Here is a 57671-nt window from a genome sequence, read left to right as displayed (position 1 = left end):
GCGTCCTTGGCGCGGGCGCGCAGCTTCATCAGGCGGGTGACGTCGACCTCGACGACCGACGACAGCTGGGCCTGCTCGTGCAGCGCCTTGACCATGTTGTCGCCGATGACCTTGCGGATGCGCGGCATCTTCACGGTCTGGCCGCGCAGCGGGGAGACCTCCAGGGCGGGGGCCTTCTTCGCGGCGGGCGCGGCGGCAGCGGCGGCCGGAGCCGGGGCGGCGGCCTTCGCGGCCTCGGCGGCGGCGAGCACGTCCTGCTTGCGGATGCGGCCGCCGACGCCGGTGCCCTTGACGGTGGACAGGTCGACGCCGTTCTCGGCGGCGAGCTTGCGCACCAGCGGGGTGACGTAGGCGCCCTCGTCGGTCGCCTGGGCGGCGGCCGGGGCGGCCGGAGCGGCGGCCGGGGCGGCCGGAGCCGGGGTGACCGGAGCCGGCGCGGGAGCCGGAGCCGCGGGCTGGGCCGGAGCCGGGGCGGCAGCGGCCGGTGCCGGAGCCGCGGGAGCCGGGGCCGGAGCGGCGGGCTGGGCCGGAGCCGCCGGGGCGGCGGGGGCGGCCGGGGCAGCGGCGGCGGGCGCCGGGGCGGCCGGAGCCGGAGCGGCGGCCGGAGCGGCACCGGCGGCACCGATGACGGCGAGCTTGGCGCCGACCTCGGCGGTCTCGTCCTCGCCGACCACGATCTCCAGCAGCGTGCCCGAGGCGGGTGCCGGGATCTCGGTGTCGACCTTGTCGGTGGAGACCTCGAGCAGCGGCTCGTCGGCCTCGACGGTGTCGCCGACCGACTTCAGCCAGCGGGTGACGGTGCCCTCGGTGACGGACTCGCCGAGCGCGGGCAGGACCACGTCCGTGCCCTCGGCGGAGCCGCCGCCGGCCGCGGCCTCGGCGGTGGGAGCGGGCGCCGGGGCGGCCTGCTCGGTGGAGGGGGCGGCCTGGGCCGGCTCGGGCGCCGGCTCGGCGACCTGCTGGGCGGCCGGGGCGGCCTCGGCCGCCGGGGCGCCGCTGCCGTCGTCGATCAGGGCCAGCTCGGCGCCGACCTCGACCGTCTCGTCCTCGGCGACCTTGATGGAGGACAGCACGCCGGAGGCGGGGGCCGGGATCTCGGTGTCGACCTTGTCGGTCGATACCTCGAGCAGCGGCTCGTCGGCCTCGACGCGCTCACCCTCGGCCTTCAGCCAGCGGGTGACGGTGCCCTCGGTGACGCTCTCGCCGAGCGCCGGAAGGGTTACGGAAACCGCCATGGTTTCGGTTGCTCCTTACGAATTGCGGAAGTCTGTGTCGTCGCGCCCAGTGACCGAGGGTGGTCAGTCGTGGGAGTGCAGCGGCTTTCCGGCCAGGGCCAGGTGGGCCTCGCCGAGCGCCTCGTTCTGCGTCGGGTGGGCGTGGATGAGCTGGGCCACCTCGGCCGGCAGCGCCTCCCAGTTGTAGATCAGCTGGGCCTCGCCGACCTGCTCGCCCATGCGGTCGCCCACCATGTGGACACCGACCACGGCACCGTCCTTGACCTGGACGAGCTTGATCTCGCCCGCGGTCTTCAGGATCTTGCTCTTGCCGTTGCCCGCGAGGTTGTACTTCAGAGCGACGACCTTGTCCGCGCCGTAGATCTCCTTGGCCTTGGCCTCGGTGATGCCGACGGAGGCGACCTCGGGGTGGCAGTACGTCACCCGCGGCACGCCGTCGTAGTCGACCGGGACGGTCTTCAGACCGGCAAGGCGCTCCGCCACCAGGATGCCCTCGGCGAAGCCGACGTGGGCGAGCTGGAGGGTCGGAACGAGGTCGCCGACGGCGGAGATGGTCGGGACGTTGGTGCGCATGTACTCGTCGACGAGGACGTAGCCGCGGTCCATGGCGACCCCGGCCTCCTCGTAGCCGAGGCCCTGCGAGACCGGGCCGCGGCCGATGGCGACGAGGAGGATCTCGGCCTCGAACTCCTTGCCGTCGGCGAGCGTGACCTTGACGCCGTCCTGGGTGTACTCGGCCTTCTCGAAGAAGGTGCCCAGGTTGAACTTGATGCCCCGCTTGCGGAAGGCGCGCTCCAGGAGCTTGGAGCTGTTCTCGTCCTCGACCGGGACGAGGTGCTTCAGGCCCTCGATGATCGTGACGTCGGTGCCGAAGGACTTCCACGCGGAGGCGAACTCGACGCCGATGACGCCGCCGCCCAGGATGATCGCGGACTTCGGCACGCGGTCCAGGACGAGGGCGTGGTCGGAGGAGATGATCCGGTTGCCGTCGATGTCCAGGCCCGGCAGCGACTTCGGCACGGAGCCGGTCGCCAGCAGGACGTGACGGCCCTGGATCCGCTGACCGTTCACGTCCACCGAGGTCGGGGAGGACAGCCGGCCCTCACCCTCGATGTAGGTCACCTTGCGCGAGGCGATGAGCCCCTGCAGGCCCTTGTACAGGCCCGAGATGACGTCGTCCTTGTACTTGTGGACGGCCGGTACGTCGATGCCCTCGAAGGTGGCCTTCACACCGAACTGCTCGCTCTCGCGGGCCTGGTCGGCGATCTCGCCCGCGTGCAGCAGGGCCTTGGTGGGGATGCATCCCCGGTGCAGGCAGGTGCCGCCGACCTTGTCCTTCTCGATCAGGGCGACGTCCAGGCCCAGCTGAGCCCCGCGCAGGGCCGCGGCGTAACCACCGCTACCACCGCCGAGGATCACTAGGTCGAAAACGGTGCTGGCGTCGTTCGCCACGTCACGTCCTCCATGCATGTGCGCCGTACGCCGGTCGTCGGTGACCGGCAGGCGGCTGGTGTCCGGCCGCTCGTTCTTCGGCCCTTAGGTGGGGGCCCTGTCCTGCCGAGCCCCATCTTCGCACTTGTCGGCACCCGACGAGACGCGGGGCAGGGGTGTGATACGTCCCACGCCGACGAATCGGGCGTGGGGCCGTGTTTGATCAGCGGCTCCGCCGCGCGGGCGCGAACAGCCCCCACGCCCCCGCGGCGGAGCTACGACGGAACCCGCCGAGCTGGTGGGTGAACGTCAGCCGAGATCCCCCGCGGCGGTCAGCTCGGCCAGCCGGACCAGCGTCCGCACGGCGGAACCGGTGCCGCCCTTCGGCGTGTACCCGAACGGGCTGCCCTCGTTGAAGGCCGGGCCCGCGATGTCCAGGTGGGCCCAGGTGATGCCCTCGCCGACGAACTCGCGCAGGAACAGGCCGGCCACCAGGCCGCCGCCCATGCGCTCGCCCATGTTGGCGATGTCGGCGGTCGCCGAGTCCATGCCCTTGCGCAGGTGCTCCGGCAGCGGCATCGGCCACGCCGGCTCGCCGACCTCCTCCGCGGCCTCGTGCACCGCGGTGCGGAACGCGTCGTCGTTGGCCATGATCCCGAAGGTGCGGCTGCCCAGCGCCAGCATCATCGCGCCGGTCAGGGTCGCCACGTCCACGACGGCGTCCGGCTTCTCCTGCGAGGCCGCCCACAGCGCGTCGGCGAGGACGAGACGGCCCTCCGCGTCGGTGTTGAGCACCTCGACGGTCTTGCCGCTGTACATGCGCAGCACGTCGCCGGGGCGCGTGGCGGAACCCGAGGGCATGTTCTCGGCCAGCGCCAGCCAGCCGGTGACGTTGACCTCCAGGCCGAGCCGGGCGGCGGCGACGACCGCGGCGAACACGGCGGCGGCGCCGCTCATGTCGCACTTCATCGTCTCGTTGTGCCCGGCCGGCTTCAGCGAGATGCCGCCCGAGTCGTAGGTGATGCCCTTGCCGACGAAGGCGAGGGACTTGGTCGCCTTGGGCGAGGTGTACGACAGCTTCACCAGGCGCGGACCCGACGCCGAGCCGGAGCCGACGCCCAGGATGCCGCCGTAGCCGCCCTTGGCGAGCGCCTTCTCGTCGAGCACCTGCACCTTGATGCCGTGCTCCTTGGCGGCGGCCTGGGCGATCCCCGCGAACGCCTCGGGGTTGAGGTCGTTCGGCGGCATGTTGATCAGGTCGCGGGCGCGGTTCAGCTCCTCGGAGACGGCGGTGGCGCGCTCGATGGCCGCCTTGTACGCCTTGTCGCGGGGCTTGCCGCCGAGCAGCGCGGCCTCGGCGAGCGGGGCCTTGCCGTTCTTGGCGCGGGGGCCGGAGCCCTTCTCCTTGTAGGTGTCGAAGGAGTACGCGCCGAGCAGCACGCCCTCGGCGACGGCCGCCGCGTCGGAGGCGTCGGCGAGCGGCAGGGCGAAGGCGGCCTTCTTGACGCCGGTCAGGGTGCGGGCGGCGACACCGGCGGCCTGGCGCAGCGCCTCGGCGTCGTACCCGGCGTCCTTCTCGGGCTCGGTGCCGAGGCCCACCGCCACCACGAGGGGTGCCTTGAAGCCGGACGGCGCGGGCAGCTTCGTCACCTCGCCCTCGGCGCCGGACGCGCCGAGGGTCTCCAGGACGCCGGCGAGACGGCCGTCGTACGCCTGGTCCACGGCCTCGGCGCCCGGTGCGACGAGCGGTCCCTTGGCACCCTTGGCGACACCGATCACGATGGCGTCGGCACGCAGGCCGGCCGCCGCGGCGGTGCTGAGAGTGAGAGCAGTCACGGTGGTGAATTCTCGCTTCCGTATGAAGTCTGGTGTGGCCGAATGCGGGTGGGTCGACCGGGCCCGACAACCGACCCTAGATCCCTCCTGCGATGCGGTCTCCACCTGGGCAGGCGGACACTGGCACGAGCCTACGCTCGCGGCCGCCCCCGCTCATTCCTGCGGGGGTTCACCGGCCGACGGCGTCGGTGCGGAGTGGGAGATCATTTCGGGGGTACGCCGACGCACAGATCTGGAGCCCGCACCATGAGACGCCCCGTCCTGCTCATAGCCCTTCTGCTGCTGCTCGCGGGCTGCACCTCGTCCCCGGACGACAAGCCGGACGAGGGTGCCGACCGCTGGCAGCCCAAGGCCGGCACGGACTGGCAGTGGCAGCTCAGCGGCAGGCTCGACACGTCCGTCGACGTGCCGGTCTACGACATCGACGGCTTCGACCACCCCGCCTCCACGGTCGCCGCCCTGCACGACGACGGCCGCAAGGTCATCTGCTACCTGTCCACCGGCGCCTGGGAGGACTTCCGGCCCGACGCGGAGAAGTTCCCCGAGTCGGTGCTGGGCCGCGGCAACGGCTGGGAGGGCGAACGCTGGCTGGACATCCGCCGGTTGGACGTCCTGGAGCCGCTGATGGCCGAGCGCATCGACATGTGCCGGGAGAAGGGCTTCGACGCGGTGGAGCCGGACAACATGGACGGCTACAAGAACGAGACGGGCTTCCCGCTGACCGCCGGCGACCAGCTCCGCTACAACCGGCTGATCGCGAAGCTCGCCCACGAACGGGGCATGGCGGTCGGCCTGAAGAACGACCTGGACCAGATCCCGGAGCTGGTGGACGACTTCGACTTCGCGGTCAACGAGCAGTGCGCGCAGTACGGCGAGTGCGCCGAGCTGAAGCCGTTCACCGACGCGGACAAGGCGGTCTTCCACGTCGAGTACGAGCTGCCGGCCAGCCGGTTCTGCGCCGAGTCCCGGGAGCTGAGGCTGAGTTCGCTGGAGAAGAAGTACGAACTGGGGGCCTGGCGCAGGGCCTGCTGATCCGGAGCCGGGGCGGCCGGGGAACGGCGGCTCGGGCTGCTCAGCCGAGGGCCAGTACCACCAGCGCGGTCGTGGCCGCCGTCTCCGCGACGCCGCCGAAGACGTCACCGGTGACCCCGCCGAAACGGCGGACGCAGCGGCGCAGCAGCAGTTCGGCGACGGCGACGGCGAGGACCACCGCGAGCGCCGCGCGCACCATGGCGTACGGCCCCGAGAGCGCGCCCGCCGCCGCGGCGGCGGCCGCCGTGACGGCGGCGGCCACGCCCAGCGCCCCGCCCACCGGGACCGCACCTGCGACCGCGGCGCCCAGGCCCTCCGGACGGGCGGCCGGCACCCCGGACCGTGCCGCCACGGTCAGCGCGAGCCGTGCGGCGGTCGCCGAGACCACGGCGGCGAGCGCGCCGCGTGCCCAGGAGCCGTCGTAGGCCCGGGCGAGCGCGGCCACCTGTGCGAGCAGCACGAACACGAGGGCGATCACGCCGAACGGGCCGATGTCGGACTGCTTCATGATCCGCAGCGCCGCCTCGGCGGGCTTGGCGCTGCCGAGCCCGTCCGCGGTGTCGGCCAGCCCGTCGAGGTGCAGGCCCCGGGTCAGTACTGCCGGTACGGCGGCGGTGGCGACGGCGGCGAGCGTCGTGCCCGCGCCGAGGAACAGCAGCAGGATTCCGGCGGCGGCGGCGAGGACGCCGACGACCAGGCCGGCCAGCGGCGCGCACAGCATGCCGGCGCGGGCGGCCGGGCGGTCCCAGCGGGTCACCCGGACCGGGAGCACGGTGAGGGTGCCGAAGGCGAAGCGCAGGCCGTCGCGGGAGGGGGAGCTGAGCACCGGCGCAGACTACCCGGCGGTCACCGGGGCGCCGTCGACGGGCGGGGATAAAGTGCGCATATGGGAGATTGGTGGCACCGGAACATCATCGAACCGGGAAAGCTGCCGTTGCTCCTCGCCCTCACGGCCTTCGTGCTGACGTTCGTGATCACGCGGGTGATCACCCGTCTGATCCGGGCGGGCAAGGGCCCGTTCGGCAACGTCCGGGCGGGCGGGGTGCACATCCACCACGTCGTCCCCGGGGTCGTCCTCACCGTCGTCGGCGGCTTCGGGGCCGTGGCGGGCGGGCAGCACGGCTTCGGGTCGGCGCTGAGCGCGGTGCTCTTCGGCGTCGGGGTGGGGCTGGTGCTGGACGAGTTCGCGTTGATCCTGCACCTCGACGACGTCTACTGGACCGAGGCCGGCCGCAAGAGCGTGGAGGTCGTGGTCGTCACCGCGGCGCTGGTCGGTCTGGTCCTCGCCGGGTTCACGCCGTTCGGCGTCGACGGGCTCACCGAGGACGAGTTGCAGCACCGGGCCAATGTCATCGCGGTCGTCGCGGGCAACTTCGTCTTCTCGCTCCTCGCCCTGAGCAAGGGCAAGGCCCGGATGGCCGTCTTCGGTGTGATCGTGCCCGTGATCGCCCTGGTCGGCGCCGTACGGCTGGCACGGCCGGACTCGCCCTGGGCCCGCCGCTTCTACGGGCGGCGTCCGCGTGCCCGGGCCAGGGCACGACTGCGTGCCTACCGCCACGACCGCCGCTGGTCCGGCCCCCGCCGCACCCTCCAGGACTGGATCGGCGGCCGCCCAAACCCGAGCTGACGGTAACCCGCGACGCTTGGCCGGGCAGCCGTCGTAACTGCGGGCAGCCGGCGCAGCTGCGGGCAGTCGTGCCTCCCCCAGTGCCTGAACGGCCTGGGAGGTACCCCCAGGGCGGCACGGGTGGGCGCAGCGGCACCCCGGCAGCGCCGGGCCGCGCGACCCACCCCCGGCCCCCACCCGCGCCGGGCGGCGATGCGCAAACGGCCCGGCGGCGTCACACCCCCTCGGTGGCCTCGGCCTCCTCAGAGGAGTCCGTCTCCTGCGCAACCTCCGGCAGCTCCGCCGCCAGCGCCGCCGCAGCCTGCACCAGCGGCAGCGCCAGCAGTCCACCCGCCCCCTCGCCCACGGTCACGCCCTGGGACAGCAGCGGCTCCAGCGCCATCCGGTCCAGCGCCTTCGCCTGCCCCGGCTCCCCGCTGTCGTGCGCGGCCAGCCACCAGTCCGGCGCCCGGAACGCCACCCGCTGGCCCACCAGCGCGCACGCCGCCGCCACGACCCCGTCAAGGATCACCGGCATCTTGCGCACGGCACTCTGCAGCAGGAAGCCCGTCATCGCCGTCAGATCCGCGCCGCCCACCGTCGCCAGCAGCCGCAACTGGTCCCCGAGCACCGGCCGGGCCCGGCGCAGCGCGTCCCGGATCGCCGCGCACTTGCGCATCCACGCCAGGTCGTCGATCGCGAGTCCGCCCCGCCCGGTGACCACCGACGCGTCCGTTCCGCACAGCGCGGCCACCAGCACGCCCGCCGCCGTCGTCCCGCCCACGCTCACGTCGCCGAGCACCACCAGATCCGTACCGGAGTCGGCCTCCTCGTCGGCCACCGCGACCCCGGCCCGGAAGGCGGCCTCCGCCTCCTGGGGGCTCAGCGCGTCCTCGACGTCGATGCGTCCGCCACCGCGCCGCACCCGGTGCCGTACGACCTCGGCGGGCAGCGTCTCCGGGTCGCAGTCCAGCGCCATGTCGACGACCCGCACGGGCACGCCGAGGCGCCGGGCGAGGACGGACACGGGCCGGCCGCCCTCCAGGACCTCGCGCACCAGCTGTCCCGCGCTGCCCGCGGGCCGGGCCGAGACGCCGAGTTCGGCGACCTTGTGGTCACCGGCGAAGAGCACCACCCGCGGCCGTTCCACCGGTCGCACCGGCACCGCCGACTGCGCCGCGGCCAGCCACTCACCCAGTTCGTCCAGGCGGCCCAGCGATCCGGGCGGCACGACCTGGCGCTCCCGGCGCGCCTCGGCGTCGCGGCGCACCCCGCCGTCGGGGCGCTCGATCAGATCGGTGAAGTCGTCGAGATTCAGCGAGCTCATTCGCCGAACAGTACCGGCCCCGCTCGAACAGGACGGCGGGCACATCCGCACCGCGCCGGAGCGGGTTCGTTGCACCCAAGATCGCGATCCCATACGTTCCGTTTTGCAGCGGATTGTCGTACGTCCTCAGGGAGCCGCCATGTCCGTACCGTCCGTGCCTCCCCTGCCCCGTCACGAGCCGCGACGCGCGGACTGCCCCTGGTGCGGCTCGCAACGGCTGCTGCGCCGCGCGCCGGGCCGCCGCCCCGCCGTCGACGAGTGCCGGGACTGCCGCCACACCTTCCACAACCCCCGCTCGGCCGCCGGGCCGGAGCGGGGCGCGGCCGTCCGGGCCGGCGCCCGCCTCAGACACCGGTCGGCCGCCCGTGCGCTGTTCCGGTGCTGTCCCGAACCGGAGAGCTGGCTGGACGTGGGCACCGGCGACGCCGACTTCCCCCGAACCGCGCGCTCCCTCTTCCCGTACACCTCCTTCGACGGCCTCGACCCCACCCACCGCGTCCTGCGGGCCCGCGCGGTCGAGCGCGTCGAGGAGGCGTACGTCGGCCGGCTGGCCGACCCGCACATCGCCGCCCGCCTGGGCGCCCGCTACGACGTCGTCAGCATGTTCCAGCACCTGGAACGCGTCCCGGACCCCCGCGCCGAGCTGCGCGCCGCCCTCCACGTACTGCGCCCGGGCGGCCATCTGCTCCTCGACGTCACCGACCCGCGCCGCCTGTTCGCCCTCCCGCCCGGCCCGCGTCCGGCCGGTCTGCGCGCCGAACTGGAGGCGAGGGGCTGCACGGTCCTCACCCGCCCGGGATCGCGCCGCGTCGTCGCGCGCAAGGAGCCGTCAGCCCCGTAGCACCAGCGCCTGGCCGGCCACCACCAGCAGCACCTGCTCGCACTCGGCGGCGAACGCCGCGTTCAGCCGGCCCAGTTCGTCGCGGTACCGGCGGCCCGACGCCGTGGCCGGCACGATCCCCGAGCCGACCTCGTTGGACACGGCGACGAGGGTGCGCCGCGTGCCGCGCACCGCCTCCGTCAGCTCCCGCACCCGGTCCCTGAGGGCCCGCTCCCCGCCGTCGGCCCACTCCGCGTCGTCCCACGCCCCGACGGCGTCCATCGCGTCCGTCAGCCACAGCGACAGGCAGTCGATCAGCAGCGGAGGCCCGTCCTCCTTCAGCAGCGGCACCAGGTCGCACGTCTCGGCGGTGCGCCAGGAGCCGGGCCGCCGCTCCCGGTGCGCCGCGACCCGCTCCGCCCATTCGGTGTCGCCGCCGCGGGTCCCGCCGGTCGCCACGTACAGCACGTCGGGGAAGGACTCCAGGCGCCGTTCGGCCTCCACCGACTTCCCCGACCGCGCCCCGCCCAGCACCAGCGTCCGCCGCGGCACGTCCGGTACGTCCTCGTAGGCGCCCACCACCAGCGTCGTCCCGTCCGGCACCGCCCGTGCCCCCGCCGCGGCCAGCCGCCGCCGCAGCTCCGGCCCCGGCGGCACGTCGTGGTCGAGATGGACGGCGACCACGTCGGTCGTCGGCCCCGCCGCACCCACGGCCCGCAGCTTCGCCAGCGCGTCCGGCCGGCCCACGACGTCCGCGAGGACCATGTCGTAGGGCTCGGCGGGCTCCTCCAGCCCGGCCGGCGCGCCACCCGGCGGCAGATACAGCAGCCGCTGCCCGTCGGGACCGGTCACGGCGTACCCGGTGCCCGGCGCGTCCAACGCCAGCGCCCGCACCCGGTGCCCGGTCAGCAGGGCCAGTTCACGCCCGTCCGGCACCCGCCCCGGCTGCGGCAGCCCGGCCGGCACCTCGACCGCCGGCCCGTCGTGCGGGTGGGAGAGCAGCACCTGCCGTACGCCGCCCAGCGAGCGCCCGGCCCGCGCGGCCGCGAACGCGGCACCCGGCGTCAGGTCGAGCAGCAGCGCCCCGTCCACCAGCAGCGCGGTCGCCGCGCGCGCGTTCTCTCCCTGGGCGGCGGCACAGGCCGCGCAGGGGCAGTCGGGGCGGGGAAGTCCCGCGGGGGCACCGGTACCGAGCAGAGTCACGTCCACGCACCGATTTTCGCCGGTCGCCCCGCGACCTGCGCGTCCGAGACCCGCCGAGGGGCGCCGTCCGCACCCCGCCTTCCGCGGCGGCCTTCTACGGCGCGCCCGGCACAGCGCATAGGCTGCGACCGGGAACCGGACCGGGATCCGGCTTCCGCACTGCACGTGCTCACATCTTGGAGGCGTACATGGCGGCATGGACGTGGCGGTTCGAGACGGCCGGCGGGACGGAGGTCCAGCCCGCGGTGCAGCCCGAGGAGTTCACCACCCAAGGGGACGCCGAGTCCTGGATCGGGGAGCACTGGAAGGCCCTCCAGGAGGGCGGCGCCGACCAGGTGCGGCTGTTCGAGGACTCCACGGAGATCTACGGGCCGATGAGCCTGCACGCCGAAGAGGCCTGACCGGCAGGCAGGGGCGGGGGCCGGTTGCGGCCGGCCCGCGCCCTGGGCCGGCTCACTGCTCGCCCAGCGTCACGTCCACGGTCCGCTTGTCGTCGTTGCGGGTGAACGTCACCTTCGTCCGGTCGCCGGGCTGCATCGACGCCAGCGCCTCGGCCAGCGAGGTGATCGTGGTGATGTCCCGGTCACCCAGACCGGTGATGACGTCCCCGGCCTCGATGCCCGCCCTGTCGGCGGCCCCGCCGCTGCTCACCTCCACGACGGCCACGCCGGCCGGCCGGAAGTCGGCGTCCACGACGGTACGGCCGGTGATGCCGAGGGCCGCCCGGCCCGAGTCGGTGACCCTGCCCTCCTCGACGATCTGGTCGGCGATCGTCTTCACCGTCGACGCCGGGATCGCGAACCCGATGCCGGGCGCCGCGCTGTCGCCGAGGCCGGGATCGGTCGCGGCGAGCGTGGGGATGCCGACGACCCGCCCGTCGAGGCCGACCAGGGCACCCCCGCTGTTGCCGGGGTTGATGGCCGCCGACGTCTGCACCATGTTCCCGATCGTCGCGCCCGTGCCCCCGCCGGTGCCGGGTTCGGTGACGGTCCGTCCGGTCGCCGAGACGATGCCCTGCGTCACGCTCGACGACAGTCCGAGCGGCGAGCCCATCGCCAGCACGATCTGCCCGACCTCGACCTTCGCGGAGTCCCCGAAGGAGGCCGTCCTCAGCCCCTCGGGCCTCTTCTCCAGCCTGATGACCGCGAGGTCCTGCTCGGGATACGAGTAGACCAGCCGGGCGGCCACGGGGTCCTCGCTGTGGGCGGTCGTCACCTGGAAGGTCTTCCGGTCCCCGACGACGTGCGCGTTGGTGACGACGTGGCCCTTGTCGTCGTACACGACCCCCGAGCCGAGGTCGCCGCCGGCCTGGATCTGCACGACCGACGGCAGCACGTCCCTGATCACCCGCTGGTAGTCGTCCTGGAGGTCGCGCGCCGCCGCGGCGGCGCGTGTGGTGGCGCTCTCCTGTTCGTCGCGGTCCGCCGCCCCGGAGCCGGACCCCGTGCAGCCGGTGACGAGCAGCAGGGAGCAGGCCGGCAGGGCGGCGAGGCCGAGGAGCCGTGGCAGGCGAATGCGGCGTACGTCCATGCCCCGAGTCTCGCCGCGGGGCGGGCCCGCGGCTTGCGGTGAGCACCCGAACGGGCTTCAGCCGCGCACCCCGCACAGGTGGAGCAGCGCCGCGACCCCCCGGTAGGGGTCCGTGCGCCCGGCCCGCTCCTCGACCGCCAGCAGTGTCTCGACGTCGTCCGGGACCGCGGCCCCGTCGGCCGCCGTGTCCGTGAAGACCCGGACGCCGTACCAGGTGTGCAGCGGGGCGCCGATGCCCGCGAGCTTGGCCGTCAGCGCGGCCCGCCGGTCCGCGCGGACCTCGGGGCCGAGGCGGGCGGGAACCGCCGCGTCCGATTCCGTCCGGGAACGGGGGAGGCAGGCGGCGGAGTCGAAGGCGGCCAGGGCCGCGGCCCACTCGCCGTGCAGTCCCGGCCGCATCGCGAGCGCGTCGCCGTTGCGCACGAGCAGCGACAGCAGTCCGCCCGGGGCGAGCATCCGGGCCAGCCCGGCCAGCAGCGGGTCGGGCTCCTCGACGTGCATGAGCACACCGTGGCACAGCACGACGTCGAAGCTGCCCGGCAGGAAGTGCACACCGGTGTCCCGGCCGTCGCCCTCGATGATCCGCATCCGCTCCCGGATGCCCTCCGGCTGGCCGGCCAGGGCCCGCCGGGCCGTGGCGATCAACACGGGGTCCTGCTCCAGGCCGGTCACCTGGTGCCCGGCCCTGGCCAGGCGCAGCGCCTGTGTGCCCGGACCCATGCCGACGTCGAGCACCCGCAGCCGCCGGCCGACCGGAAACCGGCCGGCTATCTGCTCGTCCAGCTGCCGGGCCACCAGCTCCTGCCGGACGACGTCCCGCAGATCACCCAGGCCGTCCAGCCAGGCGTCCGCCGGGTCCCCGGTGAACGGTGTCGTGCTCAGGGCCTCTCCCCGCGCTTGACCTGCGGCTTGGGCAGCCGGAGCCGGCGCATCTGGAGGGAGCGCATCAGCGCGTAGGCGACCGCGCCCCGCTTGTTGTCGTCGGGGAAGCGCTCGGCGAGGCGCTTCTTGAGCCGGAAGCCGGTGACGATCGAGTCGAGCACGATCAGCACGATCACGACCAGCCACAGCAGCAGCGCGACGTTCTGCAGCGAGGCCACCCGGATCATGCTCAGCACGAGGATGACCACGGCCATCGGCAGGAAGTACTCCGCGATGTTGAACCGCGAGTCGATGAAGTCGCGGGCGAACCGGCGGACCGGGCCCTTGTCACGGGCCGGCAGATACCGCTCGTCGCCGCTGGCCAGGGCCTGGCGCTGCCGCTCCAGCGCGGTCCGGCGCTCCTCGCGCTGACGCCTGGCGGCCTCCTTGCGCGTCATCGGCGTGTTGGCGACGCTGCGGCGCTGGGACTGGGCCTCACTGCGCTTGGGCGTGGGCCTGCCCTTGGGGGCCTGCGGGTCGCGGGGCTGCTTGGAGTCGGTCGGCGGCGCCTTGTCGGCGGCCGCGGCCTTCTCATCCTTGGCACGGCTACGGAACACAAAACCCAAGGGTACGGGGTAGGGGGGTGTGGACCCCAGCCCGGTGGGGAACGATCCGGCAACGCCGGTCGTCTCTAAGTGGACAGAGGGGACGTTGCGTACAGCCGCCGACACCGGCTCCGGAAGACGACCCCGGGAAGCACCTACTCCCTACGCCGGATCAGGAACGTACGCAGTCGTCCTTGGGGATGAGCGCATCCGTCCCCGAACAGTGCGGTAATGGATGCAGGGCCCGTACTGTGGGTTCTGTTGCAGTCGCTGGAGCTGGAGTCGGTCAGAAGGGGGCGCGCGAAGCCCATGAGCGGTGTCATGAAGCGTATGGGGATGATCTTCCGCGCGAAGGCCAACAAGGCCCTTGACCGGGCCGAGGACCCGCGCGAGACCCTCGATTACTCGTACCAGAAGCAGCTGGAGCTGCTCCAGAAGGTGCGCCGCGGCGTCGCCGACGTGGCGACCAGCCGCAAGCGCCTGGAGCTCCAGCTCAACCAGCTCCAGTCCCAGTCCTCCAAGCTGGAGGACCAGGGCCGCAAGGCCCTCGCGCTGGGACGTGAGGACCTGGCCCGCGAGGCGCTGTCCCGGCGCGCCGCGCTCCAGCAGCAGGTGACCGACCTGGAGACCCAGCACGCCACGCTCCAGGGCGAGGAGGAGAAGCTCACCCTGGCGGCCCAGCGTCTCCAGGCCAAGGTGGACGCCTTCCGTACGAAGAAGGAGACCATCAAGGCCACCTACACCGCGGCCCAGGCGCAGACCCGCATCGGGGAGGCGTTCTCCGGCATCTCCGAGGAGATGGGCGACGTCGGCCTCGCGATCCAGCGCGCCGAGGACAAGACGGCACAGCTCCAGGCCCGGGCCGGAGCCATCGACGAACTGCTCGCCTCCGGCGCCCTGGACGACCCCTCCGGCATGCACAAGGACGACATCCAGGCCGAGCTGGACCGGCTCTCCGGTGGTACGGATGTAGAGCTGGAACTGCAGCGGATGAAGGCCGAGCTGGCCGGCGGAAGCAGCGGTGGCCAGCAGGCCATCGAGGGCGGCAGCGGCCAGGGGCAGTCCCAGCAGCAGCCGCAGGACACCCCGCGCTTCGACAAGCAGTAGCCCACCGGGAGGCGACGTGATCGTACGGATCATGGGGGAGGGGCAGGTGAGGCTGCCCGACGCCCGCCTCGCCGACCTGAACGAGCTCGACGACGAGCTCCTCGCCGAGATGGAGAAGGGCGACGGGCCGGGCTTCCGCGCCACCCTCCAGGCACTGCTGGCCAAGGTCCACGAACTGGGCGAGCCGGTGCCGGACGACTCCCTGGAACCCTCGGACCTCATCCTCCCCACCCCCGACGCCACCCTGGAGGAGGTCCGGGACATGCTGAGCGACGACGGCCTGATCCCGGGGACGTGAGGTGTTCCAGCGCGTCGTGGGGGTCCCCCGCTCGAGCGAAGCCGAGAGTGGGGGGAGCTTGAGGACGAGGCAGTCCGGGCCGGCGGTCACCTGGACGCCGGGTGCCGTACAAAGCGACGCCCGCCCCCGCTACCGTAAACACGCGTGAGCACTATCGCGCGGGCCCGATGCCGGTTCGCCGCCCACCCCCTCGCGCTGGACGCGGCCCTCGCCGTGGCCGTCCTGGTGTGCATGGTGGCCGGTTCCTTCGCGGACCCGCACGGTCCCGACGGCGTCACCTGGGGCGTCCGCACCCCCGACCCGCTCAGCCTGCTCCTGATGGCGCTCGGCGCCGCCGCGCTCGTCCTGCGCCGTCGCGCCCCCATGACGGTCCTCGCGCTCACCGGCGTCGTCTCCGTCGTCGAGTTCGTCACCGGCGACCCCCGCGCCCCGGTCGTCATGTCGGCCGTCGTCGCCCTGTACACCGTCGCCGCCACCACCGACCGCCCCACCACCTGGCGGGTCGGGCTGCTCACCATGGCCGTGCTCACCGGCGCCGCCATGCTGGCCGGCCCGCTGCCCTGGTACGCCCAGGACAACCTCGCCGTCTTCGCCTGGACCGGCATCGGTGCCACCGCCGGGGACGCCGTCCGCAGCCGCCGGGCCTTCGTGCACGCCATCCGCGAGCGCGCCGAGCGGGCCGAGCGCACCCGCGAGGAGGAGGCCCGCCGCCGCGTCGCCGAGGAGCGGCTGCGCATCGCCCGCGACCTGCACGACGTCGTCGCCCACCACATCGCCCTGGTCAACGTGCAGGCCGGGGTCGCCGCCCACGTCATGGACAAGCGGCCCGACCAGGCCAAGGAGGCCCTCGGTCACGTCCGGGAGGCCAGCCGCTCCGCGCTCAACGAGCTGCGCGCCACCGTCGGCCTGCTCCGCCAGTCCGACGACCCGGAGGCCCCGACCGAGCCCGCCCCCGGCCTGGACCGCCTGGACGAACTCGCCGGCACCTTCCGCAACGCCGGACTCCACGTCGAGGTGGCCCGCGCCGACCAGGGCACCGCCCTGCCCACCGCCGTCGACCTGGCCGCCTACCGCGTCATCCAGGAGGCCCTGACCAATGTGCAAAAGCACGCGGGGCCTGAGGCGAAGGCCGAGGTCAGCGTCGTCCGCGTGGGCCCGAACATCGAGATCACCGTGCTCGACGACGGCACCGGCGAGCACGAGGCCCCCGCCGCCGGCGGCGGGCACGGGCTGCTGGGCATGCGCGAGCGCGTCACCGCCGTGCGCGGCACCCTCACCACCGGTCCCCGGTACGGGGGCGGCTTCCGCGTCCATGCGATCCTGCCCGTCAAGATGCCGGTCGACCATCGCGGCCGCGCCTGACGAGGACCCCGGAGGCCCCCGTATGACGATCCGTGTCCTGCTCGCCGACGACCAGGCCCTGCTGCGCAGTGCCTTCCGGGTGCTCGTCGACTCCGAGCCCGACATGGAGGTGGTGGGCGAGGCGTCCGACGGCGCGGAGGCGGTGCGGCTGGCCAAGGAGCAGCGGGCCGACGTGGTGCTGATGGACATCCGGATGCCCGGCACGGACGGCCTCGCCGCCACCCGGATGATCGGCGCCGACCCGGCCCTCGCCCAGGTTCGCGTCGTCATACTGACCACCTTCGAGGTCGACGACTACGTCGTGCAGTCGCTGCGGGCGGGTGCCTCCGGCTTCCTCGGCAAGGGCTCCGAGCCCGACGAGCTGCTGAACGCCATCCGGGTGGCGGCCGGCGGGGAGGCGCTGCTGTCCCCGGCCGCCACCAAGGGGCTGATCGCCCGCTTCCTCGCCCAGGAGGGCACGGCGGACGCGGACCGCGATCCCGTCCGCGCCGAGCGGCTGGACACCCTGACCGGCCGGGAGCGCGAGGTGCTGGTGCAGGTCGCCGCGGGCCACTCCAACGACGAGATCGCCGAGCGGCTGGAGGTCAGCCCGCTGACCGTGAAGACCCACGTCAACCGCGCCATGGCCAAGCTGGGCGCACGCGACCGGGCGCAGCTGGTGGTGATCGCGTACGAGTCGGGGCTGGTACGTCCAAGGGTGGAGTGACCTCCACCCGGGCGTACTGCGCCGGGAGTATGCGCCGGATAAGGAAATGGACCTGCGGCCTACGGAATCACCGTCGCCGATGGCTCAGGGTGTTGAGGTGGGCGCTCACGTCTGCCGCCCTTCCTCCGCTCAGGCCACAGAAGAGAGACCCTGACCCATGTCCTGGCTGTCGAGATTCAGCCTCGCGCAACGGGCCCTGATAGGGCTGATGTCGATCGTCGCGCTCGTCTTCGGGGCGATCGCGATCCCCCAGCTCAAGCAGCAGCTGCTGCCCACCATCGAACTCCCCATGGTGTCCGTGCTGGCGCCGTACCAGGGTGCCTCGCCGGACGTGGTCGAGAAGCAGGTCGTCGAGCCGATCGAGGACAGCCTCGAGGCCGTCGACGGCATTTCGGGCATCACGTCCACGGCGAGCGAGGGCAACGCCGTGATCATGGCGTCCTTCGACTACGGCAACGGCACGCAGCAGCTCGTCGCCGACGTCCAGCAGGCCGTCAACCGGGCCCGTGCCCAGCTCCCGGAGGACGTGGACCCGCAGGTCATCTCCGGGTCGACGGACGACATCCCGACCGTCGTCCTCGCCGTCACCTCCGACAAGGACCAGCAGGCCCTGGCCGACCAGCTCGACCGGACGGTCGTGTCGGAGCTGAAGGACATCGACGGCGTCGCGCAGGTCGTGGTCGACGGCGTGCGGGACCTCCAGGTCACGGTCACCCCCGACGACGCGAAGCTGGCGAAGGCCGGTGTGGCGCCGCAGACCCTCGCCCAGGCGCTGCAGGCGGGCGGCGCGACCCTGCCGGCGGGCTCCTTCGACGAGGACGGCGCCAACCGCACCGTCCAGGTCGGCGGCGGCTACACCTCGGTGAAGCAGATCCAGGACCTCATGATCACCGGCGAGGGCGTCGACAAGCCGGTGCGCCTCGGTGACGTCGCCACGGTCGAGGAGGAGGAGGCCAAGGCCGACTCCCTCACCCGCACCAACGGCAGGCCGAGCCTCGCGGTCGCCGTCACGATGGACCACGACGGCAGCGCGGTCGCCATCTCGAAGGCCGTCGAGGACAAGCTCCCCGAGCTGCGCGAGCAGCTCGGCTCCGGCGCCACGCTCACCGTCGTCAGCGACCAGGGCCCGGCCGTGTCGAAGGCCATCGAGGGCCTGACCACGGAGGGCGCGCTCGGTCTGCTCTTCGCCGTCCTGGTGATCCTGGTCTTCCTCGCCTCGATCCGCTCCACCCTCGTCACCGCGGTCTCCATCCCGCTGTCGGTGGTGCTCGCGCTGATCGTGCTGTGGACCCGGGACCTGTCACTGAACATGCTGACGCTCGGCGCGCTGACGATCGCCATCGGCCGTGTCGTCGACGACTCGATCGTGGTCCTGGAGAACATCAAGCGCCACCTCGGCTACGGCGAGGAGCGCCAGGAGGCCATCCTCAAGGCGGTCCGCGAGGTCGCCGGCGCGGTGACCTCCTCCACGCTCACCACGGTGGCCGTGTTCCTGCCGATCGGCCTGGTCGGCGGCATGGTCGGCGAGCTGTTCGGCTCCTTCAGCCTGACCGTCACCGCCGCACTGCTGGCGTCCCTGCTGGTGTCGCTGACGGTCGTGCCGGTCCTGTCGTACTGGTTCCTGCGCCCCCCGAAGGGCACCCCGGAGGACGCCGAGGAGGCCCGTCGCCTGGCCGAGGAGAAGGAGGCCAAGAGCCGCCTGCAGCGCATCTACGTCCCCGTCCTGCGCTTCGCCACCCGCCGCCGCCTCACCAGCGTGGCCATCGCGGTCGTCGTGCTCATCGGCACCTTCGGCATGGCGCCGCTGCTGAAGACCAACTTCTTCGACCAGGGCGAGCAGAAGGTCCTCAGCGTCAAGCAGGAGCTGAAGCCGGGCACCAGCCTGGCGGCGACCGACGTCCAGGCGAAGAAGGTCGAGAAGCTGATCGCCGGGACCGACGGCGTCAAGGACTACCAGGTGACGGTCGGCTCGTCCGGCTTCATGGCGGCCTTCGGCGGCGGCACGGACACCAACCAGGCCAGCTACCAGGTGATGCTGGAGGACTCGGCGTCCTACGAGGACGTCCAGGACCACATCGAGGAGGGCCTGGAGAAGCTGGAGGGCATCGGCACCACCACGGTGGCCGCCGGTGACGGCTTCGGCAGCCAGGACCTGAGCGTGGTCGTGAAGGCGTCCGACCCCGAGGTGCTGCGCACGGCCTCGGAGCAGGTCCGCAAGACGGTCGCCGGGATCGACGACGTCACCGACGTCACCAGCGACCTGGCGCAGAGCGTGCCGCGCATCTCGGTCAAGGCCACCTCCCGCGCCGCGGAGGCCGGTTTCAACGACCAGACCCTCGGTGCGGCCGTCGCCCAGGCCGTCCGCGGCACCCCGGCCGCCAAGGCGGTCCTGGACGACACCGAGCGCGACGTCGTCATCAGGTCGGCGAAGCCCGCCGAGACGCTGGCCGAGCTGAAGGCGCTGCGCCTGGGCCCGGTGAAGCTCGGCGACATCGCGACCGTCGAGCTGGTGGACGGCCCGGTGTCGATGACCCGCATCGACGGCCAGCGCGCGGCGACCATCACGGCGAAGCCGACCGGTGACAACACCGGCGCGGTGAGCACGGACCTCCAGTCGAAGATCAACGCGCTGGACCTGCCGGCCGGCGCCACGGCCGAGATCGGCGGTGTCACCGCCGACCAGGACGAGGCGTTCGTGAACCTGGGCCTGGCCATGCTCGCGGCGGTCGCGATCGTGTTCATGCTGCTGGTCGGGACGTTCCGCTCGCTGGCCCAGCCGCTGATCCTGCTGGTGTCCATCCCGTTCGCGGCGACCGGCGCGATCGGCCTGCTGGTGGCGACCGGCACCCCGATGGGCGTGCCCGCGATGATCGGCATGCTGATGCTGATCGGCATCGTGGTCACCAACGCGATCGTGCTGATCGACCTGATCAACCAGTACCGCAAGCAGGGGTACGGAGTCGTCGAGGCGGTCGTCGAGGGCGGCCGGCACCGTCTGCGGCCGATCCTGATGACGGCCCTGGCGACCATCTTCGCCCTGCTGCCGATGGCGCTGGGCATCACCGGCGAGGGCGGCTTCATCGCCCAGCCGCTGGCGGTGGTCGTGATCGGCGGTCTGATCACCTCGACCCTGCTGACCCTGCTGCTGGTCCCGACGCTCTACGCGATGCTGGAGCTGCGCAAGGAGCGGCGCGCGAAGAAGCGGGCGGCGAAGAAGGGCGGCGGCGTCCCGCCGCAGGCGACGTCCCCGGACGAGCCGGAGCCGGCCAAGGTCTGATGCGCTGAGACGGCGAAGGCCCACCCGGCTGTCGGGTGGGCCTTCGTCATGAACCGTGGTGAACCGTTACGGCAGCGCCAGCATCCGCTCCAGCGCCAGCTTCGCGAACGCCTCGGTCTCCTTGTCGACCTCGATGCGGTTGACGAGGTTGCCCTCGGCCAGCGACTCCAGCGCCCAGACCAGGTGCGGCAGGTCGATGCGGTTCATCGTCGAGCAGAAGCAGACCGTCTTGTCGAGAAAGACGATCTCCTTGCCCTCGGGCGCGAAACGGTTCGCCAGCCGGCGGACCAGGTTCAGCTCCGTGCCGATGGCCCACTTGGAGCCGGCCGGGGCCGCCTCCAGGGTCTTGATGATGTACTCGGTCGAGCCGACGTAGTCGGCCGCGGCGACGACCTCGTGCTTGCACTCGGGGTGCACCAGGACGTTCACGCCCGGGATGCGCCGGCGCACGTCGTCGACCGAGTCGAGGCTGAAGCGGCCGTGCACCGAGCAGTGACCCCGCCACAGGATCATCTTCGCGGCGCGCAGCTCCTCCGCCGTCAGCCCGCCGTTCGGCTTGTGCGGGTTGTAGACGACGCAGTCCTCCAGGCTCATGCCCATGTCCCGCACCGCGGTGTTGCGGCCGAGGTGCTGGTCGGGCAGGAAGAGGACCTTCTCACCCTGCTCGAAGGCCCAGTCCAGGGCGCGCTTGGCGTTCGACGACGTACAGATCGTGCCGCCGTGCTTGCCCGTGAAGGCCTTGATGTCGGCGGAGGAGTTCATGTACGACACCGGAACGACCTGCTCGGCGATGCCCGCCTCGGTCAGCACGTCCCAGCACTCGGCGACCTGCTCGGCCGTGGCCATGTCGGCCATGGAGCAGCCGGCCGCCAGGTCGGGCAGGACGACCTTCTGGTCGTCGGAGGTCAGGATGTCGGCGGACTCCGCCATGAAGTGCACGCCGCAGAAGACGATGTACTCGGCCTCCGGGCGCGCGGCGGCGTCCCGGGCCAGCTTGAAGGAGTCACCCGTGACGTCGGCGAACTGGATGACCTCGTCGCGCTGGTAGTGGTGACCGAGCACGAAGACCTTGTCCCCGAGCTTCTCCTTGGCGGCGCGGGCGCGCTCGACCAGGTCCGGGTCCGAAGGAGAGGGCAGGTCGCCGGGGCACTCCACACCGCGCTCGCTCGTCGGGTCGGCCTCACGGCCGAGGAGCAGCAGGGCGAGGGGCGTCGGCTGTACGTCGAGCTCCTGGGCTTGGGCGGTGGTCACGACACGCACCCTTTCTACTTTTCGTCGAACTGACGCTATATATCATAACTGGTTCACGTCAGTTTGACGATGTCCATTGTGTCGATGTGACGTGAATCCCGGAGCCCGAGCCGCTGTCCGCCTCCCGGGCCATGTGCGAGCATGAGGGAACAGGCCGGGGAGAAAGACCCGGGCCCGACCCGGAATGAATCCGCGGTCCCGCCGGTTGCAACCGTCGGCAAGCAGTCTCCGTACAACCCGGGAGAGATGTAGATGTCCGTATCGGACGAGACCACCACCGTCACCGACGGCATCATCCTGACCGACGCCGCCGCGGCCAAGGTCAAGGCCCTGCTCGACCAGGAAGGCCGAGACGACCTGGCGCTGCGCGTCGCCGTCCAGCCCGGCGGCTGCTCCGGCCTGCGCTACCAGCTCTTCTTCGACGAGCGGTCCCTCGACGGCGACGTGGAGAAGGACTTCGGCGGGGTCAAGGTCGTCACCGACCGCATGAGCGCTCCCTACCTGGGTGGCGCCACCATCGACTTCGTGGACACGATCGAGAAGCAGGGCTTCACGATCGACAACCCGAACGCGACCGGTTCCTGCGCCTGCGGCGACTCCTTCAGCTGAGCCGGCTGGGCGGGGACCGCGACGCGGTTCCCGGCACGGTGTGAGGGCGGCGGCCCGGGGTTCCTCCCCGGGCCGCCGCCCTCATGCGTGCCCGCCCCGTCCGCCGCGTCCGGGGGGCCGCTACCGGTTCCCGGGCGGCGCGGGCAGCCGGGCGCCCGGCTTGTGCAGCGGGATCCCCTTGCCGTCCGACCCCACGACCTGCCGGTCGCCGAGCGGCTCGTCGAGGCGCACCGTCTGCTGGTACTCCTTGGCGATCAGGATGCAGACCTTGTCCGGGTGCGGGGTCTCCGTCACCGTGACCGTCACCTCGTCCGCGCCCTCGGCCGCCCTCGCCGCGTAGTCGGCGCACACCCCGCCGGTGAAGTACACCGTCAGCTCCGTGCCCTCGGCCGAGTAGCCGCTCACCTGGACGTCCCGCGGCCGGGCCGGCCCCGAGTCCGGCTCGTCGGAGGGGGTGCGGGGGGCCGTGGACGTCAGGTACGCCGGTTCGACCGCCGGATACGTCACCGTGAAGGCGTCCTGCGCGCCCGGCGCCCGCACCTCGAAGAGCCAGGACGGCACCAGCGTCTGCCGTCCCCGCACCGGATGCGCGGCCAGCCCGAACACCGCCCGCTCGACCGTGATCGTCTCCTTCTCCGGCACCCGCGCCGGCCCCGACGGCCCGCACGGCGCCTCGTCCGCGCGGTCCTGGTGCGGTACGGGGCTCGCGCAGCCGCCGATGCCGGCGCGGGGGTCGCTGCCCGGCGCGTTCATCAGGCCCAGCGTCTTCGCGGCGTCCAGGACGGGATACGTGTCGCCCTTCACCGGCGTCTTCAGCAGGCCGCTGCCGCCGACCACCTCGCCCCGCGCGTCCACCGTCACTCCGGTGGTCCAGCCGTAGGTGGGCAGACCGCCGACCTCGGGATCGGCGTTCACGGCCCGCTGGGAGCCCATGACCTGGCTCGCGTCGAGCTTGGCGGCGTCCTGCCCCACCGCCTTCAGCACCGGCGCCGCGGCCTTCTTCGCGGCCTCCTCGCTCACCGGCGTACCGTCGGCGGCCGGGGACTTGCACGCGGGACCCCTCCCGCAGTCGTCCGTGCCGGGCGTGTACCGCTGGAAGGTCCAGCTGCCCGGCGCCTGCCGGTCCACCCGGAGCAGCGGCCCGGAACCGTCCGCGGCGTTCCCGGCCCTCCAGTCCTCGCCCTGCGCCACCGGCGCCCCCTCGACACCGAGCGCCTCGGCCAGGCGGACCACCTCCTCGCGGGTGACCTCGCCCGTCGTCCGGTACACCGGCGCCGAGCCGGGTCCCTTCGGGAGCGGGCCGTCGGCGCGGTAGGTGACGCCGTACGGGTCGGGCTCACCGGGCGCGATGCCGTTCTTCGTGCCGTCCTCGGAGGGCGCCGTGTAGCCGTCGAGCGCGAGCGGCGGGGGAGTGCCGTCGCCCCGGGCCCCGGACGCCGTACCGCCGTCCTGGCCGCCGGAGACGGTCGAGGCCAGGTACGCCCCGCCGCCCCCGACGATCAGCACGGCCGCGGCCACACAGGCGGCGACGAGCACCGGGGAACGCCGCCGACCCGACCCCCCACCACCGGCCTCATCGGCGGCTGAGGTCTTGGCGGCCCCTGGCGCCTTGCCTGCGGCCGTGGCCTCACCTGCCGCTACTGGCTCGCGGGCTGCCGAGGTCTTACCGGCCCCTGGTGCCTCGCCGGCTGCCGAGGACTTACCCGCCCCTGTAGCCTCGCCGGCTGCCGAGGCCTCACCGGCCCCTACTGGCTCGCCGGCTGCCGAGGCCTCACCGGCCCCTCCTGCCTGGCCGGCCACCGAGTCATCACCGGCGCCTGTGGCCCCACCCGGGCCCCGGGCCCCGTGCGCTGCGGTTCGCCCGTCCGTGCCGTGGGACTCGTCCGCGCCGACCCCTTCGGACGTACCGGAGGCCGCGTCGGCGGCGGTGGTGTCGTCGTTGTCGGGTCGCTCGGTGTTCACCGCATCGCTCCTTCGGCTGTTACTGGGGACAGCGATGGGACGCGGTGGGGGAGCATCCGGTTCCCCAGAGGCGGGCGTCACCCGGACGGCGGCCTCAGTCGCCGTAGTCCGACATCGCCTCCAGCAGCCGGGCCGACGTCCGCGGCACGGTCACGCCGTGGATCAGCGACGGCGCGACGGGGCGGGAGGCGGCCCGCTCGGGGGTGGACCACCGCGCGGCCATCCGGGCGCAGTCACCGCGCAGCGACGCCAGGTCGCCCTCCAGGTCGGCCGGGGCGCCCGGGGCGGTCGGGGCGGTCGGGGGGACGCTCTCGAGCTCGCTCATAACGGAACCGTAGGCACGTCCCGGCCTGCGGCGAAAGTTCTACTATCGGGTAGTTTCGCCTGCTTCGATGCGCGGGCGCTCCCGGGTAGCGTGAGGTGTCAACCCACCCTCCCCCCAGGAGAGAGTCCACGCCGTGCGCATCGCAGTCACCGGCTCCATCGCCACCGACCACCTCATGACCTTCCCCGGCCGCTTCGCCGACCAGCTCGTCGCGGACCAACTGCACACGGTCTCGCTCTCCTTCCTGGTCGACAAGCTCGACGTGCGCCGCGGCGGCGTCGCCGCGAACATCGCCTTCGGCATGGGCCAGCTCGGCACCCGGCCGATCCTGGTCGGCGCCGCGGGCTCGGACTTCGACGAGTACCGCGCCTGGCTGGACCGGCACGGCGTCGACACGGGCTCGGTGCGCATCTCCGAGACCCTGCACACCGCCCGCTTCGTGTGCACCACCGACGCCGACCACAACCAGATCGGCTCCTTCTACACGGGCGCGATGAGCGAGGCCCGCCTGATCGAGCTGAAGACCGTCGCCGACCGGGTCGGCGGCCTCGACCTGGTCTCCATCGGCGCCGACGACCCCGAGGCGATGCTCCGGCACACCGAGGAGTGCCGCTCCCGGAACATCCCCTTCGCCGCCGACTTCTCCCAGCAGATCGCCCGCATGGACGGCGACGAGATCCGGATACTGCTGGACGGGGCGACCTACCTCTTCTCCAACGAGTACGAGAAGGGGCTCATCGAGTCCAAGACGGGCTGGACGGACGCCGAGATCCTGTCCCGCGTCGGCCACCGCGTCACCACCCTCGGCGCCCGGGGCGTGCGCATCGAACGGGCCGGCGAGGAGACCATCGAGGTCGGCTGCCCGGACGAGGAGCGCAAGGCCGACCCCACCGGCGTCGGCGACGCCTTCCGCGCCGGCTTCCTCTCCGGCCTCGCCTGGGGCGTCTCCCTGGAGCGCGCCGCCCAGGTCGGCTGCATGCTCGCCACCCTCGTCATCGAGACGGTCGGCACCCAGGAGTACCAGCTGCGCCGCGCCCACTTCATGGAGCGCTTCACCAAGGCGTACGGCGACGAGGCCGCCACCGAGGTGCAGAAGCACCTCGGCTGAGCGACCGGTCAGGAGACCCGGCGGACCACGTAGGCCGTACCCCGGTCCGCCGGTTCCTCACCCACGTACTCCTGTCCGCGCATCTCGCACCAGGCCGGGATGTCCAGCCGCGCCGCCTCGTCGTCCGACAGGACGCGGACCGTGCCGCCGACGGGCACGTCGCCGATCACCTTGGCCAGCTCGATCACCGGAATGGGGCAGCGCCGGCCGGTCGCGTCGACGACGAGGTCGGTCCCGGACTCCGGGGCGGTCCGCGCGGCCGCCGGCGCCCCCAGCCTCTCCCGCACCGCCGCCACCGCGTCCGGCAGCACCCGCAGGAACCGCTCGACGTCCTCGGCGGGCGTCCCCGGCGGCAGCGACACCCGGACGTTGCCCTCGCTGAGCACCCCCATCGCCTTCAGGACGTGGCTCGGGATCAGGGTGCTGCTCGTGCACGACGACCCGGAGGAGACCGAGAAGCCCGCGCGGTCCAGCTCGTGCAGCAATGTCTCCCCGTCGACATAGAGACACGAGAAGGTGACGATGCCGGGCAGCCGGCGCACCGGATCGCCGACCACCTCCACGTCCGGCACCACGGCGGGCACCCGCGCCCGGATCCGGTCCGTCAGCTCCCGCAGCCGCGCCGCCTCCTCGGCCGCCTCGGCCCGCACCGCCCGCAGCGACGCCACCGCGGCCACGATCGCCGGAAGGTTCTCGAAGCCCGGCGCCCGGCCCGACTCCCGGTCGTCCGACGGCCCCTGGGGCGCGAACCGCACGCCCTTGCGGACGACGAGCAGACCGACCCCCGGCGGACCGCCCCACTTGTGCGCGCTCGCCGCCAGCAGTGACCAGTCGCCCGCCACCCGGCCCCAGCCCAGCGACTGGGCCGCGTCCACCAGCAGCGGCACCCCCGCCGCCCGGCAGTTCTCGGCCACGGCGGCCACCGGCTGCTCGGTGCCCACCTCGTGGTTGGCCGACTGCAGACAGGCCAGCGCGGTGTCCTCCCGCAGGGCCGCCGCGTACGCCGACGGGTCCACGGCACCCGAACGGTCCACCGCCACCCGGGTGACCGACCCGCCGTCGGCCTCGTGCGTCTCGGCCGCGTGCAACACGGAGGAGTGCTCGACCGCTGACACGATCAGGTGACGCCCGGCGCGTCGGCGGCCGGCCAGCGCACCCGCGACCCCGGCGTGCACCGCGTGCGTGCCCGACGGGGTGAAGACCAGCTCGTCCGGGCGGCAGCCCACCGCCTCGGCCGCGGCCTCCCGGGCCGCGTCCAGCAGCAGCCGGGCCCGACGGCCCTCTCGGTGCAGACGTGCGGGATCGGCCCACCCTTCGTCCAGGGAGGCCGACAGAGCCTGCCGGGCCACAGGATGAAGAGGGGCGGCGGAAGCAGCATCGAAGTAGGACACACAGCAACGCTAAGACGTCCGGCAGGGGAGCGCCCCGAAGGGGCGCGGGGCTGTGCCGATGTGCGGCCGCGCCGCGCGGGCGCGGGCAACGCACGACGGACCGTCAGTCGCCGAACGGCCCGCGGAACCGCCCCGGTAGGCGCCTCGTTCCGCCCCGTCAGGGTGACCCGCGGCGCGTATGCCACCCTCCCCGCGACCCCCCGGAGGGCGTCGGCTAGGGTTTGGTCCGCATAAACATCAAACCCCTGCCCGACGCAGGGCGGCGACCGACCAGCGAGAAGGCCGCAGCCAACCAGCGCGGGCGAGACTCTCGGGAAGGCGCTACGTGAGTCCCAACGGCTCCGACCGCTCGCCGCGGCGCCCGATGCGGCGGAAGCTGCTGCAGGCACTGACCGCGGGCCTGGTCCTGGCGACCGCCACCGGTTGCACATACGAGGACTTCCCCCGCCTCGGTATGCCCACCCCGACCACGGAAGAGGCTCCGCGGATCCTCTCCCTGTGGCAGGGCTCCTGGGCTGCCGCGCTCGCCGTCGGCGTGCTGGTGTGGGGCCTGATCCTGTGGAGTGCTTTCTTCCACCGGCGCAGCCGCACCAAGGTCGAGGTTCCTCCGCAGACCCGGTACAACATGCCCCTCGAGGCGCTGTACACCGTGGTCCCGCTCGTCATCGTCTCGGTGCTCTTCTACTTCACCGCGCGCGACGAGTCCGAGCTCCTGAAGCTCGAAAAGAAGCCCGACGTCACGGTCAACGTGGTCGGTTTCCAGTGGAGCTGGTGCTTCAACTACGTCGAGGGCGTCGAGGGTTCCTCCGGTGACGCCAAGACGTCCAAGGAACTGGCCGCGATCCCCGACCGGTACAAGGACGACTTCCCGGCGAACGCCGGCGGCGTCTACGACTGCGGTATCCCGGGCACCGAGAACCCGCAGACCAAGAACCCGGGCCCCACGCTGTGGCTGCCCGAGGGCAAGCGGGTCCGCTTCGTCCTGACCTCGCGGGACGTCATCCACTCCTTCTGGGTGGTGCCGTTCCTGATGAAGCAGGACGTCATCCCGGGCCACACCAACGCCTTCGAGGTGACCCCCAACAAGGAGGGCACCTTCCTGGGCAAGTGCGCCGAACTCTGCGGCGTCGACCACTCCCGGATGCTGTTCAACGTCAAGGTCGTCTCCCCTGAGCGCTATGAGCAGCACCTCAAGGACCTCGCGAAGAAGGGGCAGACCGGTTACGTTCCCGCCGGCATCGCGCAGACGAGCCACGAGAAGAACCGGGAGACGAACAACCTGTGAGCATCCTCAACGAACCCCAGGGTGCCGCGGCAGCAGGATCCCACTACCAGGATGAGCTGCCGGTCCGGCGCCAGAGGCGTGGCGAAGTCGTCGTCAAGTGGCTGACCACCACCGACCACAAGACGATCGGCACGCTGTACCTGATCACGTCGTTCGCGTTCTTCTGCATCGGTGGCGTGATGGCGCTGTTCATGCGCGCCGAGCTGGCCCGGCCGGGCCTGCAGATCATGTCGAACGAGCAGTTCAACCAGGCGTTCACGATGCACGGCACGGTCATGCTGCTGATGTTCGCGACGCCGCTGTTCGCCGGCTTCGCGAACTGGATCATGCCGCTGCAGATCGGCGCGCCGGACGTGGCCTTCCCCCGGCTGAACATGTTCGCCTACTGGCTGTACCTGTTCGGCTCGCTGATCGCGGTGGGCGGGTTCCTGACCCCGCAGGGCGCGGCCGACTTCGGCTGGTTCGCCTACTCGCCGCTGTCCGACGCGGTGCACTCGCCGGGCATCGGCGGTGACCTGTGGATCATGGGTCTGGCCTTCTCCGGCTTCGGCACCATCCTCGGCTCGGTCAACTTCATCACCACGATCATCTGCATGCGTGCCCCCGGCATGACCATGTTCCGCATGCCGATCTTCACCTGGAACGTGCTGCTGACCGGTGTGCTGGTCCTGCTGGCCTTCCCGGTCCTGGCCGCGGCCCTGTTCGCGCTGGAGGCGGACCGCAAGTTCGGCGCGCACATCTTCGACTCGGCCAACGGCGGAGCCCTGCTGTGGCAGCACCTCTTCTGGTTCTTCGGACACCCAGAGGTGTACATCATCGCGCTGCCGTTCTTCGGCATCGTCAGTGAGATCATCCCGGTGTTCTCGCGCAAGCCGATCTTCGGCTACATGGGCCTGGTCGGCGCGACGATCGCCATCGCCGGTCTGTCGGTGACGGTGTGGGCCCACCACATGTACGTCACGGGCGGCGTGCTGCTGCCGTTCTTCTCCTTCATGACCTTCCTGATCGCGGTCCCGACCGGTGTGAAGTTCTTCAACTGGATCGGCACCATGTGGAAGGGCTCGCTGAGCTTCGAGACCCCGATGCTCTGGTCCACCGGCTTCCTGATCACCTTCCTCTTCGGTGGTCTGACCGGTGTCATCCTGGCCTCGCCGCCGATGGACTTCCACGTCTCGGACTCCTACTTCGTGGTGGCGCACTTCCACTACGTGGTGTTCGGCACGGTGGTGTTCGCGATGTTCGCCGGCTTCCACTTCTGGTGGCCGAAGTGGACGGGCAAGATGCTCGACGAGCGCCTGGGCAAGATCACCTTCTGGACGCTGTTCATCGGCTTCCACGGCACCTTCCTCGTCCAGCACTGGCTGGGTGCCGAGGGCATGCCGCGCCGGTACGCCGACTACCTGGCGGCCGACGGCTTCACCGCCCTGAACACGATCTCGACGATCGCCTCGTTCCTGCTCGGCATGTCGATCCTGCCGTTCTTCTACAACGTCTGGAAGACGGCCAAGTACGGCAAGCCGGTCGGCGTGGACGACCCGTGGGGCTACGGCCGTTCGCTGGAGTGGGCGACCTCCTGCCCGCCGCCGCGGCACAACTTCCTCACGCTGCCGCGCATCCGGAGTGAATCCCCCGCCTTCGACCTGCACCACCCCGAGGTCTCCGCGATCGACCAGCTGGAGAACGTCGGCCACGGTGAGAAGGCCCTCGCTGGCGGCAAGGAGGCCGGCAAGTGAAGATCCAGGGCAAGATTTTCATCTGGCTGAGCGTCTTCCTCCTCGCCATGGCGGTCGTCTACGGCGTGTGGTCGAAGGAGCCGGCCGGTACCACGGCCCTCTTCCTGGCCTTCGGCCTGGCCATCATGATCGGCTTCTACCTGGGCTTCACGGCCCGGCGGGTGGACGCCGGTGCGCAGGACAACAAGGAGGCGGACGTCGCGGACGACGCCGGCGAGGTCGGGTTCTTCAGCCCGCACAGCTGGCAGCCGCTGTCCCTCGGCATCGGTGGCGCGTTCGCCTTCCTGAGCATCGCGATCGGCTGGTGGCTGATGTACTTCTCGGCGCCGCTGGTCCTGATCGGTCTGTGGGGCTGGGTCTTCGAGTACTACCGCGGTGAGAACCGCACCCAGTAGCACATGCCGAGCGCTTCGGGGCCCGGACACTCCTGAGGGAGGGTCCGGGCCCCTTCGCATGGCACACGTCCATCACCCGTTCGGATGACTCAACGCGCCGCTCTTGACGCCGCTCCCTAGCGTGAGGGCATGAGCAACAGGGTTCACTTCCCGGTGCGGGGGCACACCGTCGTCGGCTGCACTCTGCTGATGGTCGCCCTCGGCGCGACCGGCGTCGCATGCAGCGGCGACGACAATCCGCTCGCCGCCACGCCGTACGACGCGGCGGACCAGATCACCTTCAACGGACCCACGGACGAGGGGAAGAAGGCCGACCCCGACCAGCCCCTCGAAGTCGTCGCCCAGGGCACCGCCGGGCGCATCACGGACGTCACGGCCGTGGACGGCGCAGGACGCCACGTGGCGGGCGAACTCTCCGCCGACGGAGCCCGCTGGCACAGCACCTCACCGCTGGCCGCCGACGCCCGCTACACCCTGCGGGTGAGCACCGAGGACGGTGACGGGGCGCCCGGCCGCAAGATCCTCACCTTCGAGACCGGCAGGCCCAGCGCCAAGAAGACCCTGGGCGTCACCTTCGGCCCCGAGGCCGGCCAGTACGGCGTCGGGCAGCCCCTCACGGCCGAGCTGAGCCAGCCGGTGAAGGACGCGGCGCAGCGCGCCGTCGTGGAGCGCGCGCTGAAGGTCGACTCCACCCCCGCGGTGGAGGGCGCCTGGCACTGGGTGGACGACAAGAAGCTGCACTACCGCCCCCGGCAGTACTGGCCCGCCCACGCCACCGTGGAGGTCCGCAGCAACCTGGAGGGCATCAAGATCGGCGAGCGGCTGTGGGGCGGCGCGGCCAAGCCCCTGAAGATCACCACGGGGGACAGCATCGTCGCCCTCACCGACGCCGCCTCGCACACGATGACGGTCCTGCGCAACGGCGTGGAGATCAAGAAGATCCCCGTCACCACCGGCAAGCCCGGCTTCGAGACCCGCAACGGCGTCAAGGTCGTCCTGGGCAAGGAGTCCACCGTGCGCATGCGCAGCAGCACCGTCGGCATCGCCGAGGGCTCCGCGGAGTCGTACGACATGGACGTGCACTTCGCCACCAGGGTCACCTGGAGCGGCGAGTACGTGCACGCCGCCCCCTGGTCGGTCGGCTCCCAGGGCTCCGCCAACGTCAGCCACGGCTGCGTCGGCATGAGCACCGCCAACGCCCAGTGGTTCTTCGGCACCGTCCGCGTGGGCGACATCGTCCAGGTCGTCAACTCCGGCGGCAAGACCATGGAACCGTTCGGCAACGGCTTCGGCGACTGGAACCTGGACTGGGCGAAGTGGCGCCAGGGCAGCGCCCTCGTGGGCAGCCCCGAAGCCCCGCTCCAGGACACGGCGAGGCTGCGGCCGGCGGCGGCGTGAGGAACAGGGCCCCTAGGCGCTCTGCAGCCTCCTCTGCCGCAGCAGGGACGCCAGCGCGGCGGCGAACTCGACGGGCTCCACCGGCAGCGTCACGGCCGCGTCCGCGCGGCTCCACGTGGCCAGCCAGGCGTCCTGCGGCCGTCCGATGAGCAGCAGCACCGGCGGGCACCGGAAGACCTCGTCCTTGATCTGGCGGCACACCCCCATGCCGCCCATGGGCACGGCCTCGCCGTCCAGGACGCAGACGTCGATCCCGCCCTTGTCCAGCTCCCTGACGACGGCGGCCGGGGTCGCGCACTCCACGAACTCGACCACGGGCGCGTCCGGAGCCGGCCGGCGGCCGGTGGCGAGCCGCACCTGTTCGCGGGTGTTGGAGTCGTCGCTGTAGACCAGCACCGTGGCGGTCGGCTGCATGCTTCCTCCGATACGCAGTGAAGACTGTCGTAGCCCGTTGCGCCGGATGCTACTCCCTCAAACACCCCGTCAACACCGGTCGGAACACGCCTTCGACGTGCTGTTCGATGGGCCATACGGGCCCTGCGGACGGTGCGGACACTCCGAACGGCACCCCCCGGAGTGAGGGCGGGATAAGCGACCGACATAATGTCGGTCGTGGCGACAGCAACGACAGTAGAAACCGGGCACGCGCACCCGTCGGTCAATCGGCCGAACCTCACCAGTGTCGGAACCATCATCTGGCTGAGTTCCGAGCTGATGTTCTTCGCGGCCCTCTTCGCGATGTACTTCACCCTGCGATCGGTGACCGGCCCGGACTTCTGGTCCGAGAAGGCCGACGCGCTGAACTTCCCGTTCTCCGCGACGAACACCACCATCCTGGTGCTCTCCTCCCTCACCTGCCAGCTCGGCGTGTTCGCCGCCGAGCGCGGTGACGTGAAGAAGCTCCGGATGTGGTTCATCGTCACCTTCGTCATGGGTGCGATCTTCATCGGCGGTCAGGTCTTCGAGTACACCGAGCTGGTCAAGCACGAGGGCCTGTCGCTCTCGTCCGACCCGTACGGCTCGGTCTTCTACCTGACCACCGGCTTCCACGGCCTGCACGTGACGGGCGGTCTCATCGCCTTCCTGCTGGTCCTCGGCCGTACCTACGCGGCCCGGAGGTTCACCCACGAGCAGGCGACCGCCGCCATCGTCGTGTCCTACTACTGGCACTTCGTCGATGTCGTCTGGATCGGCCTCTTCGCCACGATCTACATGATCAAGTAGTCGCGGCACGCACCCGCGCAATCCCAGAAGCATCGACGCAGAAGATCCTGACACCGGGGTAATCCGTGAAAAAGCTCTCCGCACGACGACGCCATCCGCTGGCGGCGCTCGTCGTCCTACTCCTCGCGCTGGCATGCACCGGGGGGCTGTACGCCGCGTTCGCACCCGCGGACAAGGCGCAGGCCGATGAAACCGCCCAGTCCCTCGCCATCGACGAGGGCAAGAAGCTCTACGCCGTCGGCTGCGCCAGCTGCCACGGCACCGGCGGTCAGGGCACCACCGACGGCCCGAGCCTGGTCGGCGTGGGCGCCGCGGCCGTCGACTTCCAGGTGGGCACCGGCCGTATGCCGGCTCAGCAGCCGGGCGCCCAGGTCCCGCGCAAGAAGGTCATCTACTCCCAGGCCGAGATCGACCAGCTGGCGGCCTACGTCGCCTCGCTGGGCGCCGGTCCGGTCATCCCGACGGAGGAGCAGTACGGCCCGGAGGGCGCGGACATCGCCGAGGGCGGCGAGCTGTTCCGCACCAACTGCGCGCAGTGCCACAACTTCACCGGTAAGGGCGGAGCGCTGACGCACGGCAAGTTCGCCCCGACCCTCGAGGACGTCGACCCCAAGCACATCTACGAGGCCATGCAGACCGGCCCGCAGAACATGCCCTCCTTCCCCGACACCACGCTGTCGGAGGAGAACAAGAAGGACATCATCGCGTACCTGGACGCGGTCAACGGTGAGGAGACCGAGAGCCCCGGCGGCCTGAGCCTGGGCGGACTCGGTCCCGTCAGCGAGGGCCTGTTCGGCTGGATCTTCGGTCTCGGCGCCTGCATCGCCGTCGCCGTGTGGGTCGCCGCTCGGACCGCAAAGGCCAAGAAGTCATGAGTAGCCAAGACATTCCAGAAGAGAACCTGCCCGCTGAGCAGGGCGCCGCGCACGGCGCGGTAGGCGTCGCGGACGAGAAGCACCCGTTCGCCGACCCGGGCCTCCCGCCCCACGAGCACCGGATCCAGGACATCGACGAGCGGGCCGCCAAGCGGTCCGAGCGCACGGTCGCCCTGCTGTTCACGGTGTCGATGCTGGCCACCATCGGCTTCATCGCCTCGTTCGTGGCGATCGACGTCGACAAGTCGGTCTACATCTGGCCGCTCGGCCACATCAGCGCGCTGAACTTCGCGCTCGGCGTGACGCTCGGCATCGCCCTGTTCACCATCGGCGCCGGCGCGGTCCACTGGGCGCGCACCCTGATGTCCGACGTGGAGGTCGCCGACGAGCGGCACCCGATCGAGGCGTCCCCCGAGGTGCGCGAGAAGGTCTTCGCCGACTTCAAGCAGGGCGCCAAGGAGTCCGCCATCGGCCGGCGCAAGCTGATCCGCACCACCATGTTCGGTGCGCTGACGCTGGTGCCGCTCTCCGGTGTCGTCCTGCTGCGCGACCTCGGTCCGCTGCCCGAGGAGAAGCTGCGCCACACCCTGTGGTCCAAGGGCAAGCTGCTCGTCAACATGAACACCAACGAGCCGCTGCGTCCCTCGGACGTCGCCGTCGGCTCGCTGACCTTCGCCAAGCCCGAGGGCCTGGAGGAGCACGACCACGGCTTCCAGAACGAGATCGCCAAGGCCGCCCTGATGATCGTCCGGATCCAGCCGGAGAACATCAAGGACAAGCGCGAGCTCGAGTGGTCGCACGAGGGCATCGTGGCGTACTCGAAGATCTGCACCCACGTCGGCTGCCCGATCTCCCTGTACGAGCAGCAGACGCACCACGTGCTGTGCCCCTGCCACCAGTCCACCTTCGACCTCTCCGACGGCGCCCGAGTGATCTTCGGTCCCGCCGGTCACGCCCTGCCGCAGCTCCGCATCGGCGTGAACGACGAGGGCTACCTCGAAGCGCTCGGCGACTTCGAAGAGCCCGTCGGTCCTGCATTCTGGGAGCGCGGATGAGCACTACAGCGAACACCGATTCCCGCTCACGCGGGAAGGCACCGGCCGGCGAACGCGTCGCCGACTGGGCCGACGGCCGGCTCGGGATCTACTCCCTGGCCAAGGCCAACATGCGCAAGATCTTCCCGGACCACTGGTCCTTCATGCTGGGTGAGATCTGCCTCTACAGCTTCATCATCATCATCCTCACGGGTGTGTACCTGACGCTGTTCTTCCACCCGTCGATGAACGAGGTGGAGTACCACGGCAGCTACGTGCCCATGCAGGGCCAGCTGATGAGTGAGGCCTACAAGTCGACGCTGGAGATCAGCTTCGACGTGCGCGGCGGTCTGCTGATCCGGCAGATCCACCACTGGGCGGCGATCATCTTCCTCGCCGGCATGTTCGTGCACATGATGCGCGTCTTCTTCACCGGCGCGTTCCGCAAGCCGCGCGAGATCAACTGGCTGTTCGGCTTCCTGCTGTTCGTCCTGGGCATGTTCACCGGCTTCACCGGTTACTCGCTCCCGGACGACCTGCTCTCCGGCACCGGTGTCCGCTTCACGCAGGGCGCGATCCTGTCCGTGCCGATCGTCGGCACGTACATCTCGATGTTCCTGTTCGGCGGAGAGTTCCCCGGCGACGACTTCGTCGCGCGGTTCTACTCGATCCACATCCTGCTGCTGCCGGGCATCATGCTCGGTCTGGTGGTCGGCCACCTGATCCTGGTCTTCTACCACAAGCACACGCAGTTCGCGGGTCCCGGACGGACCAACAAGAACGTCGTCGGCATGCCGCTGCTGCCGGTGTACATGGCGAAGGCCGGAGGCTTCTTCTTCCTGGTCTTCGGTGTCATCGCCCTCATCGCCGGCATCGCGACCGTCAACCCGATCTGGGCCCTCGGCCCGTACCGGGCCGACCAGGTGTCCACCGGCGCCCAGCCCGACTGGTACATGGGCTTCGCCGAGGGTCTGGTCCGCGCCATGCCGGGCTGGGAGATCAACCTCTGGGGTCACACGCTCGTCCTGGGTGTGTTCATCCCGCTGGTGATCTTCGGTCTGTTCCTCGCGTTGATCGCCGTCTACCCGTTCATCGAGTCCTGGGTGACCGGCGACAAGCGCGAGCACCACATCCTGGACCGGCCGCGCAACGCCCCGACCCGGACGGCGTTCGGTGTCGCGTGGATCACCGCGTACATGATCATGCTGATCGGTGGTGGCAACGACATCGTCGCGACCCACTTCCACCTGTCGATCAACGCGGTCACCTGGTTCGTCCGCATCGGGTTCTTCGCCGGCCCCGTCATCGCGTTCATCGTCACCAAGCGGATCTGCCTCGGCCTGCAGCGCCGGGACAAGGACAAGGTGCTGCACGGCCGCGAGTCGGGCATCATCAAGCGCCTGCCGCACGGTGAGTTCATCGAGGTGCACGAGCCGCTCAGCCAGGAGCACATGTACACGCTCACCGCGCACGAGCAGTACAAGCCGGCCGAGATCGGCCCGACCGTCGACGAGAACGGCGTCGAGCGCAAGGCGAAGAGCTCCGAGAAGCTCCGCGCCAAGCTCAGCAACGCGTACTACGGCGAGGGGAACCAGATCCCGAAGCCGACCGTCGAGGAGTACAGGGAGATCACGAGCGGCCACGGCCACCACTGATCACCACGTCGCCACACCACGGTCGAAGGGCCCCGTCCGGTCTGCGGACGGGGCCCTTCGCCGTGCCCTGGGCTGGATAGGGTGGAGGCAGTCCTGACTGACTGACTTCTCTACGACCCAGGAGCGGCTGATGAGCGCTGTGACCCCCGCTGGAGGCAACACCGCGGCGGGCCGCTCCTGGCCCGCCCTGCTGAACGGCCTGCTGGACGGCCGCGACCTCACCGCCGACGACACCGCCTGGGCGATGGACCTGATCATGCGCGGCGAGGCGACGGACGTGCAGATCGCCGGGTTCGCGACGGCCCTGCGGGCCAAGGGCGAGACGGTGGAGGAGATCTCCGGCTGCGTCCGCTCGATGTACGAGCACGCGCACGTCATCGAGGTGCCCGGCCGGACCGTCGACATCGTCGGCACCGGCGGCGACGGTGCCAAGACCGTCAACATCTCCACCATGTCGGCGATCGTCATCGCCGGCACGGGCGCGAAGGTCGTCAAGCACGGCAGCCGCGCCGCGTCCTCGGCGTCCGGGGCCTCCGACGTGCTGGAGAAGCTCGGCGTCAACCTGGAGCTGACACCGAAGCGCGTGGCGGAAGTGGCGGAGGAGGCCGGGATCACCTTCTGCTTCGCGGTGAAGTTCCACCCGGCGCTGCGCCATGTGGCGGCGGCCCGGGGCCAGCTCGGTGTGCGGACCGTGTTCAACTTCCTGGGCCCGCTGACCAACCCGGCGAAGGTGAAGGCCCAGGCCGTCGGCGTCGCCGACCCCCGGATGGCCCCGATCATCGCCGGGGTGTTCGCCGAGCGCGGCAACTCCTCCCTGGTGTTCCGGGGTGATGACGGCCTGGACGAGCTGACCACGACGTCCACCTCCCGGGTGTGGGTCGTGCGGGACGGCAAGGTCTCCGAGGAGGCCTTCGACCCGCGGGACGTCGGCCTGGAGCTGGTGCCGGTGGAGGCACTGCGCGGCGCCGACGCCTCCTACAACGCCGACGTCGCCCGGCGCCTGCTGAACGGCGAGAGGGGGCCGGTGCGGGACGCGGTGCTGCTGAACGCGGCGGCCGCCCTGGTGGCCCTGGAGGCCGGCGACGGGCCGCTGACCGACCGGATCCGGGCCGGGATGGACAAGGCCGCGGAGTCGATCGACTCGGGCGCGGCCAGGCGCGTCCTGGAGCGCTGGGTGGCCGCGAGCCACGCCTGAGCGAACCGGTGTGAGGAGCGTCCCGCGATGCGGACTCGGGTTGCGGGACGCCGATCTTTTCCCGTACGTTCCTGTGCAGGTCATGAGTGACAGTCATTCGGCCCCGGCCGACTGTCCGGCAACCCTCCGTCCGTGGCGGGGTGCCCCGGGTGAAGACCAGGCCGTGGACAGCAAGGTCCACGGCAAGCGCGGACCCCTCACGCGCTCCTGAAGGAGCACGGGGCCAGGGGTCCTGGTCGTTCGAGGGAGCCTTCCGTGAATCAGCGAATGCGTTAGGGCCTGTCCTTCGGATCGGCCCGACACCGACAAGCGGTGCCTGGACAGTCCCGGTGAGCGGGGCCTGGTGCGTGCAGCTGCAAGGCGGAGGAGGGAGTCGACGCGGAGCGTCGGCGACCGACGACAACGCGGCAGATGTGCGTGCCAGGCCCCGCGGCCCCGGGCCGAGCCGAAGGACAGGCCCTAGGCCGCAGAGCCCCGCCTGCGCATACCCCTTTCACCTTTTCCCATGCTTGAGCCGTTTGTGCTCGTGTGGTGATTTCCTGACTTCACGGGAGTTCAGCCATGTCCGTCTCCACCGCTGCCGCCGATCAGTCCGTTTGTGCCCCGCTGCCCGTTCTGGGGCGGGATGTCACCGTTCCGCTCGTCACCGGCGGGGAGGTCGCCTACGCCGCGCTCGACTACGCCGCCAGCGCGCCCGCGCTGCAGCGGGTCTGGGACGACGTGGCCGCCTACGCCCCGTACTACGGCAGCGTGCACCGCGGTGCCGGGTACCTCTCGCAGCTGTCGACGGACCTGTTCGAGAACGCCCGGAAGACGGTCGCCCAGTTCCTCGACTGCCGCGAGGGTGACCAGGTGGTGTTCACCCGGTCCACCACCGACTCGCTCAACCTGCTCGCCGGCGCCCTGCCGGCCGGCTGCCGGGTCTTCGTCTTCGAGACCGAGCACCACGCCTCGCTGCTGCCCTGGAGGGACGCACAGGTCACCTACCTCGACGCCCCGAGCAGCCCGGCCCAGGCCGTCGACACGCTGGAGCGCGCCCTCGCCGCCCGCGACCCCTACGGCCCCGCCCTCGTCTGCGTCACCGGCGCCTCCAACGTCACCGGCGAGCTGTGGCCGGTGCGCGAGCTGGCCGCCGCCGCCCACGCGCACGGCGCCCGGATCGTGCTGGACGCCGCCCAGCTCGCCCCGCACCACCCCGTGAGCGTGAGCGACCTGGACGTCGACTGGGTCGCCTTCTCCGGGCACAAGCTGTACGCCCCCTTCGGCTCCGGCGTCCTCGCCGGCCGCGCCGACTGGCTGCGCGAGGCCGAGCCGTACCTCGCGGGCGGCGGCGCCAGCCGCCGGGTCACCCGGCGCGCCGACGGCGCAGTGGACGTGGAGTGGCACGACAGCGCCGCCCGCCACGAGGCCGGCTCGCCCAACGTCATCGGCGCCTACGCCATCGCCTCCGCCTGCAAGGCCCTCACCGAGGCCGGGTTCGACACCCTCGTCGCCCGGGAACGGTACCTGATCGGCAAGGTGCGCGACGGACTCGCCGAGGTGCCCGAGGTGCGGGTGCTGTCCCTCTTCGGCGACGACGCCCCCCGCGTCGGCGTGATCTCCTTCGTCGTGGACGGCTGGAACAGCTCCCACTTCGCCGCCGCGCTCTCCGCCGAGTACGGCATCGGCGTGCGCGACGGCCTGTTCTGCGCCCACCCGCTGGTGCGCACCCTCCTCGGCAGCGACCCGCAGAGCCAGGGCGAGTGCGGTGCCCCCGAGGCGGCCCCGGGGGAGAAGTCCCTCAACGCGATCCGCGTGAGCTTCGGCGCGGGCACCCCGGACGAGCACGTGGAGCGCTTCCTGACCGCGGTGAAGGAACTCGTACGGGACGGCGCCCGGTGGAACTACCGCACCGAGGACGGGCGTTGCGTGCCGGACACCTCGGCGTGAACCGGTAGCCGGGCGCCCAGCAGCACCATCCTCAGGGCGCGTTCCGTGGCGTCGGTGAGCAGTTCGGCCGCGCGCACCAGGGCCTCCGCGAGGGCCATCGGCGCCGGCAGGATGCCGTGGCAGGCGTCCACGCCCGGTACGTCGTGCGCGCCCTCGCCGAGCGTGCCCGCGAGGGCCAGGACCGGGCGGCCGTGCAGCTTGGCGCGCCGGGCCACCTCGGCCGGCACCTTGCCGCGCGGGGTCTGCCGGTCCAGCGCGCCCTCGGCGGTGAGCACCAGGTCGGCGCGGGCCAGGCGGGCGTCCAGGTCGAGGTGGTCCAGCAGTACGTCGAAGCGGGGCAGCAGCCGGGCGCCGAGGGCGGCGAGCCCCGAGCCCAGACCGCCGGAGGCCCCGGTTCCGGGGCCGTGGCACAGGTCGGTGCCGGTGACGCGGAGGTCGCGGGTCAGGACGCGGGCCCAGTTCTCCAGGCCGTACGACAACTGCTCGACCTGCGCCGGGGTCGCCCCCTTCTGCGGGCCGAACACCCGGGCCACGCCCCGCTCGCCGCACAGCACGTTGTAGGGGTTGCAGGCGACGAGCAGTTCCACGTCCGCCAGCCGGGCGTCCAGTCCGGACGGGTCGATGCGCGCGAGCCGGACCAGCTCCCGTCCGCCGCGGGGGAGTTCGAAGCCGTCCGCGTCCAGCAGCCGGGCGCCGAGCGCCTGGAGCGCCCCCGCGCCGCCGTCGGACGTGCCGGAGTCGCCGCAGCCGACCAGGATGCGGCGCACCCCGGTGTCGAGTGCGGCGCGGATCAGTTCGCCGACGCCGTACGTCGTCGTGGCGCCCGGGTCGCGCAGGGAGCGCGGCACCAGGGCGAGGCCCGCGACCGCGGCCATCTCCACCACCGCCGTGTCCCCGGCGCCGAGCAGGGCGAAGTGCGTGCCGACCGGTTCGCCGACGGGACCGGTGGCGGCCAGCGCGACCAGCCGCCCGCCGGTCGCGGCGGCCAGCGCGGTGGCCGTGCCCTCGCCGCCGTCCACCAGCGGGATCCGGTCGATCTCGGCGTCGGGCAGGACGCGGCGCACGCCCGCCGCGATGGCGTCGGCGGCCGCCTGGGCGGACAGGGACTCCTTGAAGCCGCTGGGGGCTACGACGACACGGTTCAGCATGGCAGGACTCCTCAACGGGTCACGGGAACGCCGAGCAGCGGCCAGACGGCGGCGGCGAAGAGCAGGACGAGCGCGGCGGTCAGCGGCGCCAGTACGGCGGACAGGCGCAGCAGGTCGCGCGGGGTGTAGGTGGGGGTCCCGGGGATGTCCGCGAAGAGCGTGACGGGCTTGGCGGAGGCCGGGAGCGTGTGGCAGAAGCCGGCGGCGGCGGTGGAGGCGAGCGCGGCCGCCACCGGGTTGACCCCGGCGCCCACGGCCGCGGCGATCACCAGCGGGACCAGCACCGAGGAGCGGGCCGAGCGGGACTGCAGCACCAGGTGGGCCGCGGTGCTGACGACGACCACGACGGTGAGGAACACGGCCGGGGAGACGTCCGCGGGCAGCCCGGACACCAGCCACTTCGCCGCGCCGGAGTCGGCGAGGGCGACGCCCATGGCCATCGTCGCCGCCATGAACAGCAGCAGCGACCAGGGGACGGTCTTCAGCGCGTCCTTCAGCCGGACGGTGCCCAGCGCGGGGGAGGAGGCGACGACCGCGCCGATCAGCGCCACCACCGCGGGCGGCACCCGGTGCAGCGGCTCGCTGCACCACAGGACGACGACCGTGGCCAGCAGCAGGGCGCAGCGTTTCTCCGCCTGGGTCCAGGGGCCGGTGACGGGACTGTCGCTGTGCCGCTGTATCTCCTCGGCGGTGATGCGCACCGGGCCCCTGCGGTCCGCCCGCCGGGTCGTCGTCCACAGCACGGCCTCGGCGGCCAGGTGGGAGGACGCCACCGCCAGCGGCAGGCCCAGCAGCAGCCACTGGGTGAAGCCGATCCGGTCCCCGGTCGCCTCCCACAGCACCGACACGGTGATCAGGTGCGCGCCCGCGCCGATCAGGGTCGCCACCGCCGACAGCAGGATCACGGTCGGGAAGAGCAGCGCCAGCATCACGACCAGTCGCTTCCGGTCGGCGAGGGCCTTGGCGAGGGCGAGGAACACCGGCAGGGCGAGCGCGGCCCGGCCGGAGGTGGCGGGCACCGCGAACGCCGTGACGACCAGCGCGGCCGTGGTCAGGTGGACCAACTGCCGTACGCTGCGCGCCCCGCCCACCAGGAACGCCGCCGCCCGTCCGGCGAGCCCGGTGCGGGCCACCGCGGCGGCCAGGACGAAGGCGCAGATCAGCAGCCACACGGTGGAGTCGCCGAGGGTGCCGAAGAGGGTGTCGCTGCTGATGACGCCGGTCGCGGTCAGTGCGAGTCCGGCGCCGAGCGCGATGTACGTGTCGTCGACCGGGGTACCGATCCAGGCGCAGGTCGCCAGCGCGAACACGGCGAGGGTCAGGCGCGCGTCGCCGCTCAGCCCGGGGAAGTTGGCGGGGACCGCCAGCAGCGCGCACAGGGAGAGCGCCGCGCACAGGGCCACGGCGAGTCGGGGATTCAACGTCACGCCATCGAGGGTTCACCCGGGCCGTGAGCCCTCAATGAGCCGGACATGAAGGAAATTTCACGAGGGCAGCCGGTATCCCATGCCGCGCACCGTCTCCACCTGGTGCGGCCCCAGCTTCTTGCGCAGCGCCCGCACGTACACGTCCACGATGTTGGACCCGGGGTCGAAGTCGTAGCCCCACACGTGGGACAGGATCTGCTCGCGGGACAGGACCTGTCCCGGATGCCTCAGGAACAGCTCCAGCAGCACGAATTCACGGGCCGTCAGATCCACCGTGCGGCCTCCGGCCCGGGCCCGACGGGTGCGCAGGTCCAGGGTGAGGTCGCCGGACCTGAGCACCGTCACCTCCGGTGCCCGGGCGGCCGTGCGCAGCCTGAGCCGTACCCGGGCGAGCAGTTCCTCGAAGCGGAACGGCTTGGTCATCCAGTCGTCGGCGCCGCCCTCCAGGCCGGCCACCGTGTCCCGGACGGAGTCCCGCGCGGTCAGCACGATCACCGGGGTCGTCACCCGGGCCTCGCGCAGCTCGCGCAGGACCGTGAAACCGTCCCGGCCGGGCAGCCCGATGTCCAGGACGACCAGGTCGAAGCCGCCGGTCAGGGCGTACTCGTAGGCGGCGTCGCCGTCGGTGACGACGGTGGTGGTGAAGCCGTTGGCGCGCAGGCCCTTCTCGACGAAGGAGGCGATGCGCTCCTCGTCCTCCACGATGAGGATGCGGTTCATGGACGTGCCTCTTCCGGAATCAGTCCAGTGTCAGTACGAAGGTGGCGCCGCCGCCCTCGGTGTCGCGCAGCCCGACCCGTCCGCCGTGGCCCTCCGCGATCGCCTTGACGATGGACAGCCCGAGCCCGGCGCCCGAGCCGCGCACCCCGCGCCGGGCGGTGCCGCGCCGGAACCGCTCGAAGATGACCTCGGCGTCCTGCGGCTGGACACCCGGCCCGGAGTCGGCGACGTACAGCTCGATGCGCGGGCCGTCGGCGCGGGAGCCGATGCGGATGGTCTGGCCGGGGGCGGTGTGCTGCACGGCGTTCTGCGCGAGCTGCACCATGGCCTGCGTGATGCGCTGGGGGTCCAACAGCACCTCGCGGTCCGCGACTTCGGCGAGCCGCCAGTCCCGCTCGCCGAGGGTGCGGGCCTTGACGTAGACGTCGGCGGTGAGTTCGGCGAGCTGGACCGGCTCGGGGCTGACGAAGTCGGGGCGTTCGGCCTTGGCGAGCAGCAGCAGGTCCTCGACGATGCGGCTCATCCGGTCCAGTTCGTCGGTGACCAGGCGGACGGTCTCCTCCCGCTCGGCCGGGTCGTCGCCCATCAGCTCCAGGTGGCCGCGCACGATGGTGATGGGGGTGCGCAGTTCGTGGCTCGCGTCGTCGACGAACCGGCGCTGGGTGGCGAAGGCGCGTTCCAGACGGTCGAGCATGGCGTTGAACGTCTCGGCGAGGGCGGCCACGTCGTCGTGGCCGTGCACCGGGATGCGCCGGGTCAGGTCCTGCTCGGTGAGCTGGGCGGCGGTGGTGCGCACCAGCCGTACCGGCTTGAGGATGCGGCCCGCGACCACCCAGGCGATACCGGTCGTCATCAGCAGGGCGACCCCGGAGATGGCGAGCAGGACGCGGAACACCTCGTCCGCGCGCGCCTTCTCCCGCCCCGGGTGGAAGGCGACGACGAACGCGGCCTCCGGCTCGCCGCCGTACCGGGCCACGGCGACCTTGGCCCAGCGGATCTCCCCCTCCGGGCGGTGCAGGGTGCCCGTGGTGTCGGGCGAGCCGAAGATGCGGCGCCGGGCGTCGGCGTCCTTGTGCAGGGGCAGGGCGACGGGGATCTCGCGCTGCTGGATGATCTGCGTCGGGACGGTGCCCTGCCTGCCCACCAGGCCGATCAGTTCCTCGTCCAGGTCGGCGTACTGCCGCTCCAGGAAGACCCGCAGCAGCCGGCCCGGGTCGGTGAACGGGCGGCCGGTCTCCGGGTCGAAGCCCTGCTCCTCGAAGTTGGCGAACTCCCCGGCCTCCTGCGTGAGCAGCCCGTTGATCCGCTGGTCGGTGTCGCGCAGCAGGATCGAGCGGGTGGTCGCGGCCACCGAGGCGAGCGCGACCGCCATCACGAGCAGCAGCCAGAGCAGGATGCGGACCCTGGCCGATATCCGCAGGCGGTCACGGTCAGCCGTCGTCGCCGGCTGCGTCGTCGGCGGGACCGTCGTCCCCGGTGCTCCGGCCGCGGTCGTCGTCATCGTCGTCATCCGGGGGGCTGTCGGTCACCGGTGGCCGGGACACCACCTGGTCGCGGGGGGTGGGCGTCGGTTCGGGCCGGGTGGAGGCGGGCGCAGGCGTGGGGGAGCCGCTCTCCAGCTCCACCTTGGCGGGGACCTTGGGCTCCTGGGGACTGTCGGTGAGGGCGAAACTGGTCGCCGCGATGCCGAGGGGGATCAACACGACGGCGGCCAGGGCCGCCATCCGGCGGGAAAAGACCATGCCCTCGATCCTGCGCCCGGCACCCGGCGGCGCCGATGAGCGCCGGATGAAGAACTCTTCATCCGCGGGCCGCGGGGCCCGGCGCGAGGACCCCGGGACCTAGTTGTCCAGGCCGATCGCGAACGCGGCCTCCAGGTCGTGCTGCGAGTAGGTACGGAACGCCACGTGCGTGTCCGTGCCCTCCACGCCCGGGATCTTGCTGATCCGGCCGGGAATGACCTCCGCCAGGTCCTCGTGCTGCTTCACCCGCACCATGGCGATCAGGTCGTAGGTGCCGGTGACGGAGAACACCTCGCTGACGTTCTCCAGCGCGGCGATCTGCTCCGCGATCTCGGGGATCCGGTCCACGCTGGTCTTGATGAGGACGATCGCGGTGATCACGGCTGGTTCTCTCCCTCGGGGGCCGTCGCTGGGGCGCTCCTCACTCTAGTCCCACGTCCGAACCGCACCCAGGCGAAGACGAAGCCCAGCCCGAAGCCCACCAGGTGCGCGAGGTAGGCCACCCCCGGCCCGTCGCCGGCCCGTCGCGCCGCCAGCCACTGCAGGGACGCCCAGAAGGGCAGCACCAGCCAGGCCGGGAAGCGCAGCGGCAGGAAGAACAGGAAGGGCAGCAGACTGGTGACCCGGGCCCGGGGAAGCAGGAAGAGGAAGGCGCCGAGAACCGCCGAGATCGCCCCGGAGGCGCCCACCAGCGACTCCTGGGACCCGGCGTTGGCCGCCGCGTAGCCGAGCAGCGCCAGATAGCCGCAGCCGAGGTAGAACAGGGCGAACTGGACGCGGCCCATCCGCTCCTCGGTCAGCGCGCCGAAGACGTAGAGGAAGAGCATGTTGCCGAGGAGGTGCACCCAGCTGCCGTGGATGAACAGGGCCGTGACCGGCGTGAGGGCGGCCCCGGGGGAGTCCTCGAACAGGTCTGCGGGGATCACGCCCCAGCGCCGGAAGTAGGCGCGCTGCTCGGCGAGCAGTGCGTCGCCGGAACCGTACGCCGGATTCAGGCCCGCCGCCGGGCTGACCAGGAACAGCACGCAGCACAGGACGATCAGTCCGTACGTCACCGGCGCCGCCGGGCCGCGGCCGGTGCGGGCCCTGCCGAGTGCCGCGGCCGTCCTGGCGGCTGCCGTGCTCCAGTTGCGGATCATGGACACAGAGCATGACGTAACGGGACGCAACCGCCCAGGTCGCCTCGCCGCCGTGGACGGACGGGCGGCGGGTACCCGCCAGGCCGTAGGGTTACGTGCCATACGCACCGGGGAGTCCGGCGCGTCACCGACACTGGAAGAGAGCGGACAGTCACGATGACGGTTCCCCTGCCGACCGCCACGACCCGGTGGCGCTGCACCCTCTGCGGCAACCTGACCCGCTTCGACGTGACCCGCGCGTCGAAGGTCGTCGAGTACGTCCACCTCGATCTGGCCGGTGAGCCGAAGGTCGAGGAGCGCGAGGTGCTCAGTGAGACGATCGAGTCGGTGCGGTGCCGCTGGTGCAACGCGGTGGACCAGGTCGAACTGGTGGACAGGCCGGGTGCCGACTCCTGACCGGAGCGGGCCGGCGCGCAGCCGGTCCCGTACCGTACCGGGATCGTGCAGAGGTAGTGGGGTGACGGATGGTGGAGACACACGGCGGGGGGCCGGCCGACGGCGCCGCTGAGGTGCTCGACCGGCCGCTGCCCGACGGCGTGCGCCGCAAGGTCGTGCAGATAGTGTCCGACGGCTTCGGCGGACTCACCCCCGGCGAACTGCCCGCGCAGCTGAGGCAGTACGCCCGGTTCACCCCGAGTCGCCGGGCCAGGTTCGCGGGCAACGCCATGGCCGCCGCCCTGGAGACCGATCCGCTGTTCCGGCAGCGCATCGGCGAGAAGTTCAGAGAGACCCAGCCGGAACTGGCCGGCGCCCTCGACTCCGGCTCCCCGCCCCCGGCCGCGGACCCGCTCGACGTGGCGGCCGCGGCCTACGTACTGCGGCCGCACGGCTGGGTGAAGCTGGTGACCGCCGCCGGCGAGGAGGCCCAGCGCGCCGACGCCGAGCGGGCCGACGAGGAGAGCCGGGCAGAGCTGGAGCGGCTGCGCGAGGAGCTGGCCCGGGCCCGGGAGCACACCAGGTCCGAGACCGAGCGGCTGCGCGGCGAGCTGGAGACGGCCAAGAAGGAGGCCGAGTCGCTGCACCGCAAGCTGCGCTCCGCCCTCAGCGACGTCAAGCGCGGCGAGGCGGCGCTGCGCAAGGTGCACGCCGAGATGGAGGCCGTGCGCGCCGAGGGCCAGCTCCAGGTGTCGGCCGCCGAGAGCGAGACCCGGCGCCTGAAGGCCCGGCTCGGTGAGGCGGAGGCCGCCCTGGAGGCCACGCGCAGGGCCGCCCGCGAGGGCCGCAGCGTCGAGGACATGCGCGTACGGCTGCTCCTGGACACCCTGCTCGACGCGACCCAGGGGCTGCGCCGGGAGCTGGCGCTGCCGCCGGTGTCCGTGCGGCCCGCGGAGACCGTGGACGCGGTCGAACCCGGCCGCATGACACCGAAGGACATCGCCGCCCGGGCGCTGTCCGAGAACGATCCCGCCATCCTCGACCAGTTGCTCGCCCTGCCCCAGGCGCACCTGGTCGTCGACGGCTACAACGTCACCAAGACCGGCTATCCGCAGATGCCGCTGGAGAAGCAGCGGCTCAGGCTGCTCGGCCAGCTCTCGCAGCTGGCCGCGCAGACCGGCGCCGAGACGACCTGTGTCTTCGACGGGGCCGAACTGGCGGCGCCGGTGCTGCTCGCGCCGCCGCGCGGCGTGCGGGTGCTGTTCTCCAAACCCGGCGTCACGGCCGATGAGTTGATCCGCCAGCTGGTGCGCGCCGAGCCGCCCGGCCGGCCGGTCATCGTCGTCTCCACCGACCGCGAGGTGGCCGACGGGGTGGCCCGGGCGGGGGCGAGGCCGGTGGCGTCCGCGGTCCTCCTCAAGCGGCTTTCCTGACCCCTGGTTCACATCCGCCCCAACCGCAACGTACAGGCTCTATGCCCGAATTGACGGAGTCGCTACGCAACGTAGCGTCAAGTTGGCATCACTGCACGTGAGTTGATGGCAAAGAATGCGGTGAGTGACGGGATTTTTCGGTGGAGGATTTGAACTGATCACGAGTGGGTCACTAGGGTCTGCCTTCGAACCCGCGAACGGGTGATCACTCTCGAGAAGGAGCTCGTCTCCGTGGCGTCCCACCGTCGTCCCAAGCAGCCGAGCCGCGCGCGTGTGACCGTGCTCACCACCGCTGCCGCCGCCGCCGTCGTCCTCAGCTCGCAGGCCGCCAACGCGGCACCGAGCGAGAAGCCGAACAAGGACGAGGTCAAGGCCAAGGTCGACAAGCTCTACGAAGAGGCGGAGCAGGCCACCGAGAAGTACAACGGGGCCAAGGAGAAGCAGGAGAAGCTCCAGAAGGAGATCTCCACCATCCAGGACAACGTCGCCCGCGGCCAGGAGGAGCTCAACGAGCTGCGCGACGGCCTCGGTTCGATGGCCAGCGCCCAGTACCGCTCCGGCGGCATCGACCCCTCGCTCCAGCTCTTCCTCTCCGCCGACCCGGACGACTACCTCGACAAGGCATCCACGCTCGACCAGCTCAGCGGCCAGCAGGTCGAGGCGCTGAAGAAGATCCAGGAGAAGCAGCGCGACCTCGCCCAGCAGCGCACCGAGGCGTCCGAGAAGCTCAAGGACCTCGCCTCCACCCGCACCGAGCTGGGCAAGAAGAAGAAGGAGGTCCAGGGCAAGCTGGCCTCCGCGCAGAAGCTGCTCAACACGCTCACCGCGCAGGAGAAGGCCGCCCTCGCCGAAGAGGAACAGCGCGCCACCCGCAGCAGCGAGCGCGAGGTGCTGTCCGGCTCCACCGCGTCCGCCTCCGGCCGGGCCGGCGCCGCCTTCGCCGCCGCCCAGAGCAAGATAGGCACGCCCTACGTCTACGGCGCCACCGGCCCGTCCTCCTTCGACTGCTCGGGCCTGACCTCCTGGGCCTACGGCCAGGCCGGCGTCGGCATCCCGCGCACCTCCGAGGCCCAGGCCAACTACGGCACGCGCATCTACTCGATGAGCGACCTGAAGGTCGGCGACCTGGTCTTCTTCTTCAACGACCTGCACCACGTCGGCCTCTACGCCGGCAACGGCCAGGTGCTGCACGCCCCGCGCACCGGCACGGTCGTCCGGTACGAGTCGATGAACACCATCGGCGGCCCGTTCATGTTCGGCGTCCGGGTCTGACCCGGACCGCCCGGGTCCGGGCGCGGCACCACTCGCCGTGCCGCCCGATCGGGCGAATCACAACAAGGCCGTACGACTCCCCGCCCCGCCGCTGACCTGCGTCATCGGCGGGGCGCCGCGTTGCGCGCCCCTTCCCGGCCGTTGGTGGGCGTGCCGCCGCCGGGCTACTGTCTGCCGCGTTTCCCCGTCCGCCAGCGGAAGGAGTGCGGCTTCCCGTGGGGTCCCATCGCCGCCTTGCACCATCCGGGTTCGCGCGCGGTGCCGGCGCCGCCGCCGGTTTCGTCTCCCTCGCCGCCGCGGTCCTGGGCGCCGTACCCGCCGCCGCCGCGCCGCACGACGACACCCGTGCCGAGGTGGACCGCCTCTACGAGGAGGCCGAGAAGGCGACCGAGGCGTACAACAAGGCCGAAGAGCGCACCGACGCCCTGCGCAGGCAGGTCGGCACCGCGCAGGACGCCGTCGCCCGGCAGCAGGAGCGCATCAACACCATGCGGGACGCGCTCGGGTCGCTGGCCGGCGCCCAGTACCGCGCCGGCGGCCTCGACCCGTCGCTGGCGCTGCTGCTGTCCGCCGACCCGGAGGACTACCTCGACAAGGCCTCCGTGCTCGACCGGATCAGCACCCACCAGGCCGGTGAGCTCAGGGAGCTCCAGCAGGCCATGCGCGACCTCGCCCGGGACCGGGCCGAGGCCGCCCGGAAACTCGGCGAGCTGGAGAAGGCCCGCAAGGCCGTCGCCGCCCACAAGAAGACCGTGGAGAAGAAGCTCGCCAAGGCCCGCCGGCTGCTCAACACCCTCCCGGACGACCGGCGCGAGGCGTACGGCCGCGCCTCCCGCTCGGACCGCTCCGAGCTGCCCGGCACGCCCGCCGCTTCCGCCGCCTCCGCCGCCTCCGCACGCGCGGCGGCCGCCTTCGCCGCCGCCCGCTCCGCCCTCGGCAGGCCCTACATCTGGGGCGCCAACGGCCCCGGCGGCTTCGACTGCTCGGGCCTGACCCAGTGGTCGTACGCCCAGGCCGGGGTCGCCCTGCCGCGCACCTCGCAGGAGCAGCGGTACGCCGGCCGGCAGATCCCGCTGTCCGAGGCGCGGCCCGGCGACCTGGTCGCCTACCGGGACGACGCCAGCCACATCGGCATGTACGCGGGCAACGGCCAGGTGATCCACGCGCCCTACCCCGGCGCCCCGGTGCGCTACGACCCGGTGGGGATGATGCCGGTCTCGTCGGTCACCAGGGTCTGACCTCTGACCCGCGCGGCCCTCCCCCCGTACGATCGGTGAGGTGGCTGGTCGTGGGCGGGTGTCGGGATCCTCGGTGGTGGCGCTGTGCCTGCTGCTCGTCTCCCTGGTGGCCTGCGGCGGCCAAACCGGCGCCGACTCCGCCCGGGCCGAGGTGCAGCGGGTGCTGGACCTGCGTGCCGCCGCCGTCCTCGGCCACGACGAGGCCGCCTACGCGCGCACGGGCACACGGGCCGGTTTCGGCAACCTGCGCGCGGTGCCGCTGGCCGACTGGTCCTACCGCGTCAGGGACCTCGACCGCTCCGGCGACACCGCCACCGCCGACGTCGACCTGCGCTACCGCATCGAGGGCCATGACAAGGGACCCGTCACCACCGGCCGCACCCTGCGACTGAGCCGGGAGGAGGACGGGCGGTGGCGCGTCGACTCCGACCGGCCCGGCGAGAAGTCCGCCCAGCAGCCCTGGGACCAGGGCGCGGTACGGGTCGTCCGCGGCGTCCACAGCCTGGTCCTCGGCGTCGGGCAGTCCACCGGGTCGCTGCGCCGCTTCGCGGACCTGGCGGACCAGGCGGTACCGGCCGTGTCGGACGCCTGGGACGGAGACTGGGCCCGCCGCGTCGTCGTGCTCGTACCACGGTCGCTGGAGGGGATGGCGGGGCTGCTCGGCTCGCCCGCCTCCTCCTACCGCGGGATAGCGGCGGTCACCACCGGGGAGACCGGCGGCGCCCGGGACGCCCCCGCGGACCGGATCATCGTCAACCCGGACGCCTACGGGCTGCTCGGCGGCCTCGGCAAGCAGGTCGTGCTGACCCACGAGACCACCCATGTCGCCACCCGCGCCGCGACCACCGCGGCCACTCCGCTGTGGCTGTCCGAGGGGTACGCCGACTGGGTCGGCTACCGCGACAGCGGCCGCACCCCGGCGCAGGCCGCCCCCGAGCTGTCCCGCGCGGTGTCCGAGGGCCGCGTCCCGCGGGCGCTGCCGACGGACGAGGACTTCGCCTTCACCGGCGACGGGGCCGAGCTGGCACGTGCCTACGAGGGCGGCTGGACGGCCTGCCGGATGATCGCCGACCACTGGGGCGAGGACCGGCTGGACGACTTCTACCGGGCCGTGGGCGCCCACGACGGCCGCGAGGGGGCCGTGGAGGAGGCGATGACGAAGGTGCTCGGGACCACGCCGGAGGAGTTCACGGCGCGGTGGCGGGACTACCTGCGGGACCAGCTGCCCTGACGCTCAGGAGGACAGGGGAGCCCCGTCGGCACGGGCGGCCTGCGCGGACGGCCGCGGGGCGGGCGCCCGGCGCGGCACCGTCTGGCGCCACAGCACGCGGGCCGCGAGGAGCGCGGCGGCCACCAGCAGGCCGTTGCGGACGAACAGGAGGGTGACGCCGAGCGCGTCACTGGCGACGACGTGCCCGAACCAGACGGGGAACTCCAGCACCGTCACCAGGCTCGCCGCCAGCACCAGGGCGACGGGCACGCCCATCCGGTCCGCCCGGAAGCACAGGCAGACGGCCGCGAGGCCGACCAGCCACACCATGTACTGGGGGCTGATCACCCGGCTCGTGACCGTGAACATCAGCACCGCCACGAACGCCGCGTCCGCGGCCGTGTGCGCCTCGAACCGCGAACCGCGCAGCCGCCACAGCAGCAGCCAGCCGAACGCCGTCACGGTGAGCGCCAGGGCGGCCGTGCTGACCGCCCCCACGTACGGGCCGAGGAACTCGACGGAGCCGTAGTTGAGCAGCACCTGGCCGTCCCAGCCGTGGTGCCGGGCGACGTGCAGGACGAGCGCGCCCAGCGACTCCACCTCGGTGCCCCGGTCGCGCTGGAAGGTCAGGAACGCGAACGCCCCGGGCATGGCCAGGGCGAACAGGCCCGCCACCACCGCGCCGGTCACCGCGGCGGCGGCCCAGGCCCTGCGCCCGCGCACACCGAGGAGCACCAGCGCGGGCCACACCTTCAGCAGCGCCCCGAACGCCGCCAGCGCCCCCGCCGCCCGGGGGTGCCGGGCGGCGGCGAGCAGCGCGGCCACCGCGACGGCGGTGACCATCACGTCGTAGCGGGCGTACACCGTCGGCCCGAGCAGCGGGACGCCCGCCACCCACACCCAGGCGCCGCGCTCCGACCGGCCGGGGCGGCGGCCCGCGTACCGCAGCAGGAGGAGCACGGCGAGGTCGGCGGCGCAGGCCAGGACGAAGAAGGCCGTCGCGTAGGAGAGGAAGGGCAGCAGCGCGGGGGAGAGGACGGCGAGGGCCGCGGCGGGCGGGTACTGCCAGGTGACGTCGTCCAGCGGGAACGTTCCGGTGCGCAGGACCTCGTACCAGTCCCGGTAGATGACGGACACGTCGCTGGTGACGTCCGGGCCCGGGAAGACGTACACCTTGAACACGAACAGCAGCAGCATCAGCCGCGTCGCGCCCCAGGCCGCCGGCAGCAGGGCGGCCGGGGACCGTTTCGCGTCCGTCGTCTTCACCTGCTCCCTGCCCGTCCGCGTGTCGTGCCGGTGGGGCCATGATGTCCCGGACAGCTGTGTGTCGGCCACAGACGCGGCCGGGCCCCGACGAGAGGGGCCCGTTCGGTAGGGTCGGCGGCGATGCGCAAGACCTTGATCGTGACCAATGACTTCCCGCCCCGGCCGGGCGGCATCCAGGCGTTCCTGCACAACATGGCGCTGCGGCTGGACCCGGAGCGGGTGGTCGTCTACGCCTCCACCTGGAAGCGGAGCCGGGAGGGCCTGGAGGCCACCGCCGACTTCGACGCCGAGCAGCCCTTCACCGTCGTACGCGACCGTACGACGATGCTGCTGCCGACGCCCGGGGCGACCCGGCGGGCCGTGTCCCTGCTGCGGGAGCACGGGTGCACCTCGGTGTGGTTCGGGGCGGCGGCGCCCCTCGGGCTGATGGCGCCGGCGCTGAGGAGGGCGGGCGCCGAGCGGATCGTGGCCACCACCCACGGGCACGAGGCCGGATGGGCCCAGCTGCCCGCCGCCCGGCAGCTGCTGCGCCGGATCGGCGAGTCGACGGACACGATCACCCACCTCGGCGAGTACACGCGCTCGCGGATCGCCGGGGCGCTGACGCCGGAGGCCGCCGCGCGGATGGTGCAGCTGCCGCCCGGCGTCGACGAGAAGACCTTCCACCCCGACTCGGGCGGCGACGAGGTGCGGGCGGCGCTCGGGCTGACCGAGCGGCCGGTGGTGGTGTGCGTCTCGCGGCTCGTGCCGCGCAAGGGGCAGGACACGCTGATCCGGGCCATGCCGCGCATCCTGGCGGCCGAGCCGGACGCCGTGCTGCTGATCGTCGGCGGCGGACCCTACGAGCAGGACCTGCGCCGGCTGGCGCGGGAGACCGGGGTCGCCGGCTCCGTCCGCTTCACCGGCGCGGTGCCCTGGTCCGAGCTGCCCGCCCACTACGGCGCCGGGGACGTCTTCGCGATGCCGTGCCGGACCCGGCGGGGCGGACTCGACGTGGAGGGACTCGGCATCGTCTACCTGGAGGCCTCCGCGACCGGGCTGCCCGTGGTCGCCGGCGACTCCGGCGGTGCGCCCGACGCGGTGCTCGACGGCGAGACCGGCTGGGTGGTGCGCGGTGGCTCGGCCGAGCAGGCCGCCGACCGGATCGTCACCCTCCTCGGCGACGCCGAGCTGCGGCGGCGGATGGGGGAGCGGGGGCGGGCCTGGGTCGAGGAGAAGTGGCGCTGGGACCTGCTGGCGGAGCGGCTGAAGACGCTGCTGTGACCTGGCCGGCCGGCCGGCTGGGTGCGGTGGCCCGGCGTTTGCCGTTGCCCGGCGTGGGGGCGGGCCGGGGGTGGGGCGCGCGGCCCGGCGCTTGCGTGGTGCCTCCCCCAGAGGGGGTACCCCCAGCGCCCACCCGTGCCGCCCTGGGGGTACCTCCCAGGCCGTTCAGGCACTGGGGGAGGCACGACTGCCCGCAGCTGCGACGGCTACGACAGGCCGCCCTGCGTGGGGTTACTTCTGGTAGATCGCCTCGATCTCGTCCGCGTAGTCCTTGGCCACCACGCTCCGCTTCAGCTTCAGCGACGGTGTCAGGTGGCCCGAGTCCTCCGTGAACTGGGCCGACAGGACGCGGAACTTGCGCACCGACTCCGCCTTCGACACCGCCGCGTTGCCGTCGTCGATCGCCGCCTGGATCGCGGCCAGCAGGTCGGGGTCCTCGCGCAGCGACGCCGCGGTGGAGCCGGCCGGCTTGCCGTGGTCGGCGGCCCAGCGGCCCAGGAACTCCTCGTCGAGCGTGACCAGCGCGCCCACGAACGGCCGCCCGTCGCCGACCACCATGCACTCCGCGACCAGGGCGTGCGCCCGGATGCGGTCCTCGATCACGGCCGGGGCGACGTTCTTGCCGCCCGCGGTGACGAGGATCTCCTTCTTGCGGCCGGTGATGCGCAGGTAGCCGTCCTCGTCGAGGGTGCCGATGTCACCGGTGTGGAACCAGCCGTCGGCCAGCGCCTCCGCGGTCGCCCCCGGGTTGTTCCAGTACTCCTTGAACAGGTGCTCGCCGTGCAGCAGCACCTCCCCGTCGTCCGCGATGCGCACCACCGAGCCCGGCAGCGGCTGGCCGACCGTGCCGATCTTCTGCCGGTCCCACGGGTTGAACGCGGTCGCCGCGCAGGACTCGGTCAGGCCGTAGCCCTCCAGCACCGTGAAGCCGATGCCGCGGAAGAAGTGGCCGAGCCGCTCGCCCAGCGGGGCGCCGCCGGAGATGGCGTACTCGCCGCGCCCGCCGAGGACCGCGCGCAGCTTGCCGTAGACGAGCTTGTCGAAGACCTTGTGCTTGATCCTCAGGCCGAGCGACGGGCCCGAGGGGGTGTCCAGCGCCTTGCTGTAGGCGATCGCCGTGTCGGCGGCCTTGTCGAAGATCTTCCCCTTGCCGTCGGCCTGCGCCTTGGCCCGCGCCGAGTTGTACACCTTCTCGAAGACGCGCGGCACGCCGAGGATCAGCGTCGGCCGGAACGCGGCCAGCTCGTCGGTGAGGTTCTTGATGTCGGGGACGCAGCCCAGCTTGATCGGCGCGATCATCGGCGCGACCTGGACCAGCCGCCCGAAGACGTGCGCGAGGGGGAGGAAGAGGAGGACGGAGCACTCACCCGTGCGGAACAGCGGGCGCAGCCGCTCGACGACGTTGCCGCACTCGGCGAAGAAGCTGCGGTGGGTGAGCACACAGCCCTTGGGCCGGCCGGTCGTGCCGGAGGTGTAGACGATGGTCGCCGGGTCGTCGGCCTTCGCGATCGAGCTGCGCTCCTCGACCGTCTCGTCGGTGACGTCCTGCCCGAGACGCCCCAGCTCGTCCACGGCCCCGGCCTCGATCTGCCAGACGTGCTTGAGCGCGGGCAGCTGCTCGCGTACCGACTCGACGGCGGCGGCGTGCCCGGCCGACTCCACGACGCAGGCGGTCGCGCCCGAGTCGTTGAGGATCCACTGCACCTGCTCCGGCGAGCTGGTCTCGTACACCGGCACGGTGACCGCGCCCGCGCTCCAGATCGCGAAGTCCAGCAGCGTCCACTCGTAACGGGTCCGGGACATCAGGCCGACCCGGTCGCCCGGCTGGACGCCGGCCGCGATCAGGCCCTTGGCGGCGGCGTGCACCTCGGCGAGGAAGGCCCGGGCGGTGACGTCCTGCCAGGCGCCGCCCACCTTGCGGGCGATGACGGCGACGTCGGGATGCTGCGCGGCGTTTCTGCGGACGATGTCGGTCAGATTGCCGTCCGCAGGGACCTCGTACAAAGCCGGAAGGCTGAACTCGCGCAAGACTGCTGCTCCTCATAGGGCGCCGGCGCCACGACGTTGTGTGATGCGACGGTGCGGTCCATGGCTCGGGCAAGTGCTCGCGGATCCACATGCGGAATTCACATGTTGAAAACCTGAGCACGACTGGACTGCCCGGACGTTACCCGCCGGTATGGCCTCTCCGACAGGGGGTCCCCGCGAGATGTTCGCTGCGTCACACGGATGGGGTTTGCTTTGCGCACAGTAGTCGACACCTCAACCGACCAGCCAGTAACCGCAGGCCCGGCCGCCACTGTTCACGGATGGCGCACACACTTACGCTTGATCGTCATGGCATCCACACCGGCCGGCAACCCGACAACGCGTGTCCACGTGGTCAGCGACGTCCACGGCAACGCCCGTGACCTGGCCCGGGCCGGCGAGGGCGCCGACGCCCTCATCTGCCTGGGGGACCTCGTCCTCTTCCTCGACTACGCCGACCACTCGCGCGGCATCTTCCCCGACCTCTTCGGCGTCGCCAACGCCGACCGCATCGTCGCGCTGCGCACCGCCCGCCGCTTCGCCGAGGCGCGGGAGTTCGGGGCCCGGCTGTGGGCGGGCGTCGACGGGGACAGGGCCGCACTGATCGAGAAGGCCGTGCGCAAGCAGTACGCCGAGCTGTTCGCCGCGTTCCCCACACCGACGTACGCCACCTACGGCAATGTCGACATGCCGCCCCTGTGGCAGGAGTACGCCGGCCCCGGCACGACCGTGCTCGACGGGCAGCGGGCGGAGATCGGTGGACGGGTCTTCGGCTTCGTCGGCGGGGGCCTGCGCACCCCGATGCGGACGCCGTACGAGATCAGCGACGAGGAGTACGCCGCGAAGATCGAGGCCGTCGGCGAGGTGGACGTGCTGTGCACGCACATCCCGCCGGAGGTGCCCGAACTGGTCTACGACACGGTGGCACGGCGCTTCGAACGGGGCAGCCGCGCGCTGCTGGACGCGATCCGGCGCACCCGGCCCCGCTACGCGCTGTTCGGACACGTGCACCAGCCGCTGGTGCGCCGGATGCGGATCGGGGCCACCGAGTGCGTGAACGTCGGCCACTTCGCCTCGACCGGGCGGCCGTGGGCGCTGGAGTGGTGAGGGCGCGGGCTGGTGGCCGGAGTTGGCCGGAGTTGCGCAGGTAGGGGGTGACATCGGCCGTGCCGGTGCGCGGTAGCCTTCACGCTGCACACACGTGCGCACGACGACCTCAGTACCGGCCCGCATCTGGAGGAGCCACGGCGATGGCGGAACACACCAGCTCGAGCATCACGATCGAGGCGGCACCGGCCGACGTCATGGAGGTGATCGCCGACTTCGCCCGCTACCCGGACTGGACCGGAGAGGTGAAGGAGGCGGAGGTCCTCGCGGCCGACGAGCAGGGCCGCGCCGAGCAGGTCCGCCTCGTCATGGACGCCGGGGCCATCAAGGACGACCAGACCCTGGCGTACACCTGGACCGGTGCGCACGAGGTGTCCTGGACGCTGGTGAAGTCGCAGATGCTGCGCTCGCTCGACGGCTCCTACCTGCTCAGGCCGGCCGGAACGGGCACCGAGGTCACCTACCGGCTCACGGTCGACGTCAAGATCCCGATGCTCGGCATGATCAAGCGGAAGGCCGAGAAGGTCATCATCGACCGGGCGCTGGCGGGGCTGAAGAAGCGCGTGGAGTCCGGGGCGAAGTAGCCGCCCCGGCGGGCACCGAGGTCACGGGGGCGGGCGTCGGAGGGAACCGGCGACGCGGACGCGCCGGCGCGTTCCGTGGCGCGCCGCGCACGGCTTCGGTCGCGGCACACCCGA

The 57671-nt window shown here is 72.1% G+C and carries 52 protein-coding genes and 1 riboswitch (1 of these 53 cut by a window edge); of the genes, 29 read left to right on the top strand and 23 right to left on the bottom strand.

Going from position 1 to position 57671, the window contains the following annotated elements:
• The 3 genes from sucB to H0H10_RS12595 all read right to left on the bottom strand — a co-directional run.
• Positions 1-1235, bottom strand: the 5' portion of a protein-coding gene (gene sucB, locus H0H10_RS12605; RefSeq protein WP_188180998.1) for a 2-oxoglutarate dehydrogenase, E2 component, dihydrolipoamide succinyltransferase. 571 nt of this gene lie to the left of the window's left edge; 1235 of the gene's 1806 nt are visible here — the first part of the coding sequence; its start codon is at positions 1233-1235; its stop codon lies off the left edge, out of view.
• Positions 1236-1298: 63 nt separating this feature from the next.
• Positions 1299-2687 carry a dihydrolipoyl dehydrogenase gene (lpdA, locus tag H0H10_RS12600; protein WP_188180997.1) on the bottom strand — a complete coding sequence of 463 codons (1389 nt, stop codon included), beginning with the start codon at positions 2685-2687 and terminating at the stop codon, positions 1299-1301.
• 288 nt (positions 2688-2975) lie between these two features.
• Positions 2976-4502 carry a leucyl aminopeptidase gene (locus tag H0H10_RS12595; RefSeq protein WP_188180996.1) on the bottom strand — a complete coding sequence of 509 codons (1527 nt, stop codon included), beginning with the start codon at positions 4500-4502 and terminating at the stop codon, positions 2976-2978.
• 246 nt (positions 4503-4748) lie between these two features.
• Between H0H10_RS12595 and H0H10_RS12590 the strand changes: the two genes are divergently transcribed.
• Positions 4749-5534 (top strand): endo alpha-1,4 polygalactosaminidase, encoded by a 786-nt coding sequence (locus tag H0H10_RS12590; protein WP_188180995.1) that lies wholly within the window; start codon positions 4749-4751, stop codon positions 5532-5534.
• A gap of 40 nt (positions 5535-5574) precedes the next feature.
• On the opposite strand, the gene H0H10_RS12585 is transcribed toward H0H10_RS12590, so the two are convergent.
• Entirely contained in the window at positions 5575-6360 is a 786-nt protein-coding gene (locus H0H10_RS12585) for an adenosylcobinamide-GDP ribazoletransferase (protein ID WP_188180994.1), read from the bottom strand.
• Positions 6361-6420: 60 nt separating this feature from the next.
• On the opposite strand from H0H10_RS12585, the gene H0H10_RS12580 reads away from it, so the two are divergent.
• Positions 6421-7161: a hypothetical protein gene (locus tag H0H10_RS12580; protein WP_188180993.1), complete on the top strand. Its 741-nt coding sequence runs from the start codon at positions 6421-6423 to the stop codon at positions 7159-7161.
• A gap of 214 nt (positions 7162-7375) precedes the next feature.
• Here the strand turns inward: H0H10_RS12580 and cobT are convergent, their stop codons facing one another.
• On the bottom strand, positions 7376-8467 hold the full coding sequence (gene cobT / locus H0H10_RS12575; RefSeq protein ID WP_188180992.1) for a nicotinate-nucleotide--dimethylbenzimidazole phosphoribosyltransferase: 1092 nt from the start codon (positions 8465-8467) through the stop codon (positions 7376-7378).
• A 139-nt stretch (positions 8468-8606) separates the two neighbouring features.
• Between cobT and H0H10_RS12570 the strand changes: the two genes are divergently transcribed.
• Positions 8607-9308 carry a class I SAM-dependent methyltransferase gene (locus tag H0H10_RS12570; protein WP_188180991.1) on the top strand — a complete coding sequence of 234 codons (702 nt, stop codon included), beginning with the start codon at positions 8607-8609 and terminating at the stop codon, positions 9306-9308.
• On the opposite strand, the gene H0H10_RS12565 is transcribed toward H0H10_RS12570, so the two are convergent.
• Complete coding sequence (locus H0H10_RS12565; RefSeq protein WP_188180990.1) at positions 9297-10496, bottom strand: bifunctional adenosylcobinamide kinase/adenosylcobinamide-phosphate guanylyltransferase; 1200 nt, start codon at positions 10494-10496, stop codon at positions 9297-9299. The genes H0H10_RS12570 and H0H10_RS12565 overlap by 12 nt on opposite strands.
• A gap of 182 nt (positions 10497-10678) precedes the next feature.
• On the opposite strand from H0H10_RS12565, the gene H0H10_RS12560 reads away from it, so the two are divergent.
• On the top strand, positions 10679-10891 hold the full coding sequence (locus H0H10_RS12560) for a hypothetical protein (RefSeq protein ID WP_188180989.1): 213 nt from the start codon (positions 10679-10681) through the stop codon (positions 10889-10891).
• A 52-nt stretch (positions 10892-10943) separates the two neighbouring features.
• Here the strand turns inward: H0H10_RS12560 and H0H10_RS12555 are convergent, their stop codons facing one another.
• From H0H10_RS12555 to H0H10_RS12545, 3 genes are all read right to left on the bottom strand, one after another.
• On the bottom strand, positions 10944-12020 hold the full coding sequence (locus H0H10_RS12555) for a S1C family serine protease (protein WP_188180988.1): 1077 nt from the start codon (positions 12018-12020) through the stop codon (positions 10944-10946).
• Between the two features lie 57 nt (positions 12021-12077).
• Complete coding sequence (locus H0H10_RS12550; RefSeq protein ID WP_188180987.1) at positions 12078-12815, bottom strand: class I SAM-dependent methyltransferase; 738 nt, start codon at positions 12813-12815, stop codon at positions 12078-12080.
• Between the two features lie 83 nt (positions 12816-12898).
• A complete protein-coding gene (locus H0H10_RS12545) occupies positions 12899-13537 on the bottom strand; it encodes a DUF3043 domain-containing protein (RefSeq protein WP_188181057.1) in 639 nt (212 codons plus the stop codon).
• A gap of 270 nt (positions 13538-13807) precedes the next feature.
• Here H0H10_RS12545 and H0H10_RS12540 point away from each other — a divergent pair, with 270 nt between their 5' ends.
• From H0H10_RS12540 to H0H10_RS12520, 5 genes are all read left to right on the top strand, one after another.
• Positions 13808-14593, top strand: coding sequence for a PspA/IM30 family protein (locus tag H0H10_RS12540; protein ID WP_262506254.1), 786 nt, complete (start codon positions 13808-13810; stop codon positions 14591-14593).
• 16 nt (positions 14594-14609) lie between these two features.
• Positions 14610-14891 carry a PspA-associated protein PspAA gene (gene pspAA / locus H0H10_RS12535; RefSeq protein WP_188180986.1) on the top strand — a complete coding sequence of 94 codons (282 nt, stop codon included), beginning with the start codon at positions 14610-14612 and terminating at the stop codon, positions 14889-14891.
• A gap of 144 nt (positions 14892-15035) precedes the next feature.
• The gene (locus tag H0H10_RS12530) at positions 15036-16253 is read left to right on the top strand and encodes a sensor histidine kinase (protein ID WP_188180985.1); all 1218 of its coding nucleotides are present in this window, start codon (positions 15036-15038) and stop codon (positions 16251-16253) included.
• Positions 16254-16275: 22 nt separating this feature from the next.
• Positions 16276-16959, top strand: coding sequence for a response regulator (locus H0H10_RS12525; protein ID WP_188180984.1), 684 nt, complete (start codon positions 16276-16278; stop codon positions 16957-16959).
• Between the two features lie 157 nt (positions 16960-17116).
• The gene (locus H0H10_RS12520; protein WP_188180983.1) at positions 17117-20236 is read left to right on the top strand and encodes an efflux RND transporter permease subunit; all 3120 of its coding nucleotides are present in this window, start codon (positions 17117-17119) and stop codon (positions 20234-20236) included.
• Positions 20237-20302: 66 nt separating this feature from the next.
• Here H0H10_RS12520 and nadA read toward each other — a convergent pair whose 3' ends face one another.
• The gene (gene nadA, locus H0H10_RS12515; protein ID WP_188180982.1) at positions 20303-21487 is read right to left on the bottom strand and encodes a quinolinate synthase NadA; all 1185 of its coding nucleotides are present in this window, start codon (positions 21485-21487) and stop codon (positions 20303-20305) included.
• Positions 21488-21739: 252 nt separating this feature from the next.
• Between nadA and H0H10_RS12510 the strand changes: the two genes are divergently transcribed.
• The gene (locus H0H10_RS12510) at positions 21740-22096 is read left to right on the top strand and encodes an iron-sulfur cluster assembly accessory protein (RefSeq protein WP_028422454.1); all 357 of its coding nucleotides are present in this window, start codon (positions 21740-21742) and stop codon (positions 22094-22096) included.
• Positions 22097-22216: 120 nt separating this feature from the next.
• Here H0H10_RS12510 and H0H10_RS12505 read toward each other — a convergent pair whose 3' ends face one another.
• Positions 22217-24058 (bottom strand): hypothetical protein, encoded by a 1842-nt coding sequence (locus tag H0H10_RS12505; RefSeq protein WP_373566832.1) that lies wholly within the window; start codon positions 24056-24058, stop codon positions 22217-22219.
• A 94-nt stretch (positions 24059-24152) separates the two neighbouring features.
• On the bottom strand, positions 24153-24383 hold the full coding sequence (locus H0H10_RS12500; protein WP_188180981.1) for a hypothetical protein: 231 nt from the start codon (positions 24381-24383) through the stop codon (positions 24153-24155).
• A 133-nt stretch (positions 24384-24516) separates the two neighbouring features.
• On the opposite strand from H0H10_RS12500, the gene H0H10_RS12495 reads away from it, so the two are divergent.
• A complete protein-coding gene (locus H0H10_RS12495; protein WP_188180980.1) occupies positions 24517-25491 on the top strand; it encodes a carbohydrate kinase family protein in 975 nt (324 codons plus the stop codon).
• A gap of 8 nt (positions 25492-25499) precedes the next feature.
• On the opposite strand, the gene H0H10_RS12490 is transcribed toward H0H10_RS12495, so the two are convergent.
• Positions 25500-26882: a cysteine desulfurase/sulfurtransferase TusA family protein gene (locus H0H10_RS12490; RefSeq protein WP_188180979.1), complete on the bottom strand. Its 1383-nt coding sequence runs from the start codon at positions 26880-26882 to the stop codon at positions 25500-25502.
• Between the two features lie 325 nt (positions 26883-27207).
• Here H0H10_RS12490 and ctaC point away from each other — a divergent pair, with 325 nt between their 5' ends.
• The 4 genes from ctaC (at position 27208) to H0H10_RS12470 (ending at position 31693) form a co-directional block, all read left to right on the top strand.
• Positions 27208-28167: an aa3-type cytochrome oxidase subunit II gene (ctaC, locus tag H0H10_RS12485; protein WP_188180978.1), complete on the top strand. Its 960-nt coding sequence runs from the start codon at positions 27208-27210 to the stop codon at positions 28165-28167.
• Positions 28164-29900: an aa3-type cytochrome oxidase subunit I gene (gene ctaD, locus H0H10_RS12480; RefSeq protein WP_188180977.1), complete on the top strand. Its 1737-nt coding sequence runs from the start codon at positions 28164-28166 to the stop codon at positions 29898-29900. Before ctaC ends, ctaD begins: the two co-directional genes overlap by 4 nt.
• On the top strand, positions 29897-30295 hold the full coding sequence (locus tag H0H10_RS12475; RefSeq protein ID WP_188180976.1) for a cytochrome c oxidase subunit 4: 399 nt from the start codon (positions 29897-29899) through the stop codon (positions 30293-30295). Before ctaD ends, H0H10_RS12475 begins: the two co-directional genes overlap by 4 nt.
• A gap of 129 nt (positions 30296-30424) precedes the next feature.
• Positions 30425-31693: a L,D-transpeptidase gene (locus H0H10_RS12470; RefSeq protein ID WP_188180975.1), complete on the top strand. Its 1269-nt coding sequence runs from the start codon at positions 30425-30427 to the stop codon at positions 31691-31693.
• Positions 31694-31705: 12 nt separating this feature from the next.
• Here the strand turns inward: H0H10_RS12470 and H0H10_RS12465 are convergent, their stop codons facing one another.
• Positions 31706-32107, bottom strand: a complete 402-nt coding sequence (locus H0H10_RS12465) for a response regulator (RefSeq protein ID WP_188180974.1) — start codon at positions 32105-32107, stop codon at positions 31706-31708.
• 189 nt (positions 32108-32296) lie between these two features.
• Here H0H10_RS12465 and ctaE point away from each other — a divergent pair, with 189 nt between their 5' ends.
• The 6 genes from ctaE to H0H10_RS12435 all read left to right on the top strand — a co-directional run bounded on the left by ctaE (position 32297) and on the right by H0H10_RS12435 (position 39605).
• Positions 32297-32917 carry an aa3-type cytochrome oxidase subunit III gene (gene ctaE / locus H0H10_RS12460; protein WP_029393865.1) on the top strand — a complete coding sequence of 207 codons (621 nt, stop codon included), beginning with the start codon at positions 32297-32299 and terminating at the stop codon, positions 32915-32917.
• Between the two features lie 65 nt (positions 32918-32982).
• Positions 32983-33792, top strand: a complete 810-nt coding sequence (gene qcrC / locus H0H10_RS12455; RefSeq protein ID WP_188180973.1) for a cytochrome bc1 complex diheme cytochrome c subunit — start codon at positions 32983-32985, stop codon at positions 33790-33792.
• Positions 33789-34847, top strand: coding sequence for a cytochrome bc1 complex Rieske iron-sulfur subunit (gene qcrA / locus H0H10_RS12450; protein WP_188180972.1), 1059 nt, complete (start codon positions 33789-33791; stop codon positions 34845-34847). The genes qcrC and qcrA overlap by 4 nt, the downstream gene beginning before the upstream one ends.
• Positions 34844-36481, top strand: coding sequence for a cytochrome bc1 complex cytochrome b subunit (qcrB, locus tag H0H10_RS12445; RefSeq protein ID WP_188180971.1), 1638 nt, complete (start codon positions 34844-34846; stop codon positions 36479-36481). The genes qcrA and qcrB overlap by 4 nt, the downstream gene beginning before the upstream one ends.
• A gap of 130 nt (positions 36482-36611) precedes the next feature.
• Positions 36612-37676, top strand: a complete 1065-nt coding sequence (gene trpD, locus H0H10_RS12440) for an anthranilate phosphoribosyltransferase (protein WP_188180970.1) — start codon at positions 36612-36614, stop codon at positions 37674-37676.
• A 78-nt stretch (positions 37677-37754) separates the two neighbouring features.
• A riboswitch (SAM riboswitch) is annotated at positions 37755-37871 on the top strand.
• Positions 37872-38237: 366 nt separating this feature from the next.
• A complete protein-coding gene (locus tag H0H10_RS12435; RefSeq protein ID WP_188180969.1) occupies positions 38238-39605 on the top strand; it encodes an aminotransferase class V-fold PLP-dependent enzyme in 1368 nt (455 codons plus the stop codon).
• Here the strand turns inward: H0H10_RS12435 and H0H10_RS12430 are convergent.
• The 7 genes from H0H10_RS12430 to H0H10_RS12400 form a co-directional block, all read right to left on the bottom strand.
• Positions 39560-40753, bottom strand: coding sequence for a glycerate kinase (locus tag H0H10_RS12430; RefSeq protein ID WP_188180968.1), 1194 nt, complete (start codon positions 40751-40753; stop codon positions 39560-39562). The two genes, H0H10_RS12435 and H0H10_RS12430, sit on opposite strands and share 46 nt — an antisense overlap.
• Positions 40754-40764: 11 nt before the next feature.
• The gene (locus H0H10_RS12425; protein WP_188180967.1) at positions 40765-42180 is read right to left on the bottom strand and encodes an SLC13 family permease; all 1416 of its coding nucleotides are present in this window, start codon (positions 42178-42180) and stop codon (positions 40765-40767) included.
• Between the two features lie 57 nt (positions 42181-42237).
• A complete protein-coding gene (locus H0H10_RS12420) occupies positions 42238-42900 on the bottom strand; it encodes a response regulator transcription factor (protein ID WP_188180966.1) in 663 nt (220 codons plus the stop codon).
• Between the two features lie 19 nt (positions 42901-42919).
• A complete protein-coding gene (locus tag H0H10_RS12415; protein WP_188180965.1) occupies positions 42920-44401 on the bottom strand; it encodes a sensor histidine kinase in 1482 nt (493 codons plus the stop codon).
• Positions 44331-44642: a small secreted hydrophilic protein gene (locus tag H0H10_RS12410; RefSeq protein WP_188180964.1), complete on the bottom strand. Its 312-nt coding sequence runs from the start codon at positions 44640-44642 to the stop codon at positions 44331-44333. The genes H0H10_RS12415 and H0H10_RS12410 overlap by 71 nt, the downstream gene beginning before the upstream one ends.
• Before the next feature lie 99 nt (positions 44643-44741).
• Positions 44742-45023 (bottom strand): Lrp/AsnC family transcriptional regulator, encoded by a 282-nt coding sequence (locus tag H0H10_RS12405; protein WP_188180963.1) that lies wholly within the window; start codon positions 45021-45023, stop codon positions 44742-44744.
• Positions 45020-45781: a rhomboid family intramembrane serine protease gene (locus tag H0H10_RS12400; protein ID WP_188180962.1), complete on the bottom strand. Its 762-nt coding sequence runs from the start codon at positions 45779-45781 to the stop codon at positions 45020-45022. The genes H0H10_RS12405 and H0H10_RS12400 overlap by 4 nt, the downstream gene beginning before the upstream one ends.
• Before the next feature lie 156 nt (positions 45782-45937).
• Here H0H10_RS12400 and H0H10_RS12395 point away from each other — a divergent pair, with 156 nt between their 5' ends.
• The 5 genes from H0H10_RS12395 to H0H10_RS12375 all read left to right on the top strand — a co-directional run bounded on the left by H0H10_RS12395 (position 45938) and on the right by H0H10_RS12375 (position 51330).
• Complete coding sequence (locus H0H10_RS12395; RefSeq protein WP_188180961.1) at positions 45938-46177, top strand: hypothetical protein; 240 nt, start codon at positions 45938-45940, stop codon at positions 46175-46177.
• Positions 46178-46245: 68 nt separating this feature from the next.
• Positions 46246-47589 carry an NYN domain-containing protein gene (locus tag H0H10_RS12390; protein WP_188180960.1) on the top strand — a complete coding sequence of 448 codons (1344 nt, stop codon included), beginning with the start codon at positions 46246-46248 and terminating at the stop codon, positions 47587-47589.
• A 231-nt stretch (positions 47590-47820) separates the two neighbouring features.
• Positions 47821-48861, top strand: coding sequence for a C40 family peptidase (locus H0H10_RS12385; protein WP_188180959.1), 1041 nt, complete (start codon positions 47821-47823; stop codon positions 48859-48861).
• A gap of 215 nt (positions 48862-49076) precedes the next feature.
• The gene (locus H0H10_RS12380) at positions 49077-50099 is read left to right on the top strand and encodes a C40 family peptidase (RefSeq protein ID WP_188180958.1); all 1023 of its coding nucleotides are present in this window, start codon (positions 49077-49079) and stop codon (positions 50097-50099) included.
• A gap of 40 nt (positions 50100-50139) precedes the next feature.
• A complete protein-coding gene (locus tag H0H10_RS12375) occupies positions 50140-51330 on the top strand; it encodes a hypothetical protein (RefSeq protein WP_309141777.1) in 1191 nt (396 codons plus the stop codon).
• A gap of 3 nt (positions 51331-51333) precedes the next feature.
• On the opposite strand, the gene H0H10_RS12370 is transcribed toward H0H10_RS12375, so the two are convergent.
• Positions 51334-52575 carry a glycosyltransferase 87 family protein gene (locus H0H10_RS12370; RefSeq protein ID WP_188180957.1) on the bottom strand — a complete coding sequence of 414 codons (1242 nt, stop codon included), beginning with the start codon at positions 52573-52575 and terminating at the stop codon, positions 51334-51336.
• A 120-nt stretch (positions 52576-52695) separates the two neighbouring features.
• Between H0H10_RS12370 and H0H10_RS12365 the strand changes: the two genes are divergently transcribed.
• Complete coding sequence (locus H0H10_RS12365; RefSeq protein ID WP_188180956.1) at positions 52696-53838, top strand: glycosyltransferase family 4 protein; 1143 nt, start codon at positions 52696-52698, stop codon at positions 53836-53838.
• A gap of 231 nt (positions 53839-54069) precedes the next feature.
• Here the strand turns inward: H0H10_RS12365 and H0H10_RS12360 are convergent, their stop codons facing one another.
• On the bottom strand, positions 54070-55866 hold the full coding sequence (locus H0H10_RS12360; RefSeq protein ID WP_188180955.1) for an AMP-dependent synthetase/ligase: 1797 nt from the start codon (positions 55864-55866) through the stop codon (positions 54070-54072).
• Positions 55867-56175: 309 nt separating this feature from the next.
• On the opposite strand from H0H10_RS12360, the gene H0H10_RS12355 reads away from it, so the two are divergent.
• Positions 56176-56973 (top strand): metallophosphoesterase family protein, encoded by a 798-nt coding sequence (locus H0H10_RS12355; RefSeq protein ID WP_188180954.1) that lies wholly within the window; start codon positions 56176-56178, stop codon positions 56971-56973.
• 143 nt (positions 56974-57116) lie between these two features.
• The gene (locus H0H10_RS12350; protein WP_188180953.1) at positions 57117-57557 is read left to right on the top strand and encodes an SRPBCC family protein; all 441 of its coding nucleotides are present in this window, start codon (positions 57117-57119) and stop codon (positions 57555-57557) included.
• The last annotated feature ends 114 nt before the right edge of the window (positions 57558-57671 follow it).

The sequence above is a fragment of the Streptomyces griseicoloratus genome (assembly GCF_014534645.1).
Lineage (GTDB): Bacteria > Actinomycetota > Actinomycetes > Streptomycetales > Streptomycetaceae > Streptomyces > Streptomyces griseicoloratus.
Note: the sequence above shows the minus strand (reverse complement) of the source record. Positions and strands in the feature narration are given on the sequence as shown.

Coding starts and splice junctions, on each gene's coding strand:
- H0H10_RS12590 (WP_188180995.1), top strand. CDS start 4,749: ATGAGACGCCCCGTCCTGCTCATAGCCCTTCTGCTGCTGCTCGCGGGC.
- H0H10_RS12580 (WP_188180993.1), top strand. CDS start 6,421: ATGGGAGATTGGTGGCACCGGAACATCATCGAACCGGGAAAGCTGCCG.
- cobT (WP_188180992.1), bottom strand. CDS start 8,467: ATGAGCTCGCTGAATCTCGACGACTTCACCGATCTGATCGAGCGCCCC.
- H0H10_RS12570 (WP_188180991.1), top strand. CDS start 8,607: ATGTCCGTACCGTCCGTGCCTCCCCTGCCCCGTCACGAGCCGCGACGC.
- H0H10_RS12560 (WP_188180989.1), top strand. CDS start 10,679: ATGGCGGCATGGACGTGGCGGTTCGAGACGGCCGGCGGGACGGAGGTC.
- H0H10_RS12555 (WP_188180988.1), bottom strand. CDS start 12,020: ATGGACGTACGCCGCATTCGCCTGCCACGGCTCCTCGGCCTCGCCGCC.
- H0H10_RS12540 (WP_262506254.1), top strand. CDS start 13,808: ATGAAGCGTATGGGGATGATCTTCCGCGCGAAGGCCAACAAGGCCCTT.
- H0H10_RS12525 (WP_188180984.1), top strand. CDS start 16,276: ATGACGATCCGTGTCCTGCTCGCCGACGACCAGGCCCTGCTGCGCAGT.
- H0H10_RS12520 (WP_188180983.1), top strand. CDS start 17,117: ATGTCCTGGCTGTCGAGATTCAGCCTCGCGCAACGGGCCCTGATAGGG.
- H0H10_RS12510 (WP_028422454.1), top strand. CDS start 21,740: ATGTCCGTATCGGACGAGACCACCACCGTCACCGACGGCATCATCCTG.
- H0H10_RS12500 (WP_188180981.1), bottom strand. CDS start 24,383: ATGAGCGAGCTCGAGAGCGTCCCCCCGACCGCCCCGACCGCCCCGGGC.
- H0H10_RS12470 (WP_188180975.1), top strand. CDS start 30,425: ATGAGCAACAGGGTTCACTTCCCGGTGCGGGGGCACACCGTCGTCGGC.
- H0H10_RS12465 (WP_188180974.1), bottom strand. CDS start 32,107: ATGCAGCCGACCGCCACGGTGCTGGTCTACAGCGACGACTCCAACACC.
- ctaE (WP_029393865.1), top strand. CDS start 32,297: ATGTCGGTCGTGGCGACAGCAACGACAGTAGAAACCGGGCACGCGCAC.
- qcrA (WP_188180972.1), top strand. CDS start 33,789: ATGAGTAGCCAAGACATTCCAGAAGAGAACCTGCCCGCTGAGCAGGGC.
- qcrB (WP_188180971.1), top strand. CDS start 34,844: ATGAGCACTACAGCGAACACCGATTCCCGCTCACGCGGGAAGGCACCG.
- trpD (WP_188180970.1), top strand. CDS start 36,612: ATGAGCGCTGTGACCCCCGCTGGAGGCAACACCGCGGCGGGCCGCTCC.
- H0H10_RS12435 (WP_188180969.1), top strand. CDS start 38,238: ATGTCCGTCTCCACCGCTGCCGCCGATCAGTCCGTTTGTGCCCCGCTG.
- H0H10_RS12430 (WP_188180968.1), bottom strand. CDS start 40,753: ATGCTGAACCGTGTCGTCGTAGCCCCCAGCGGCTTCAAGGAGTCCCTG.
- H0H10_RS12420 (WP_188180966.1), bottom strand. CDS start 42,900: ATGAACCGCATCCTCATCGTGGAGGACGAGGAGCGCATCGCCTCCTTC.
- H0H10_RS12415 (WP_188180965.1), bottom strand. CDS start 44,401: ATGACGACGACCGCGGCCGGAGCACCGGGGACGACGGTCCCGCCGACG.
- H0H10_RS12410 (WP_188180964.1), bottom strand. CDS start 44,642: ATGGTCTTTTCCCGCCGGATGGCGGCCCTGGCCGCCGTCGTGTTGATC.
- H0H10_RS12400 (WP_188180962.1), bottom strand. CDS start 45,781: ATGATCCGCAACTGGAGCACGGCAGCCGCCAGGACGGCCGCGGCACTC.
- H0H10_RS12395 (WP_188180961.1), top strand. CDS start 45,938: ATGACGGTTCCCCTGCCGACCGCCACGACCCGGTGGCGCTGCACCCTC.
- H0H10_RS12390 (WP_188180960.1), top strand. CDS start 46,246: ATGGTGGAGACACACGGCGGGGGGCCGGCCGACGGCGCCGCTGAGGTG.
- H0H10_RS12365 (WP_188180956.1), top strand. CDS start 52,696: ATGCGCAAGACCTTGATCGTGACCAATGACTTCCCGCCCCGGCCGGGC.
- H0H10_RS12355 (WP_188180954.1), top strand. CDS start 56,176: ATGGCATCCACACCGGCCGGCAACCCGACAACGCGTGTCCACGTGGTC.
- H0H10_RS12350 (WP_188180953.1), top strand. CDS start 57,117: ATGGCGGAACACACCAGCTCGAGCATCACGATCGAGGCGGCACCGGCC.